Here is a 57,197-nt window from a genome sequence, read left to right as displayed (position 1 = left end):
CTGCTGACCCCGCGGTGGTGGGGAATCAACGTCTTCGCCGTGCTGGCGATCCCTGTCTGCATCTTCATGGGCAGTTGGCAGCTCGGCCGCTTCGAGGATCGCGTCGACTCGCACCGGCAGCAGGCGGACCGGGCCGCTGCCGCCGAGACGGCCGCCGCCCGGCCGATCGACAGTCTGCTCCCGGTCGACCAGGTCACCTCCGGCCGCCAGGCCCGCGCCCGCGGCACGTACGACGCCCGGCACCAGCTGCTGGTCCCGGACCGGACCCTCGACCGCAAGGCCGGTAGCCGCCCGGGCTTCTACGTCCTGACGCCGCTGCGCACCGACGGCGGCAAGGCGCTGCCGGTCGTCCGCGGCTGGCTGCCCGGCGACGCGGACAACCCCGCCGACACCGCCGAGGTGCCCGCCCCGCCGACCGGTGAGGTGACCGTCACCGGCGCCCTCCAGGCGTCCGAGAACATCGGGACCAGCGGGGTGCAGGCGAGCGGCGGTCTGCCCGCGGGGCAGCTCGGGATGATCAGCGCCGCCTCGCTGGTCAACATCGTGCCGTACCCGGTCTACGACGGCTGGATCACGCTCGGCGAGACCTCCGCGCCGCTGAAGGCCGTGCCCCCGGCCGCCGCGGAGGGCAGCGGACTCGACCTCAAGGCGTTCCAGAACCTCGGCTACACCTGCGAGTGGTTCGTCTTCGCCGGGTTCGTGGTCTTCATGTGGTTCCGGCTGCTCCGCCGCGAGGTGGAGGCGGCCCGGGACGCGGCGCTGGGGATCGGGACGGACGTGGCGGAGGAGGAGCCGGAAGGCGTTCCGGCCGGATAGCGGCTCCCCCCCCGCACGTCGGCTCAGCCCGTCTTCTCCTTCAGGTGCCGCAGCGCGAAGTCCAGCTCCAGGCGGACCTGCTTGATCCGCTCCTCGACGACGAGGGAGCCGTGGCCCGCGTCGTAGCGGTAGACCTCGTGCGGGTGGGCGCGCTGCTCCAGGCGCTCGACGTAGTTCTCCACCTGCCGGATCGGGCAGCGGGGGTCGTTGACGCCCGCGGAGAGGTAGACGGGGGCCCGCACCGCGTCCACGTAGGTGAGCGGGGACGATGCCTCGAAGCGCTCCGGGACCTCCTCCGGGGTGCCGCCGAGGAGGGTGCGGTCCATCGCCTTCAGCGCCTCCATCTCGTCGTGGTACGCCGTGACGTAGTCCGCGACCGGGACGGCGGCGAGGCCGAGGGCCCAGGCGTCCGGCTGGGTGCCCAGGCCCAGCAGGGTGAGGTAGCCGCCCCACGAGCCGCCGGAGAGGATCAGCCGCTCCGGGTCGGCGAGGCCGGAGGAGACGGCCCATTCGCGGACCGCGGCGATGTCCTCCAGCTCGATCAGCCCGACGCGGTGCTTGAGCGCGTCCGTCCAGGCGCGGCCGTACCCCGTCGAGCCGCGGTAGTTGACGCGGACGACCGCGAAGCCGTGGTCCACCCAGGCGGCGGGCGCGGAGGCGAACGCGTCGCTGTCGTGCCAGGTGGGGCCGCCGTGGATGTCGAAGACGGTGGGGAACGGGCCGTCGCCCGCGGGCCGCTGGACCAGGGCGTGGATCCGGCCGCCCGGCCCCTCCACCCAGGCGTCGGTGACCTCGACGGAGGCCGGGGCCTTCATCCCGGGCGGGTCGAGGACGACCGCGCCGCCGGTGGAGCGGACCTCCGGCGGCCGGGCGGCGGACGACCAGAGGTACTCGACGGTGCCGTCGGGCCGCGCCGTGGCGCCCGAGACCGTGCCCGCCGGGGTGTCCACCCGCGTCAGCCCGGCGCCGTCCGCGCCGAGACCGAGGTGCCACAGCTCGCCGCGGGCCTGGTATCCGTGCTCGATGAGCAGGGCCGAGCCGTCCGGGTACCAGTCGGCGCCGACGTCACCGGGCAGGTCGATGTCGAGGGCGGTCTCGACGCCGGTCAGCGGGTCCCAGATCATCGGCTCCCACCGGCCGCGCCGCTGGTGGCCGACGAGCAGCCGGGTGTCACCGGCGACCGGCGCGAAGCCCATCACGGCCAGCCCCAGCTCCTCGGTGCCGCCCTTGGTGTCGTCCAGCTCGGCGACGGTCGAACCGTCCGGGCGGACGACGCGGATCGCCGAGTGCATGGCGTCGCCGTGCTCGGTGTGCTCGATGGCGATCAGCGAACCGTCGTGGGAGTAGTCACCGACCCCGGCCGACTCCTGGTGGCGGTAGATCTCCACCGGCTCCTGGCCGGGCCGGACGACGTGGATCGTCGAGCCCTCCTCGTCCGTGGAGCGGCCGACGACGGCGGAGCCGTCCCGGCCGAGGGCGAGTCCGGCGGGGTAGGAGGGGGCGAGGCCGGGGGTGGCCGGTTCGTCCGTGCCGCCGCCGAAGGGCTGCCGCAGCCACACCCCGAACTCGTCGCCGTCGGTGTCCGAGAACCACCAGATCCACTCGCCGTCGGGCGACAGCGTGCCGTCCGTGGTGCCGTTCGGCCGGTCCGTGGCCTGACGCTGGTGACCGGTCTTCCGGTCCCAGGCGTACAGCTCGAAGGTGCCGGTCGCGTTGGAGACGAACAGCGAGCGGTCGGGGGCGTCCTCCGCCCAGTCGGGAAGGGAGACGCGCGGTGCGCGGAACCGCTTCTCCCAGGTGGGCATGGCCTCAGCGTCAGTCATGCCCTCTATCAAACCCGATGTGCCGGAAACGGTGCACGGGCCTTTACGGGGGAGGCCCCCGGCGGCCCGCGGCGGGCGCTTCCCGGGGGCGGCCGGGCGTCCCGCAAATTGTGTGGCGACCGTCCACACCGGTGGCTAGCGTCGCGGTATGCGACCACACACCGGCCCCGACGACTGGCGCGAGGCCAACCGCGCGCGGTGGGACGAGCGGGTCCCGCTCCACCTGGAGAGCGACCACTACGACCACGAGGGGTTCCGGCGCACCCGGGACGCGATCCGCCCCTTCGAGGCGGCGGAGGTCGGCGAGGTCACCGGCCGCTCCCTGCTGCATCTGCAGTGCCACTTCGGGCAGGACACCCTCTCGTGGCTGCACCGCGGCGCCTCCCGCGTCGTCGGCCTGGACTTCTCCGAACCCGCCGTCGACGCCGCCCGCGGGACCGCCGCCGAGCTGGGCCACGACACCGACCGCGCCTCGTTCGTCGCCGCCGATGTGTACGACGCGGCGGAGGCGGTCCCCGACGACTCCTACGACATCGTCTACACCGGCATCGGCGCCCTCAACTGGCTGCCCGACGTGGTGCGGTGGGCCGAGACGGCCGCCTCCCTCGTCGCCCCCGGCGGCTTCCTCTACCTCGCCGAGTTCCACCCCCTGTGCGACGCGCTGGACGACACCACGGGCTCCCGGGTCGTCCACGACTACTTCAGCCGCGACGCCTGGGTGGAGGAGACCTCCGGCACGTACACGGACTTCGACGCCCCGACGGTCCACAACCGCGCCGTGGAATGGCAGCATCCGATCGGTGACGTGGTCAGCGCGGTCGCCGCGACGGGGCTGCGGATCGAGTTCCTCCACGAGCACGACATGACGCTCTTCCAGCGCTTCGGCGCACTGGAGCGCGGCGACGACGGCTTCTACCGCCTGCCCGCCGACCGCCCGCGCGTCCCGCTGATGTACTCCCTCAAGGCCACCCGGCCCGCCTGACCGGCCAGGGGCGCCCCCGCAGGGCGCCCCTGCGGGAGTGCCCCTACGCGACCACCCGGGCCAGCGCGAAGCCGTCGTACCCCTTGCTGCCGACCGTCTGGATCGCGGTCGCCGACAGCTTCGGGTGCTCGGCCATCATCTCCAGACAGCGGCGGATGCCCCGGACCGCGGGCTCGGGGTTGGCCGGGTCGGCGACCTTGCCGCCGCGGACGACGTTGTCGCAGACGATCAGGGAGCCGGGGCGGGTGAGCCGCAGCGCCCACTCCAGGTAGTGCGGGTTGTTGGGCTTGTCCGCGTCGATGAAGACCAGGTCGAACGGCTCGGCGCCGTCAGCCGCGAGCGCCGCGAGGGAGTCGAGCGCCGGGCCCACCCGCACCTCGGCCACCCCGGACAGCCCCGCCCGGTCGAGGTTGGCGCGGGCCACCTCGGCGTGCGCCACATCCGCCTCCAGGGAGATCAGCCGCCCGTCGGCGGGGAGCGCGCGCCCCAGCCAGATGGTGCTGTAGCCGCCGAGGGTGCCCAACTCAAGGATCCGGCGGGCGCCCTGGGTCTGCGCGAGGAGGTGCAGCAGCTTGCCCTCGGTGGGGGAGACGGCGATCGGCGGCAGTCCGGCGGCGTCGCTGGCGCGCAGCGCCGCACCGAGTACCTCGTCGTGCGGGGCGAGCAGCGGGGCGAAGTAGCTTTCGACGGCATTCCACTGGTGCTCTGACATGGGACTTCCCTCATCTCGTCGGCGTCGTCAAGGAACGTACCGGCCGCGGACCGCACTGTCAGGGGAATACTTCGCCGACCGGCGCCGCCTCCGGCGCGCCCCGGCGACATACCTAACGGGCCGTCAAATAGAGTTCCCCGTATAGCAGAAGAGTGATTTCGCGTAGGCCCTTTTTCGTATTGCTGACCTGCTCCGTATCGGGAAGTCCGAAAACATATGGGCCGTCTGCTAAACCTCAAGTCGCCCAACGTCACCGCATCGAGGTAACACCGGCGCTCTTATTTGCGTGAGCTGGGAGTCCTGCCTCTTTACTGGTCTCCGGGAGTCGGACGGAATTCTGAAATCCGCCCGCTTACCGCAATTTCCCCGCGCCCCCATCCTCTTTCCACCTTTCCCAGGTGGCCCGCGCACGCCGCCACCCCCTGCGAAGGAGAGCTCGCCAGATGACCGTTGAGACCGGCCAGGAGGCCCTGCCGGCCCCCGCCGAGCAGTCCAGCCTGAGCACCGCGGCTGCCCGCAATCTCGCCACCACGACCAAGTCCGCCCCGCAGATGCAGGAGATCACCTCCCGCTGGCTGCTGCGGATGCTGCCCTGGGTCGAGGCGAAGGGCGGCGCCTACCGGGTGAACCGCCGACTCACCTACACCGTCGGGGACGGCTACATCGAGTTCGTCCAGGACGGCTCCGACGTCCGCGTCATCCCCCGCGAGCTGGGCGAACTGGCCGTGCTGCGCGGCTTCGACGACGACCAGGTGCTGAAGGCCATCGCCGACCGCTGCGTCCAGCGCGACTTCCGCGCCGGTGAGGTGCTGGCCGAGCGCGGCGCCCCCGCCGAGCGCATCCACCTCGTCGCCCACGGCCGCATCAGCCAGACCGCCGAGGGCAAGTACGGCAGCGACGTCCCCGTCAACATCGTCGCGGACGGCGGCCACTTCGGTGAGCAGGCCCTCATGGACGGCGAGGCCACCTGGGACACCACCGCCACCGCGGAGACCGCCGGTACCCTCCTCACCCTCTCCCGCGCCGACTTCGACGCGGTCATGGACAACGCGCCGAAGCTCCGGGCCCATGTCGAGCAGGTCCGCTCCCTGCCGCACCAGCGGCAGAACAAGCACGGCGAGGCCGAGATCGCGATGTCGGCGGGCCACACCGGCGAGCCCGAACTCCCCGGCACCTTCGTCGACTACGAGATGAACCCCCGCGAGTACGAACTCTCCGTCGCGCAGACGGTCCTGCGGGTCCACACCCGGGTCGCCGACCTCTACAACGGCCCGATGAACCAGACCGAGGAACAGCTCCGGCTCACCATCGAGGCGCTGCGCGAGCGCCAGGAGTACGAGCTGGTCAACAACCGCGAGTTCGGTCTGCTGCACAACGCCGCCTTCAAGCAGCGGATCCAGAGCCACTCCGGTCTGCCCACCCCGGACGACCTCGACGACCTGCTCTCCCGCCGCCGCGGCACGAAGTTCCTCTTCGCCCACCCGCGGGCCATCGCCGCGATCGGCCGCGAGTTCAACGCCCGCGGCCTCTACCCGGACCACGTCGACCTCGGCGGCCAGCAGGTCCCGGCCTGGCGCGGCGTCCCGATCCTGCCGTGCAGCAAGATCCCGGTCACCAAGGAGAACACCAGCTCCATCCTCGCCATGCGCACCGGCGAGGAGAACCAGGGCGTCATCGGTCTCCACCAGACGGGCCTGCCGGAGGAGTACGAGCCGGGCCTCTCCGTCCGGTTCATGGGCATCAACGAGCAGGCGATCATCTCGTACCTGGTCTCCACCTACTACTCCGCCGCGGTCCTCGTGCCCGACGCGCTCGGTGTGCTGGAGAACGTGCAGATCGCCCACCGGCGCAGCTAGCCCCGGTCGGGCGTCCGCCCGGTCCCGCGGGCGGACGGCGGGACGGCGGCCGTACCGGCCACGACGACGGCCCGGATCTTCCCGGGCGGGCGAGCACGCCCGGGATCCGGGGCAGCCCACCTCATCTCACCAAGGAGCTACGGATGTCCGATCCCGGGCCTACTTCCCTGCAGCCGGGCCTGCCCGCCGCTGCGGCCCGCGCCGGGACCCGCCCCGCCGCGGGTGCCCGGTCCGCGCTGCCCGGCCCGCCCTCGTTCGCCCGGACGGTCCGCCCGGACGCGCCCGGCGGCGCCGCGCCGGAGGGCGCCGTCGCGGTGGCACGGCCCGCTGTCGAAAGGATCCTGCGCGGTCCCACCGGCCTCGGCACCACGAGCCTGCGGCTCCGCCGCAAGGACCGGGAGGAGCCCGCCGCGCCGGAGGAGCCGACCGCCTCGGGGGCGCCCGCCCCGGGCTCGCCGATCCCCGGGCTCTACCACCACCCGGTGCCGGAGCCCGACCAGGCGCGGGTGGCGGAGGTCAGCGAGCGGATCAAGCGGTGGGCGGTCGACGAGGTCCAGGCGTACCCGCCGGAGTGGGAGGACCAGTTCGACGGGTTCTCCGTCGGCCGCTACATGGTCGCCTGCCATCCGGACGCGCCCGCCGTCGACCACCTGATGATCGCCACCCGGCTGATGGTCGCCGAGAACGCCGTCGACGACTGCTACTGCGAGGACCACGGCGGCTCGCCCATCGGCCTCGGCAGCCGCCTCCTCCTCGCCCACACCGCCCTCGACCCGCTGCACACCACGGGTGAGTACGAACCGGCGTGGCTCGCCTCGCTCCAGTCGGACGCGCCCCGGCGCGCGTACCGCTCCGCCATGGAGTACTTCGTCCGGGACTCCAGCGACTCCCAGGCCGACCGGTACCGGCACGACATGGCCCGTCTGCACCTCGGCTACCTCGCCGAGGCCGCCTGGGCGCAGGAGGACCACGTGCCGGAGGTGTGGGAGTACCTGGCGATGCGCCAGTTCAACAACTTCCGCCCCTGCCCGACCATCACCGACACCGTCGGCGGCTACGAACTCCCGGCCGAACTGCACGCGCTGCCCGCCATGCAGCGGGTGATCGCGCTCGCCGGGAACGCCACCACGATCGTCAACGACCTCTACTCGTACACCAAGGAACTCAACAGCCCCGGCCGTCACCTCAACCTGCCCGTGGTGATCGCCGAACGGGAGGGCGTCTCCGACAAGGACGCCTATCTGAAGGCGGTCGAGGTCCACAACGACCTCATGCACGCCTTCGAATCCGAAGCCGCCGCGCTGGCCGCCGCCTGTCCCGTACCGACCGTGCTCCGCTTCCTGCGCGGGGTCGCCGTATGGGTCGACGGCAACCACTACTGGCACCGGACCAACACCTACCGATACAGCCTGCCCGATTTCTGGTAAGAAGTGGATTTCTCTGTGACCAGCACCGAGCTCACCACCGGCACCTCTGTGTTCATCCCCGGCGCGTCCTCGCCCTACCAGGGAGACATCGCCCGCTACTGGGACCAGGAGGCCAGGCCCGTGAACCTGCGCCTCGGCGATGTCGACGGGCTTTACCACCACCACTACGGCATCGGCGAGGTCGACTACGCCGCGCTGGGCGACACCGCCGACAGCGCGTACGAGAAGAAGCTGATCGCCGAACTCCACCGCCTGGAGTCGGCCCAGACGGATGTCCTTCTGGAGAACCTCGGCGCGATCGGGAGCGGCGACACCCTGGTGGACGCCGGTTGCGGACGCGGCGGCTCCATGGTCATGGCCCACCAGCGGTTCGGCTGCAACGTCGAGGGCGTCACGCTCTCCGCCAAGCAGGCCGATTTCGCCAACAACCGGGCCCGGGAACTCGGTATCGGCGACCATGTCCGCGCCCGCGTCTGCAACATGCTCGACACCCCCTTCGAGACCGGCCAGGCCGCCGCCTCGTGGAACAACGAGTCGAGCATGTACGTCGACCTGCACGACCTCTTCGCCGAGCACTCCCGCATCCTCGGCGTCGGCGGCCGCTACGTCACGATCACCGGCTGCTGGAACCCGCGCTACGGCCAGCCCTCGAAGTGGGTCTCGCAGATCAACGCGCACTTCGAGTGCAACATCCACTCCCGCCGCGAATACCTCCGCGCCATGGCCGACAACCGCCTCGTCCCCCAGGCCGTCATCGACCTCACCCCCGCCACCCTCCCCTACTGGAAGCTCCGCGCCACGTCCTCCCTCGTCACCGGCATCGAGGACGCCTTCATCAACTCCTACGAGGACGGCTCGTTCCAGTACGTCCTGATCGCGGCGGACCGCGTCTGACCTGCCGCCGAACGCCGATGGCCCGGCGTGGGGCCCGGTTCCGTCATCCGACGGGCCGGGCCTTCGGGCATTCCGGGGCCGGACGGTGTATCCGGTCTCTGCCGTATTGTCCTTCGGGGGGAACGGCTGCGGGCACCGCCGCGGCAGCCGGAACCAGCCGCCGCATCCGGCCCGTCGGAACAGGAGCCTGCGCCCGTGTCCTCGCCCGCCCCGACCGGGGCCGCCGCCCGCCCCGTCCGCCTGCTGCTGGTCGAGGACGACGACCTGATGCGCCGCTCCTTCGCCGTCGCGCTCGAACGCTACGGCTACGAGGTCGCGGTGGCCGCCGACGGCCTCACCGGCCTGGAGATGTTCCGGGACGGCGCCTTCGACCTGCTGATCCTCGATGTGCTGCTGCCCGGTCTCGACGGGATCGGGCTGTGCCGCCGGGTGCGGGAGAACAGCCTGGTGCCGGTCTTGATGATGTCCGCCCGCGGCGACGGTCTCGACGTCGTCGCCGGTCTGGAGGCCGGGGCCGACGACTACGTGGTCAAGCCCGTCGAGACCTACGTCCTCGTGGCCCGTATCCGCTCCCTGCTGCGGCGCGCGACCTACACCCCCGCCGAGGCGGACCCGCGCCCCGCCACCACCACGCTGACCTTCGGGGACCTGACCGTCGACACCGCGGGCATGGAGGTCCGCGTCGCCGGGAAGCCGGTGGCGCTCACCCCGACCGAACTGAAACTGCTCCTCGAATTCGCCGCCCGCCCCGGCGTCGTCCTGGAGCGCCACACCCTGCTCCGCGAGGTCTGGGAGTACGGCTGGGACGGCGACAGCCGGGTCGTCGACCTCTGCGTCCAGCGGCTGCGGCGGAAGCTGGGCCGGGACCGCATCGAGACGGTCCGCGGCTTCGGCTACAAGCTGCGGCGCTGACCGGTGCGCCTGCCCCGCCCGCCCCGGCTCACCCTGCGCTGGAAGATCGCCGCACTGGCCACCGCCGCGTCCTGCCTGGTCGTGGCCGCGATGGGGGTACTGGTCCACCTCTGGACCGCGGCGGACATCCGCGGTCGCGCCGAGGCGCAGGCGTTCAACGCCGTGTACTCCGCGACGGATGTCCACCGGCGCACCGGAATGCTGACGAACGGCGCTGAGCTGGACCCCGCCGAACTGCCCGCCGCCCTGCGCCATCCGGCCGACGACGCCCGGCACACCGCCTACGACGGGCGGATCGACGCCCTCGTCGGCCCGAGCGTCTGGGCCGCCCAACGCACCGGCGGCCCCGGCAGCCCGCTCCTGGCCGTCCAGATCAACATGCAGCCGCAGCTCGCCTCGTTGCGCCGGCTGGACCTGACCATGGCGGTGGCGGCGCCGGTCACCCTCGCCGCCGTCACCCCGCTCACCCTCTACGGCGCCGGGCTGCTCGCCCGCAGGCTGCGGCGGGTCTCCCGGACCGCCACCCGGATCTCCGCCGGGGACCTCGACGCCCGCACCGGGCCCACCCGCGGCCACGACGAGGTGGCCGACATCGCCGCCACCGTCGATCTCATGGCCGACAGCCTCGGCCGACGGCTGCGCACCGAGCGCCGGTTCACCGCGGATGTCGCCCATGAGCTGCGCACCCCGGTCGGCGGGCTGCTGGCCGCCGCCGACCTGCTGCCGCCCGGCGAGACCGCGGACCTGCTCCGCGCCCGCGTCCGGGACCTGCGGGATCTCGTCGAGGACCTGCTGGAGATCTCCCGGCTGGACGCCGGGGCCGAACGGCCGCTCCACGCCCGGGTCCCGCTCGGCGCCGTCGTCACCGAGGCGGTGGCCCGTACCGGATCCGGCACCCGCGTCACCGTCGCCGACGCCCCGGACGCCGCCGCGACCGTCGAGACCGACCCGCGCCGCCTGGAGCGGATCGTCGCCAACCTCGTCGTCAACGCCCACCGGCACGGGAAGCCCCCGGTCGAGGTCACCGTCGAGGGCCGTACCGTCGTCGTCCGCGACCACGGCCCCGGCTACCCGCCCGACCTGCTCCGCCACGGACCGCGCCGCTTCCACACCGGCGCCGCCGAACGCGGTACGGGCCACGGCCTCGGCCTCACCATCGCCCTCGGCCAGGCGCGGCTCCTCCACGCCGAACTCCGCCTGGCCAACGCCCCGGACGGCGGCGCCGTCACCACGCTGACCCTGCCGGAACGGGACCCGGAGGGTTCGTAGGGCCGCCCCTACAGAACTGCTACGCACCCGATCCGCCACCGATACCTCGCGCCCCCGGGCCCCGATACACCGCCCCGACACCCTTCGACGTGCACCGTTCCGCACCGAAGAGGAGTCTCCGTGACCGTCGCCCCCGTGGCCTCGTCCACCGCACCCGGGATCGCCGCCACCACCGATCTGACGAAGGTCCACGGCAGCGGCGACACCGAGGTCGTCGCCCTGGACCGGGTCAGCATCACCTTCCGGGAGGGCGAGTTCACCGCGATCATGGGCCCCTCCGGCTGCGGCAAGTCGACCCTGATGCACTGCGCCGCCGGACTCGACGCACCCACCTCCGGCTCCGTCCGTATCGGCACCACCGAGCTGAGCACCCTCGGCGACCGGAGCCTCACCCAGCTGCGCCGCGACCGGATCGGCTTCATCTTCCAGGCGTTCAACCTCCTCCCGACGCTGACCGCCCTGGAGAACATCACCCTGCCGCTGAGCATCGCCGGACGCCGCCCTGACCAGGAATGGCTGGACCGCGTCGTCGCCATGGTCGGCCTCACCGGGCGCCTCGGCCACCGGCCCGCGCAGCTCTCCGGCGGGCAGCAGCAGCGCGTCGCCGTCGCCCGCGCCCTGGCCTCGCAGCCCGAGATCATCTTCGGCGACGAGCCGACCGGCAACCTCGACTCCCGCGCCGGGGCCGAAGTCCTGGGCTTCCTGCGCGACTCCGTCCGCGAACTCGGCCGGACCGTCGTCATGGTCACCCACGACCCGGTCGCCGCCGGATACGCCGACCGCGTCGTCTTCCTCGCCGACGGCCGCCTCGTCGACGAGATGACGCGGCCCACCCCGGACCGCGTCCTGGACCTGATGAAGACCCTCGACCCGCGCGCCGCCTGACGCCCCGGACCGGAACCGCCACCGCCCGCCCGCACCCGGAAAGCCACCATGCTCAGAACAGCGCTGCGCAACCTCCTCGCGCACCCGGCCCGTCAGCTGATGACCGTCCTCGCGGTCTGCCTCGGCGTCGCCTTCGTCAGCGGCGCCCTCGTCTTCGCGGACTCCACCGCCGCGGCCCACCGCGCCGCCGCGACGAAGAGCTACGCCGACATCGCCGTCACCGTCACCGCGAAGCAGCCCCCGGGGCGGCCCGCGGACCGGCGGAGCGTCCTCGACGACGCCCTCGTCCGGAAGCTGGCCGCCGTCCCCGGCGTCGCCTCCGTCCGCCCGTCCGTGGACGGCTCGGCCGCCCTCAACGCGGCGGACGGCACCCCGCTACGGGTCAAGCCGGGCGCCAACCCCGCCACCGCCTACATCCCGGGCAAGGACGGCAAGGACGCCCGCTACCCGCTGGCCGAGGGCCGCGCCCCGGCCGACGCCGGTGAACTCGCCCTCGACACCGGCACCGCCGCCGTGGGCCACCTCCACCTCGGCGACCCGATCACCCTCGCCACCGACGGTCCCGTCCTCACCAAGCGCCTCGTCGGCCTCGTCACCACCGACGACACCCGGGTTACCACCGGCGGCACCCTCACCCTCTTCGACAGGGCGACCGCCCAAAAGCTCTTCGCCGAGCCGGGCACGTACACCGGCATCGACCTGACGGCCACCCCCGGCACCGACGAGACCACGCTCGCCGACCGCGTCACCCAGGTGCTCCCCGCCGACCGCGCCGAGGCCACCACCGGCACCGCCCAGGCCGAACAGCAGGCCGTCCTGGTCTCCACCCTGACCCGCGGCTACGCCAAGCTGCCGCTGGTCTTCGCGGGCGTCTCGCTCTTCATCGGCTCGTTCCTCATCGTCAACACCTTCACCATGCTGGTGGCGCGGCGCGGCCGGGAGAGCGCGCTGCTCCGGGCGATCGGCGCCACCCGCCGCCAGGTGTCCCGCTCGATCCTCCTGGAAGCCCTGGCCGTCGGCCTGGTCGCGTCCGCCGCCGGATTCCTGCTCGGACTCGGCCTCGCCGCCGCGCTGCCCACCCTCCTCACCACCGGCGGAAGCAGCCTGCCCGCGGGCCCCCTGGTGATCGGCGCCCGCTCGGTCCTGGCGGCGCTCGCGGTCGGCGTCGGCGTCACCGTGCTCGCCGCCTGGCTCCCGGCCCGCCGCGCGGCGAAGGTCGCCCCCGTCGAGGCGATGCGTACGGCCGCCCGGCCGCCCGCCACCGGACGGCCCCGGCTCCGCGCGCTCACGGGCACCGTCCTGCTCGCCGCCGGTGTCGGGCTGCTGCTCTCGCTGGCGGGGGCCGAGGACGCCTCCGAGGAGAACCTGCGCACCGCGATGGCGGGCTGCGCCCTCCTCGTCGCCGCCCTGATCGTGCTCGCCCCGCTGCTCGCCGTCCCGGTACTCCGCCTCACCGGCCGCCTCACCGGCCGTTTCGGGATCACCGGCCGACTCGCCCAGGAGAACGCGCTACGCGACCCGCGCCGCACCGCGGCCACCGCCGCCACGCTGATGATCAGCACCGCGCTGGTCGCCGGGCTCGCCGTCATCGGCCACTCCACCACCGAGACGCTCGACCGCCAGGCCGCCTCCGGCCTCGGCGCCGACTACGTGATCGGCTCCCGCACCTTCTCCCACGGCCTCGACGACGCCACCGTGGAACGGGTCACCGCCACCCCCGGCGTCGACCACACCACCGCCGTCTCCGACACCACCTTCTTCCTCGACGGCGGCGTCCGCACCATCGCCGGTGTCGACCCCGGCACCGTCGACAGAACGCTGAAGCTCGGCCTCGTCAGCGGCTCCCTCGAACACCTCGGACCGGGCCGGATCGCCCTCTCCCGCAGCACCGCCCACGAGAACGGCCTGACCACCGGCGACCGCGTCCGGGCCCGCATCGGCCGACAGCAGGACCCCGCTCCGTACACCGTCGTGGCCGTCTTCGAGGACAACCCCCTCGCCCAGGACGTGCTCGGCGCCCGCGGCGAGGTCGCGCAGCACAGCTTCCTGCCCGGCAGCGTGCAGCGGATCCTCGTCGGCACCGACGGCCACACGGTCTCGCGGGCCACCGAGGACCGGCTGCGCATCGCCGTCGGCCACAGCCCGCTGGTGACCGTCCAGGACCGCGAGGCGTTCATCGAGGAGGCCGCCGGAGTCCTCGCCGACCTGCTCAAGGTGGTCTACGGCATGCTCGCCCTCGGCACCGTGATCGGCGCGCTCGGCATCATCAACACCCTGGCCATGTCCGTCGCCGAACGCACCCGGGAGATCGGCGCCCTGCGCGCCATCGGCATGGACCGCACCGCCGTCCGCCGCATGATCCGCCTGGAAGCCGTGACGGTCGCCGGATTCGGCACCCTCCTCGGCCTGGCCGGCGGCCTGTTCGGCGCCTGGCGGATCGGCGCCCTCGCCAACGGCGCCATGGACCGCTACACCTTCTCCCTCCCCTGGGGCACCCTCCTCCTGCTCTCCCTCCTCTCCCTGACCACCGGCGCCCTGGCCGCCACCCTCCCAGCCCGCCGAGCCGCCTCCCTCAACCCCTTGGAAGCGGTCACAGAGAACTGACGGGGGTCGTCCCGCTTAGGGGAGGGGCTATGACCGCTCCGCCGATGCGGAACGAATCCGGGAGCTGTTGAGGGCCTGATCCGCGCACGCGCATCAGGCCCTCAACACTGAACGGGCAGAAGGCAGCGCGGGGTTCGGCCGTCGCGTCCCGCCCGGTGAATTGCCCCGGCGGCACGCTTCGGGGCCGACCGTCGCCACCGATGTGATTCGGCCAATCCATACCGTCAATCTGGTGCACTAAATACACTCTCGGTGTTCACCGTCGTCGCTCCTTCCTCACGGGACACCCATGTCTTCGGCCCTCTGCCTGGTCGTTGCCGGGCTGCTGCTCCGGCAACTCGACCGCCTCCGCCACCTGCGCAGCCCCGCGAAACTGACGGCGGCGGAAGCGATGGCCCTACAGAGGTCGCGTGCGTCGGTATGGGCTCCGACGCTGCTGCTGGTGGGGGAGTGGACGCAGATCGCCGGCTGGTGGCTGCTGGCCGGAGTGCATCCGGCGGGAGCTGTGGTCGCCGCGGTGGCGGTCGCGGTGCACTTCCGGCACCTCCAGGAGATCAGCCACTTCGCGGTGCACGGTGTCCTGGCTCGCGGGCGGCGGGCCAACACGGTGCTGGCGGAGCTCTTCGTCCATCTACCGCTGGCGCTCGGGCCCGTCGGCGAGCGCCGGAACCGGCATGTACGGGACCACCACCCCAACGCGACCCTCAGCGGTGTCGACCCGAACCTCGTGGAGCTGCGGGACGCCGGATTGGTACCTGGCGCGGCGCAAGGCACCGTAACCCGTGCGGCGTGCCACCCGCTGACCGTCCGCGGGCTGCGAGGCACCGTCACCGGTACGGGCCGGGCTCTGGCCCGCCCGGCGGGCGCCGTCGCGGTGGTCGTGGTGGCGGCGGCCGCGTATCTGCTGGGCGGGTGGACCGGACTGGTCGCCGGGGTGCTCGTGCCCCGCCTGTGGCTGTATCCGCAGCTCGCCTGGTTGTCGCTGCTGGGGGAGCACACCTGGTTCGACCCGCAGCGCCGCACCGGAAGCCGGGCCGAGGTGGAAGCCGGCCGTTGCCTGCGTCTCTACCCGGAAGGCGTGGTGATGTCAGCCGTGGCGGCGGTCACCTGGCTTCCTTACGGCGATCTTCACCACTACGCGCATTCCGCCCACCCGGCGGTGCGGTGGAACTACCTCCCGGCGGTGGAGCGCGGACTGGCCCCGCCGCACTGCACCCCGGCGGCGCTCCTCATCGGACCGGGCTCCCTCCTCGCCCGTCACCGCCGCGCTCTGGCCCGGCCTGAGGATGTCCTGGCGGTACCAGCACCCGGCGCCCGGTGAGCCGTGGCCAAACCCTGGCCGCGTACCACCCGTTCCGGCGCCGGGACCGGTAGCACGCTCAGAGCCCGTCGACCACGGCGGCGGCTTCCTGCGCGTCCCAGGCGTCCAGCAGCGGGCGGATCGCTGTCTCGTAGGTGTGCAGCGCCCGGGGCGCGCCCAAGCCGTGCTCCCAGGCGCGAGTGAAGTGGCCGATATAGACGTCGATGCCCTTGAAGAGAATGGTCGAGCGGCCCTGGGTGTACGTCTCGTCGCCCTGCTCGTCCTCGATGAGGACCGCCGCATTGCCGAACACCACGGTGTCGACGGTCTCCTGGGGCCGAAGATCCTCGCGTACGGCCAGACCGCAGATGACGCCGAGCTGCCGGTGGTGGTCGATCAGGGCCAGCAGGTCGTGTGCGAAGTCGCGGTCGAGGAGGTTCTCCCGTTTCACCACGAACAGCCGGTTGATACGCCCGCCGTCCTCGATGAAGCGCTGGTTGGCGTCGAGGTACGCGCGGCGCCGGGTGAGCAGGGACGGGTTGGTCGTGCGGTCGATGGCCTGGATCCGCCGGGGCTGGACATCGGTCGTCAGAAGGGCGTTGATGAGCTGGACCGACATCCACGGCACCTCGGTGCCGTGCACGCTGAGGTAGCCGTCCGCGATCCTGCGGTAATCCGATACCAGCGAGTTCTCCAACTGGGCGCGGATCGCGTCGTAGTACATGGGCTCGTCCATGGCCTCGATGCTGTTGGTGCGGCGCAGGCGGATGTGGGTCTTGCCCGACCATATGCCGCCGAGGACGAAGACGAGGTTCAGCACCGTCTGCAGGACGATGATCAGCATCAGGTTGACGTGATCGACGGCCCAGGCGACCGCGGTGGCGGCCAACGAGACGATGCCGATCGCGGAGCCCAGTGCCTTGCTGTTGAGTGCGTCGGCGATCCGCGTCGGCAGATCGGGCCGCTGCGCCATGAGTTCCCCCTCCGTAGGTGTGCGACTGCCGTGCTGCGCCTGCTCACCGCCCCCGGACGGAAAGCGCTGACGTGCCGGGCGCGGGCGTGGCGATGGTGTAGGTGATGTCCCACAGGTCGCTCGGGACGATCCAGTCGGCGGTTTCCACGGCCCGGCCGTCGTCGGCGTAGTGGGTGCGTTCGATGAGCGTGGCCTGCGCGCCGGTGGCCAGACCGAGAAGGTGAGCCTGGTCGCGGCTGAGCCGGATGGGCCGGGGAACCTCGACGACGCGGGAGATCACGATGCCCAGATGCCGCATCCGTGCGAAGACACCGGCGCCGGCGAGAGGCCCGCCCTCCGGCAGCACCACGGCGCTGCCGCCGGTGACGGCCATCGGCTCCCAAGAGGTGGCCAGCAGAACGGGCCGGGAGTCCGTCAGGAACTCGTACGTGGTGAGCACGCACATGCCGTCGTGTCCGGTTCCCAGCCGGACCGCGGTCGCAGGTCCGGCCGGAACTTTCGCGATGCTGCGCGCTTCCCAGGTCCCGGTGAACCCTGCCGGTGCGGGCGAGGAACCGTTCGAGGCGGTGCGGGAGAGCGATCCGCGCTGACGGGGCGCACGGACGAAGGTCCCGGATCCGGCCCGTCCCTCCAGGAGCCCCTCCTCGATCAGGGCTTCCTGGGCACGGCGCACGACGTTGTCGCCGACGCCGAATTCCGCACCGAGTGTGGCCCGGGAGGGAAGCCGGTCTCCGACGCGCCACTCGCCGCTCGCGACGCGGTCCCGCAGCAATTGCGCGATGCGCAGATAGGGAGCCGGACGCGCCGGTCCAGATGCGCCCATGCCGCTCCTCACCTGCAAGGTCAACTTCACAGGGTTGACAATTTAGCCCACCCGTCGAAATCTGGTTAACTAGGAATTCGTGGAGTGATCGGAGGGGAGATGCCGGACGCATCCGAGCAGTCCCCCGAAGCGGTACGCGCCTACGCCGCGCTGAGCGATCTGGCCGGGCACCCTCCGAGCCTGCGCAGCGAGGACGACGGCGCGATCCGTCTGGAACTGCCCGTCACCCCCGCCCTCATCACTCGCTGGGACGAGCTTGTGGCCGCTCTCGACCTGGGCAGCACCTACGGGCTGGCCGATACGAAGGACGGCCAGGTGGCTTGGACACGCTTCGACGCGCCTGGGACGACATGACTCCTCAACTTCCCTTCACCAAGGGGAACGGCGCGGGCAACGATTTCCTCGTTCTGCATGACCCCGACGACCGGGCGGCTCTCACCCCTGCCGCGATATCGCACCTGTGTGACCGCCGTACCGGAATCGGGGCCGACGGCATTCTGCGCGCCGTCCTGTGCGACCGCTCTCCCGAGGCCCTTCGGTATGCGGGGCGGGCGACGTGGTTCATGGACTACCGCAATGCCGACGGGAGCCTCGGTGAGATGTGCGGCAACGGCATCCGCGTTCTCGCCCGGCACCTCACCCATCACCGGCACATCCCGCCGGGCCGCCTCACGCTCGCGACCCGCGCCGGTCTCCGTACCGTCGACATCGCCGATACGGCCCCTGCCGGCGAGGTCTCGGTCCACATGGGGCGGCCTCGATTTGCCCCGGACGAGGAGGCGTTGACCGTGAGTGTCGGACGGCGGTCGTGGCCCGCACTGTATGTCGACGCCGGAAACCCGCACGCCGTCGCCTTCGTCGACGACCTCGACCACGCCGGCTCCCTTGTTTCCCCGCCGGCCGTCACGCCGTCTCCCCCGCAGGGCGTCACCGTCGAGTTCGTCCGCGTCCTGGCCCCCGGCCACCTCGCACTCCGTGTCCATGAACGCGGGGTCGGCGAAACCCCGGCCTGTGGCACCGGAGCCTGCGCCGCCGTCGCCGCCGCCCACCGGACCGGTGTCCGCCCGCCCGACGGGATGTACCGCGTCGATGCCCCCGGCGGCACCCTCCACATCCGTGTCGCACCTGATGGAACCCATACTCTGACCGGTCCCGCCGTCCTGACCGTCGACGGGTTTCTCACCGCTTCACCCCTGTACGCCACAGCCGTCGCCGCACGGAGCGGTGCCGAGGGCTGAGGAGAGCCGAAGGGGGCGTTCGTACGGCGCGTGGTGGCGATCACGTCTCGTGCCACTGCTTCACCACCATCGCCATGGCTGCCTTGACGATCTCGACCGCCTGCGTGCCGTAGACGGCCTGCTCCTGCAACAGTGTGAACACCTTGCCGTACTGCTCCAGGTCGTACGGGGTGGACAGGTCCACGGCGGACGAGACGAGTTCGAGCTTGACCCGGTCGTCGTCGAAGATCCAGAAATCTTCCGCGGGCCATACCGTGCTGCGGTCACACACATCACGCCGGGCCGGAATGATGCCCAACTGAACTGTCCGCATTTTCCGGACATCAAGAAGACGCATCAGCTGATTGAGCGACATCTGGGGATCTCCGAAACCCCGACGCAGTACGGACTCTTCGATAACCAGCTCAAAACTCTTGCTCTTGTCGGCAAGATACTTCTGCACGTATTCGCGCCGGGTAGCCGCCGCAGCGGCGTCATCGGGCAGCAGTCCACGCCTTTCTCGCAGGGACTGAAGGATGGTGAGCGCGTATTCACGGGTCTGTAGTGGTCCGGGAAGCACCCATCCGGCATACGCGCGGAACTGCCGTGTGGATTCCCACAGCGGCAGAATTTCCTGCTGTGCCGCATTGAGCCCCGACTTCTCCACCTCGGCCCATTCACGGAAACGCCCTTCAGCCTCACGAAGGAATCCGCAGATATTCTCGTACTTGTCCTCCGCCCCGCACCCCGCCAGATATGTGGCGACGTCGTCCACCGTCGTGCTGGTGCGCTTGCCGCTCTCGATCCGGCTGCACTTCGAAGGGCTCCAGCCGACCCTACGCGCGAGTTCCGTCGCTCCCGAGCCCGTTTCGAGGCGGACCTCCCGCAGCCGACGCCCCAGCTCCCGCAGCGTTTCCTTCTTGAACTCCGATATCTCAGGCATGGAGGCAGTGTGTCCAACAGGGGCCACCGGGGCCAATAACCGTGCTGGACACACCTGTTGCCCCAGCTTCGATACAGCGTGTGCAGTCGGCGGGCCGGGCTACGCGCCGGAGGTGCTCTTACCGTCCTCCCCCCTGTCCTTCCGGTGGCAGACGCAGCGGATGTCACCGGCCGATCCATCAGGGAACAGCGGCAGAAGTCGCGCGGGAAACTCCACCACAGTCTCATGCTCGGGTACCGCAATCGAGAGCAGTCGCTCGAAGTCGGTCACCTTCCACGACTGCAGAAGATACGTCTTGGTGCTGTCGTCGTAATAAAGAGTGGGGCTCTGATTTGTCTGACTCTCCGGGTCGCGGCACAGCTCATGCAGGGCCAAGGGATCCTCCCTCGCAGCGGCGGTTTCTTCCGAGGGTCAAGCGTTACGTGCCAGAACGTCCGGTGGGCTGTTCTGGCAAAAATTTCAAGGCTTTCCCCGAAAAGCGTTCAAAGTTTCAGCGAATTTCCGCAAGGTCGCCCGAAATGACACCTTTCGAGGCCTTAAGTCATCTCTTCTCTCGCATGCCTCCCTGTCCGCACGGAAGAATTCCACCGGGGTCGAGGCGTCGTACCGTCTCCCCGCGAGCGGCCACTACTCCGGCGCAATGCGATCATTCGTTCGGTTTACGAGGGGTGTGCACGGCCGGTGCGCCTACCAGGGGCGGCAAGGTGGCGCCCCTGGCTGCTCCTCGACCGCCGGTAGGTACCGGCGTTCCCGGCTACTTGTACGGAGGCTTGGGCCAGGACGTTCCCTTGGTGGCCGCGTCGAGGAGGTCGCCGAGGCGGAGCCAGGCTGTGGGACCCACGTTGCCGGCGGGGCTTGCCGCGAACCGCTGCCAAGCTTTGGTGCTGTCGCCGAGAGAGGCGCATACGACTGAGGTGACGGCTGGGTGCGCTGCTTGGCCGCGGGGGCCACTGGCCTTGAGCGCGGTCCAGGCGGGCAGGGCACGGATGACCTCGGTGCTGGTGGTGGGCAGACCCAGCACGGCGTCCGCCCACGCCGTACGGAGGTTCGGGCCGCCGCCGAGATGGCGGCGGAGGTTCTGGGTGAGGTTCAGCAGGGCGTGCTGAGGTGCGGAATGGTGATGAAGTACGTCGGCGAAGGACACCTCGCGGCGGTACGTGCGTGAGGCGAAGGACAGCAGAGCTTTCTCCACAAGGCTGTCGTCGCCCTGATGCCGACGCACGAATTCAGCGAAGACGGTGTCGGGCGCACCGGCGAGATCGCGCACGGTGACGTGTTCCGGCGCGCCGAGGGAAGCGGTCCGGACTGAGCCAGGATCCGGCATGGGTCCAGCGATCATCCGCTCGATGGTGTCGAGGAGTTCACGCGCCTGCTGGACGTCCGAAGCCAGCTCGTACCTGCCGTACTCCCGTCTCCCCGCCAGCCCCCGCTTCGCATCCCGGCAGATCAGCCGCACCTGCTCCGTCACGTCCGGGGTCACCACGGGCAGATGCTTCAGCAGATCGCACACCCAGCGCAGATCCTTCGCGGAGTTGATGGGAGAGTCCGGATCGGGCTCCCACAGCGCCAGCACGACAGCTGCCTGTTCGGCGAACTGCCGGGCCAAGGATGCCAGCTGATCTGCGGTGGCTCTCCAGGGATGGGGGCGACCGTACTGCTGTGCCTGGTCGGGGTTGAGGAGGTGGCGCCACCTCCGTTCGGCCGCCCATGCGGTGTGAGATATGGCAGCACGGCAGCCGAAGCGCAGGCGATACGTGCTATCTGACAGGTAGTAGTCGATGTGTTCGCGGTCCTGGGGGCTGAGTTCCGCCAGGTCGCTCGCGAAGTGCTCCCGCACCTCCTGCTCCGTCGCCCCCTCCCGGCGCATACGGCACATCCGGGTGGTGAGTACGGAGTCCGGGAAGGACGCGAGGTCGTCCAGGGCGATCTCCTCAAGGAGTTCCGGCTCGACGTCCCACGGGATGCCGCCCAGCAGGTGCTCCCGGACGATGTACCCGGCATCGTTGTCGTCGGACCAGGTGACGAGCAGCCGGTGGTGTTCGGGATGCGTGGTCACGACCCGTTTCCACACGGTGCGCCACGCCTGCTCGGCCGCTTTGTGCCGCTCCAGCCACGCCGATGTGTCCTCCCCCTCGCTCTTGTCGAAGGAGGGGTAGGACGGCAGGAGTTCGAGGGCCGCAGTGATGACGGTGGTGTGCAGCCGGTGCTGCCGCAAGACCAGTTGCGCATCGGATGGAGCGTCGAGGAGGCCGACGGTCATGCTCTGCCGGTGTGGCTCGCGTTCGTGAAGAGCATGGGCGATGGCGTCGGCCAGGACGTCGCCCGCCTGGGGCGAACCGAGGAGCCCGAGCTGGGCGGCGGTGCACTGCCTCAGCGACTGGTATCGCAGTTCCGGTGTGCACGAAGGGTGTGAGAGCGCTGACAGGGCGAGATCCATGGCCGGTCCGTACAGCGGATCCGACTGCGGAGGCTTCCGGGCCAGATCGCTGTCGACCGCGGCCTTCAGGAGCCATTCCGGAGCGGAGTCGCGGTAGGGGCCGCGCAGCAGCGCTTCCAGCAATGTCCGCCGCTCCGGCCCGTCGTCCATGGACCGGGCCTGCTCTGCAGCCATCCGCGAGGGCGGATCATCTGTGCTGCTGTCCGCCGTGAGCGCGCACAGGAAGTTCAGGGGAAGGCCGGGCGCGGCCCCGCTGGTGTCCATATGGTTCCGATCCTGGTCCAAGGACTCGCTGAGTGCGCGTCCGAGCGGCCACCTGTCTTCTCGGCGCCGAAGCCAACGGCACGTCGCTCCTGGACCGGGGGCGCTTTCCACATGCTGCCGGACGGCACTGACACCGGACGTTGCCGGATGGCGCTCCGAGGGACGCGGGCGGCCAGCCATCACGCCACGCTGTGGCGTACCTCACCATCGCTCAGGAATCGGTGCCCGAAGTTGTCTCCGGAAATAGAGAAACGGATCAGGGGCCTGACCGCTTTCGCGGATCAGGCCCCTGATCTCTGTTCCTTCAGTCGGGGTGGCGGGATTTGAACCCACGACCTCTTCGTCCCGAACGAAGCGCGCTGCCAAGCTGCGCTACACCCCGAAGCAACGAGCTCTACTTTAGCGGACTGATCCCCAGAGGTGAAATCCGGTTCCGGGGGACCGGTGCGGGGCGCCCCACCTGGGGTTCGTCGGGCGCCCCGCGGAGGGTCACTCCTTGGCGGTGAGGGTGAGGAGGGTGGCCTCGGGCGGGCAGGCGAAGCGGACCGGGGTGTAGCGGTTGGTGCCGCAACCGGCGGAGACGTGGAGGAAGGAGGTCCGGCCCTCGGCGGTGTGGGTGGACAGGCCCTTCACGCGGTTGGTGTCGAGATCGCAGTTGGTGACCAGCGCCCCGTAGAAGGGGATGCAGAGCTGACCGCCGTGGGTGTGCCCGGCGAGGATCAGCGGGTAGCCGTCGGCGGCGAAGGCGTCCAGGGAGCGCAGGTACGGCGCGTGGACGACGGCCAGGGAGAAGTCGGCGCCGGTCTCCGGGCCACCGGCCACCTCGGCGTAGCGGTCGCGCTTGATGTGCGGATCGTCCAGACCGGTCAGGGCGATCTCGACGCCCTCCAGCTTGAGGTGGCCGCGGGTGTTGGACAGGCCGACCCAACCGGCCGCGTCGAACGCGTCGCGCAGCTCCTCCCACGGGTTGTGGACGACGCCGACGGCGGGGGCGTTGCCGTTGAGACCGTGGCGACCCTGGACCTTCTCGATCAGGTAGCGGGCCGGGTTGCGCAGCTTGGGGCCGTAGTAGTCGTTGGAGCCGAAGACGTAGGCGCCGGGGAACTCCATCAGGGGGCCGAGGGCGTCGAGGGTCTCGGGGACGCCCTCGGGGTCGGAGAGGTTGTCCCCGGTGTTGATCACGAAGTCGGGGCGGAGCCCGGCGAGCGACTGCAGCCAGCGCTGCTTCTTGCGCTGGCCGCCGACCATGTGGATGTCGGAGACCTGCAGGACGCGCAACGGCCGCATGCCCCGGGGCAGTACGGGTACGGTGACGCGCCGCAGGCGGAACGAGCGGACCTCGAAGCCGGCGGCGTAGGCCAGGCCGGCCGCGCCGACTGCGGTCAGGGACAGGGGAACTCCGTATCGCGCGCGCATGGTTCCATCGTCGCAGAGTGCCGGGGCCGTGGCGGCAGGGGCGGAGTCCGGGCGTTCCGGCTGTTCACGCGGGTGACGGCGGGTTGTCGGGCGGGGAAAAGGCGCGACGGTTGCCGGTGGGGGCGGGCATACTCGACGGCATGACCACGCTCAAGTCCAGACTGCAGGACGACCTCACCGTCGCGATCAAGGCGCGCGACGAGCTGCGCTCCGCCACCCTCCGTCTCACGCTGACCGCCATCCACAAGGAGGAGGTCGCGGGCACCGAGGCGCGCGAGCTGTCCGACGCCGAGGTCGAGAAGATCATCGGCCGGGAGGCGAAGAAGCGCCGCGAGGCCGCCGAGGCGTTCGACAAGGGCGGGCGCGGCGAGTCGGCCGAGCGGGAGCGGGCCGAGGGCGAGATCCTCGCCGACTACCTGCCCAAGCCGCTGACCGATGACGAGCTGGAGGAGCTGGTCGCCGCGGCGGTCGCCGAGGCCACCGGCGCCGGTGCCGAGGGCCCGAAGGCCATGGGCGCCGTCATGAAGATCGTCAATCCGAAGGTCGCGGGCCGGGCCGACGGCGGCCGGGTCGCCGCGATGGTCAAGAAGCTGCTGGCCGGCTGAGACGCCGACCGCCTACGCCGAAGGGGCGCCCTCCCCGCTGGGAAGGCGCCCCTTCGGCGTGCTCGGCCGGTGGCCTCAGTGGTGCTGCTTGAGGCGGTCCAGTATGTCGCCGGGGAGGTGCCAGCCGCCGCCCGGCTTGTTGCCGTGGTTGCCGGGCTTCCCCGGCTTGCCCTTGCCCTTTCCGGGCTTGCCCTTGCCGTCGTCCGCCGACTTGTCGTCGCCGGGGTCGTCGATCTGGACGGTCGGCAGACCCGGTGCCGGACGTCCGGCGAGGGCGCCGTTCATCGCGTCCCGCCAGATGGGGCCGGGGGTGTCGGCGCCGTAGACCTTCTCGTGGAAGGTGCCGCCGATGGTGATGTTGAACATCTTCCGCTTGTGCATCGGGTCGCCGACCCAGACGGCACCGGCCATGTTCGGGGTGTAGCCGACGAACCAGGCGGCGTAGCGGCTGTCGCTGGTGCCGGTCTTACCCGCGCTGTCCCGGCCGCTGAGCCCGGCCTCCTTACCCGTACCGTCCTCGACCACGCCCTTGAGCAGGGCGTTTATCGTCTTGGCGGTGTTCTCGGACATCGCCTGCTTGCAGTCGCTCCGCGGGACGTTCATCGGCTTGCCGGCCGCGTCGGTGATCGAGGCGATGGCGATGGGGGTGCAGTAGGTGCCGTTGTTGGCGAAGGCGGCGTACGCGGCGGACATGGTCAGCGGCGACATCTCCTGCACGCCGAGGGTCATCGACGGCACTTCCTGGATCGGCTTGCCGTCGGCGCGCTCGATGCCGAGCTTGTCGATCATCTTGACCGCCGGGCAGATGCCCATGTCACTGATCAGCTGCACGAAGTAGGTGTTGACCGACTTCGCGGTCGCCTCCTTCATCGCGTACGGGCCGACCTCCGACTTGTTCTCGTTCTGCGTCCCTTCGTGGCCCTGCCACTCGCCGTTGCAGGTCTGCACCGGGCTCGGGTACTGCATCCGGTACGGCGAGGAGTACTCCTGGTACGGGCTCATGCCCTGGTCCAGCGCGGCGGCGGCGACCAGCGGCTTGAACGTCGAACCGGGCTGGTAACCGGCGCCGCCGCCCATGTCGTGGTTGACGGAGAGGTTCAGCACCGTCTCGTTCTTGCCGAACCCGTAGGGGCGGGACTGGCCCATGCCGAGGATCTTGCCGGTGCCGGGCTCCACGATCGTCGCGGCGCTGGCGACCTGGTCGTCGCTGTGGACATGACCGCCTATCGACGCCTGGACGGACTTCTGGGTCTGCGGGTCCAGGGTGGTGCGGATGGTCAGACCGCCCTGGTTCCACCGCTTCGCGCGCGCCTTGGCGGTCTTGCCGAACGTCTTGTCGTTGAGGAAGACGTTGCGGACGTAGTCACAGAAGAAACCGGCGCCGTCGGTCGCGGTGATGCAGCCGCTCTTGGGGCGGCTGACGGCCAGCTTGATCGGCTGCTTCGCCGCCGCGTCGGCCTCGGCCTGCGTGATGTCCTTCAGGTCGGCCATCCGCTGGAGCACGGTGTTACGGCGGCGGGTGGCCTCGTCGCGGTTGTTGAGCGGGTCGTAGCGCGTCGGGGACTGCACGAGACCGGCGAGCACCGCCGATTCGCCGAGGCTGAGGTCCTTGGCGGACTTGCTGAAGTACCGCTGCGCGGCGGCCTCGACGCCGTACGCCTGCTGTCCGAAGAAGGTGATGTTCAGGTAGTTCTGGAGGATCTTGCGCTTGCCCAGCTCCTTCTCCACCTGGATCGCGTACTTCAGTTCCTTGATCTTGCGGCCGATGGTCTGCTGCGTGGCCTGCGCGACCTTGTCGGGGTCGTTCCCGGCTTCCTCGATGAAGACGTTCTTCACGTACTGCTGCGTGAGCGTCGAGGCGCCCTGGGAGACACCGCCGGACTGCGCGTTCTTGTTGACCGCGCGCAGGATGCCCTTCATGTCGACCGCGCCGTGCTCGTAGAAGCGCGCGTCCTCGATCGCGACGATCGCCTTCTGGACGTACGGCGACATGTCCTTGAGATCCACGACCGTGCGGTCACGGGAGTAGATCTTGGCGATCTCGGTGCCGTTGGCGTCCTGGACGATGGTCCGCTCGCTCAGCGGTGGTGCCTTGAGGTCCGAGGGGATCTCGTCGAACCCTTCGACGGTGCCCTTGGCCGTGAGGCCCAGTGCTCCGGCGGCGGGAAGGGCGAGACCCGCGAGAACGGCTCCGGCCAGCACGCTGACACCCAGGAATTTCGCGGCCTGCTGGGTCTTGCTCAGACCCCTGCCGTCGCGCTTCTTACCCATGAGGGCACCCTACGTTCTCAATCGCCGGACAGGGGCGCAACTGTTCGCCTACGCTGTTTCACATCTGTCACAGCGGAGCTTTCCGCCCCAGCGCGCCCGTCCTCCCCCTTCCGGTCCACCGCGCGTGGGGTCGCGTCCCGAACATCCGCTCGTGTCGCCGGATTTCCGGTATGCCCCCGGCGACCTGCCCTGCGATGCGAGAAAAGCGACGTATGCCGCTCGCTCACTCCGTTGGGTGATCTGCCGCGTACGCATAGTCCGTTAGGACCATTCAAGATTGGGCCCGAAGGGGGTGTTGCGCCCTGCCTGCCTTCCGTAACGTCCTCAACTGGCAACGGTGAATATGCCGCTTGCCGCCGTGGGGGAGCCTCGAATTCGGGAGAGGACGGCGCCAGCATGAGCTGGGTAACCGACTGGAACGCACAAGCAGCCTGCCGCACCACCGATCCGGACGAACTCTTCGTCCAGGGGGCGGCCCAGAACCGCGCCAAGGCCGTGTGCACCGGATGTCCGGTACGCACCGAATGCCTTGCCGATGCGCTGGACAACCGGGTGGAGTTCGGCGTCTGGGGCGGCATGACCGAGCGCGAACGCCGCGCGCTGCTCCGCCGCCGTCCGACCGTGACGTCATGGCGGCGCCTGCTGGAGACGGCGCGCACCGAGTACGAGCGCTCCACCGGCATGCTGCCCGTGGAGTGCGAGGACGAGACGTACGACACCTACGCGGCGGTCAGCTGACCCGAAGACTCCACGGCCACCGGACCGGCGACGCGTCAGGACGCGAGCCGGGCCGTGAGTTCGCCGTGGCGGTGGTGGTTCTGTCGGGACGGTAGTGGGTCTGTCGGGGCGGTGGTGGATCTGCCGTGTCCGTGAGTCCGCCGGGCCCGTACGGCGGCAACGTCGCGCGCCTGGAAGGTGAGTGGGGCGAGCCGGGCGTGTCTGCGGGGCGGTCGGGGCGGCGGTGTCAGTCGGATGTGTCGGTGTGGGTGGGGTCGAGGGCGAGGCGGGCGCCGATCAGCCGCAGACCGTCGAGGTCGTGGACATCACCGGGGAGCGCGGCGATCTCGGCGACCGGGACCTCCGGATGCAGAGCGGTGAAACGATCCCGCGTACGGCGTTCACGGGCGAGCACCTGCATACGCTCGGCGTGCAGACGCAGAAGACCGGCGGCGAGTTGCTCGGCGGAGACCGGGGGGTGTCCGGCAGGCGCCGCCGGGGCGGGAGAGGGGCCGTCGGCGGTACCGGAAGCAGCCTTCCCGTCGCCGTGATCCACAATGCCGTCCGGTGCAAGATTTTCCGCCTCGCCCGGGGCGCTCCCGGCGCAGGCGTCGGGCCCGTCCTCCTCCGCGGCGCGGTCGGTCAGCGTCTCGGCGGCGGCCAGCGCCCGCTCCGCGCTCAGCTTCGCCGCCCCGCTGCCGTGCACGCGGTTCAGCACCAGACCGGCCAGCGGCATCCGCTCGGCCGCCAGCCGCTCGACGAAGTACGCCGCCTCCCGCAGCGCGTCCCGCTCCGGCGCCGCCACCACCAGGAACGCCGTGCCGGGCGCCTGGAGCAGCCGGTACGTGGCGTCCGCGCGGGTGCGGAAGCCGCCGAACATCGTGTCCATCGCGGCGACGAACGTCTGGACGTCGCGCAGCAGTTGGCCGCCCATCAGCTTGCTGAGGGTGCCCGTCATCATCGACATGCCGACGTTGAGGAACTTCATCCCGGCCCGCCCGCCGACCTTCGCCGGGGCCATCAGCACCCGGATGAACTTGCCGTCCAGGAACGACCCGAGGCGCTTGGGCGCGTCCAGGAAGTCCAGCGCGGAGCGGCTGGGCGGGGTGTCGACGATGATCAGATCCCATTCGTCGCGGGCGCGGAGCTGGCCGAGCTTCTCCATGGCCATGTACTCCTGCGTGCCCGCGAAACCGGCCGACAGGGACTGGTAGAAGGGGTTGTCCAGGATGGCCCGGGCGCGGGCGGCGTCCGCGTGCCCCTCGACGATCTCGTCGAAGGTGCGCTTCATGTCCAGCATCATCGCGTGCAGCTCGCCACCGGCCGCGCCGTCGACGCCCTTGACCTGGCGGGGGACGTTGTCCAGCTCGGAGATGCCCATGGACTGGGCGAGCCGACGGGCCGGGTCGATGGTCAGGACGACGGCCCGGCGCCCGCGCTCCGCGGCCCGTACGCCCAGCGCGGCGGCCGTGGTGGTCTTGCCGACGCCGCCGGAGCCGCAGCACACCACGATGCGGGTGCCGGGGTCGTCGAGCAGCGCGTCGACCTCCAGCCACGGGGCCGGGGCGTCCAGCGTCGGGTCGTCGGCGGTCATATGGGCCCCTGTCTCCGCAGCTCCCTCGCCAGGCGGTAGAGACCGGCGAGGTCCACTCCCTCGGGGAGCAGCTCCAGCTCGTAGGTGGGCAGGCCGAGGGCGGTCAGCTCGGCGTGCTCGGCGCGCTCCAGATCGACCCGCTCGGCGTGCTCGCGGGCCTGCTCCAGCAGCGGGTCGATCAGCCGCTCGGCCAGCCCGCCGCGGCGCGCCCCGCCCAGCCCCGCCTGGGACAGTGCCTTGGCCACGCCCGCGCGGGCGCCGCGGGCGGCGATGTCGAGATCGCCGGTGCCGAGCACGGCGGGGCGGGTCATGTTGATGACGACGCCGCCGACCGGGAGCCCGGCGGCGCGCAGCTCCGCGATGCCGTCGGCGGTCTCCTGGACCGGCATCTCCTCCAGGAGCGTGACCATGTGCACCGCGGTCTCGGGGGACTTGAGGACCCGCATGACCGCCTGGGCCTGATTGTGGATCGGGCCCATCTTGGCCAGGCCCGCCACCTCGTCGTTGACGTTCAGGAAACGGGTGATGCGGCCGGTGGGCGGGGCGTCCATCACCACCGCGTCGTAGACGTACCGGCCCTGCTTGTCCTTGCGGCGCACCGCCTCGCACGCCTTGCCGGTCAGCAGGACGTCCCGCAGACCGGGGGCGATGGTGGTGGCGAAGTCGATGGCGCCGAGCTTCTTCAGGGCCCGGCCGGCGCTGCCGAGCTTGTAGAACATCTGGAGGTAGTCCAGCAGCGCGCGCTCGGCGTCGATGGCGAGGGCGTGCACCTCGCCGGGGCGGCGCCCGCCGCGGGCGGCGTCACCCGCCGCGGCGCCGTCCGGGCCGGGGGCCACCGCGATCTTGCGTTCCTCGTACGGCAGGGCCTCGGTCTCGAAGACCTGGGCGATGCCCTGGCGGCCCTCGACCTCGACCAGGAGGGTCCGGCGTCCCTCGGTGGCCAGGGCAAGGGCGAGGGCAGCGGCGACCGTGGTCTTTCCGGTGCCGCCCTTGCCGCTGACGACATGGAGCCTGCTCACGTCAAGGAGCCTAACCAGTCCCCGCCGCGGCTACGCACGGGCCGACCCCGGATCCGTCCCGGAGACGGTCCCCTACGGGACGGGGCGCCGGATACGGGAAGGGCGCCCGCGGCGGGCGTTCCGGGCGGAGAGCGGCCGTGGCCGCAGCGGTGGGGGCGGCGGCGTCCGGGGCCGTCACCGGCAGGTATTACGCTCGCCCCATGACCAAGTGGGAATACGCGACCGTGCCGCTTCTCGTACACGCGACGAAGCAGATTCTGGACACCTGGGGCGAGGACGGCTGGGAGCTGGTCCAGGTCGTTCCGGGCCCGAACAACCCCGAGCAGCTGGTGGCCTACCTGAAGCGGGCCAAGGCGTGAGCGCCGTCGAGACGAGGATCGCTGAGCTGGGGCTGAAGCTCCCCGAGGTGGTGCCGCCGCTGGCGGCCTACCAGCCCGCGGTGCGCTCCGGGAAGTACGTCTTCACCTCCGGCCAGCTGCCCATGGTGGACGGCGCGCTGCCCGCCACCGGCAAGGTCGGCGCCGGTGTGACCCCGGAGGCGGCCAAGGAGCTGGCCGCGACCTGCGCGCTCAACGCGCTCGCCGCCGTGAAGTCCGTCGTCGGCGACCTGGACCGGATCCAGCGCGTCGTCAAGGTCGTCGGCTTCGTCGCCTCCGCGCCCGACTTCACCGGCCAGCCCGGTGTCATCAACGGCGCCAGTGAGCTGCTCGGCGAGATCCTCGGCGACAAGGGCGTCCACGCCCGCTCCGCGGTCGGTGTGGCGGTGCTGCCGCTCGACGCGCCCGTCGAGGTCGAGATCCAGGTCGAGATCGCGGAGTAGTCCGCGCCGCCGGTCGTCCGTACGCCCGGCCGCTCCGGGGAACCGGACGCGGCACGGGCGGACGGCCGGGCCGTGTCCGCCGCGCCCGTGGTGGCCGGGGTGCCGAAAAGAGCCCCTCGAACATCCGCGCGTGAGCGCATAGCATCCGGCCATGTCGTCGACCAATGGCCAGTGGTATCCGCCGGAGTGGCCGGGCCTCATCCGGGCGCTCGTGAACGGCGAGCTGACCCCCGCCGAGCCCCGGCGCGCCGCGACCGTCCTGCTGCTGCGGGACGGCGACGGCGGCCCCGCCGTCCACATGCTGCGCAGACGCGCCTCCATGGCCTTCGCCGGAGGCGCGTACGCCTATCCGGGTGGCTCCGTGGACCCGCGCGACGAACGGCCGGTCGCCTGGGCCGGGCCGTCGCGCGCCGCGTGGGCCGCGCGGCTGGGCGTCGACGAGGCCGCCGCGCAGTCCGTCGTCTGCGCCGCGGTGCGCGAGACGTTCGAGGAGTCCGGGGTGCTGCTCGCGGGCCCCTCCGCGACGACCGTCGTCGCGGACACCACCGGCGACGACTGGGAGGCCGGACGCGCCGCCCTCGTCGCCCACGAACTCTCCTTCGCCGACTTCCTCGACCACCACGGTCTGGTGCTCCGCTCCGACCTGCTGGGCGCCTGGGCGCGCTGGATCACCCCCGAGTTCGAACCGCGCCGCTACGACACCTGGTTCTTCGTCGCCGCGCTCCCCGAGGGCCAGCGCACCCGCAACGCCTCCACGGAGGCGGACCGCACCGTGTGGACCCGCCCGGTCGACGCCGTCGCCGGATACGAACGCGGCGAACTGCTGATGATGCCGCCGACCCTCGCCACCCTGCGCGCCCTGGAGCCGTACGGGTCCGCCGCCGCTGCCCTGGAAGCCGCCGGGCGGCGCGATCTGACGCCGGTGCTGGCCCGCGCCCGGCTGCGCGACGGCGCGATCGAGCTGAGCTGGCCGGGGCACGAGGAGTTCACCAAGCACATCGCCCCGGGCGCCCCGGGCGACGCCGGGGAAGGAGACCTGGCATGACCGACGCGGCAGCGCTCCCCGGGCAACCCCGGGGCGCGGTGGTCTCCGGACCGGCCACCGACCGCGCCCGGTGCGTCCTGGCGCCCAACCCGTCGGCGATGACCCTGGACGGCACCAACACCTGGCTCCTCGCCGAACCCGACTCCCCGCTGGCCGTCGTCATCGACCCCGGGCCGCTCGACGAGGGCCATCTGCGGGCCGTCGTCGACGCCGCCGAGCAGGCGGGCAAACGCGTCGCGCTGACCCTGCTCACCCATGGGCACCCCGATCACGCCGAGGGCGCCGCCCGCTTCGCCGAGCTGACCGGTACGGCCGTCCGCGCCCTGGACCCGGCGCTGCGCCTGGGGGACGAGGGGCTGGGCGCCGGTGATGTGATCACCACCGGCGGGCTGGAGCTGCGCGTCGTGCCCACCCCGGGGCACACCGCCGACTCGCTCTCGTTCCATCTGCCCGCCGACGCCGCCGTCCTGACCGGCGACACCGTCCTGGGGCGCGGCACCACGATGGTCGCCCACCCCGACGGACGCCTCGGCGAGTACCTGGACTCGCTGCGCCGCCTCCGTTCGCTCACCGTCGACGACGGGGTGACGACGGTGCTCCCCGGGCACGGCCCGGTGCTCGACGACGCCCAGGGGGCGATGGAGTTCTACCTGGCGCACCGGGCCCACCGGCTCGCCCAGGTGGAGACCGCGGTGGAGAACGGCCACCGGACGGCGTCCGAGGTCGTCGCCGCGGTCTACGCCGACGTCGACCGCTCCCTGTGGCCCGCCGCCGAACTCTCCGTATGGGCGCAGCTGGAGTACCTGGGGGAGCACGGGCTGATCTGACGCGTCCGGGGGCGCCCCGGGCCGCTCAGGGGCGGGGTGCCTTCGGGCCGTGGACGGCCAGATACTCGTCGGCCAGCCAGGGCGCGAGATCGGCCAGCAGCGTGTCGAGCAGCGCGGGGTGGTCCGCCGGGGCGTGGGCGGCGCGGGCCGCGGCGCGCATCTGCTCGGCGCGCGCCGGGTAGTAGCGGCCGAACACCTCGGCCATCTCGGTCAGATCGCTGGTCCAGCCGCCCCACCGCGGCATCACCAGCGTGAAGCCGGTACGGACCAGATGGCGGCTCATCCCGCGGGTCAGCCGCCGCCGCTCCGCCTCCGTACGCGCCGCCGCGGCGCGCTCGCGCATCCCGGGCAGCAGGCGGAAGAGGTCGCCGTTGGTCTCCCGGGCCAGCAGCGTGGTCGGACGGTAGCGGGGCAGCCGTTCGCCCAGGTCGGGGCCGGTGAGCGGGGTACACAGACAGGCCACGAACCAGCCCAGGTCGTACCGCTCCACCTCGCTCAGCAGCCGGGGCACGCCCTCGACCAGGACCCCGGCGCCGTCGATCTGCGGGAACTCGGCGTCCAGCTCCGCGCCCAGCGCGTCGGCCGTGGCGTGGTCGTCCGGGGTGGGCGGGGTGTGGAGCGCGAGCAGCAGATCGAGGTCGGAGACACCGGGGACGGCGGTGCCGCGCGGGATGCTGCCGTAGAGGTACGCGCTATGCAGCCGGTCGCCGAAGCGCGCGGCGCTCCGCTCGCGCGCGGCCGCCACCACGGGGGCGAACGCGTCGGTGATCCGGGAGAGCGCGCCCTCCCGGAGGAAGCAGCCGTCCTGGTCGAGCCCCGGGCCCGTGGAGTCGGTCATGGCGTCAGCATGACGACGCGTCCGACGGCCGGGCCACCGGATTTTCCGGCCGGGAGCGCGGGCGCTGGACGCGTACATGCCCACTCAGACGCCGTATACGGCCGCTCAGGCGGTTTTCCCGGCCGCGGCGACTCAGGGGCGCGGCGCGCGGGTGAGCGGCGCCGTACGGGCCGGGAGCGGGGCGCCGCCGCGGGGGCGGCGCCCGGGGTCAGCGGGAGCGCTTCGCCAGCCGCTCGACGTCGAGGAGGATCACCGCACGGGCCTCCAGGCGCAGCCAGCCGCGGCCCGCGAAGTCGGCGAGGGCCTTGTTGACCGTCTCGCGGGAGGCGCCGACCAGCTGGGCCAGCTCCTCCTGCGTCAGATCGTGGACCACGTGGATGCCCTCCTCGGACTGCACGCCGAAGCGGCGCGACAGGTCCAGCAGGGCACGGGCGACCCGGCCGGGGACGTCCGAGAAGACCAGGTCGGACATCTGGTCGTTGGTCTTGCGCAGGCGCCGGGCGACGGCGCGCAGCAGGGCGGTGGCCACCTCGGGCCGGGCGTTCAGCCACGGCTGGAGGTCGCCGTGGCCCAGGCCGAGGAGCTTGACCTCGGTGAGGGCGGAGGCGGTGGCGGTACGCGGGCCCGGGTCGAAGAGCGACAGCTCACCGATCAGCTCGCCGGGGCCGAGGACGGCGAGCATGTTCTCGCGGCCGTCCGGGGAGGTGCGGTGCAGCTTCACCTTGCCCTCGGTGACCACGTACAGGCGGTCGCCGGGGTCCCCTTCGTGGAACAGGGCGTCGCCGCGAGCGAGCGTGACCTCTCCCATCGAGGCGCGCAGCTCCGCCGCCTGCTCATCGTCGAGCGCCGCGAAGAGCGGTGCGCGCCGCAGAACGTCGTCCACGAGATCTCTCCTTGTCGACATGCTCCGGGGGACTGTGGTCCCCATCATGCCGGAATGCAAAACAGTGCGATCAATCACAAGTTTGCCGGACCGATGGCCCAAGCCCTACGCCAGGGGGCCGATCGGGGTGGTGAAATCCGGTGATCGAGTCGGATGTCGGTGGGTGGTCGTAGTCTGGCCGAGTGTCCAACACGCCGGTGAGAGCACGGGACGAGGGGGGCTGAGCGAGTGACCGCCGAACGCGATTCCGCTCTGGGCGAACGGCCGCCCGTGAACGCCCCGGAAGCGAACGTAAGCACCAAATCGCCGGTCCCGCCGGGGCACGGTCGGCAGGCCCCGCGGAGGCCGCGGACCCCCGGCCCGGCGCGCACCGCGCGCCGCCCGGCGGCGGACCCGGTACGGAAGTCGGCACGGCACGAGTCGGTACGGAAGAGGGCGGCGTGAAACACCCAGCGAAGACGACGGAGACGACCGCACCCCCGGCCGGGCGGAACGGAGCGGAGGCGGCCACGTCGCGGGCGGCGGTCAAGAAGGCGGCGGCCAAGAAGGCAGCGGCGGGGGCGCCCGCCGAGAAGGCGGCTGCCGAGAAGACGACGGCCGAGAAAACGGCTGCCGGGGCGGGCGCGGCGAAGAAGACCGCGGCGAAGAAGGCGACGGCGAAGAAGACCGTGGCCAAGAAGGCGACGACGGCCGCCGCCGGGAAGACCGCCGCGAAGAAGACGACCACCGCGAAGAAGACGGCCGCCACCAAGACCGCCGCCGGTAAGCCGGAGTCGCGGGTCGCGCTGGTGCGGCGGGCGCGGCGGATCAACCGGGAGCTGGCGGAGCTGTATCCGTACGCCCACCCGGAGCTGGACTTCACCAACCCCTTCGAGCTGCTGGTCGCGACGGTGCTCTCCGCGCAGACCACCGATCTGCGGGTCAACCAGACCACCCCGGCGCTCTTCGCCGCCTGCCCCACCCCGGAGGACATGGCGGCGATGGACCCGGAGCGGCTGGAGGAGCTGATCCGGCCGACGGGCTTCTTCCGGGCCAAGGCACGGTCGCTGCTCGGCCTGTCGGCGGCGCTGCGGGACCGCTTCGGCGGTGAGGTCCCCGGCCGCCTGGAGGACCTGGTCACGCTGCCCGGCGTCGGCCGCAAGACCGCCAATGTCGTGCTCGGCAACGCCTTCGGGTTTCACCGTTCGGGACTACGGTCCGAACGTGCCGCTGACCTGTGCATTCCCTACGGTTCGCATAGATCAGCGGCATAGATAGGCAATCGGCTCCTTAGTCCCTAGGTGCAGCGCCCCAACGGGCCACGGCACCTACGAGACAGGGAGACCACCGATGGCCCTGGCAACCTTCGCGCCCGCTCGCCCGGCGGGCTTCGCCCCCCACGACCTTCCCCAGATCGAAGCGACTGCCGCCAGCTACGTCCGGCAGTCGTCCGCGAAGGCGGACAAGACCGAAGCCTCACCGATGGTCCAGCGGGAGGCGAACGAGGCTGAGACCGTCAGGCGCGAAGCCCGGTTCTTCCGCCACTTCGAAGACATTGGCGTCTCCGGCTGGAACCCCGACGCTTACCGTGAAGGCTTCGAGGCCATGCTCACGGCGGCTCGTAACCGGCTCTTCAACATGCTCGTGGTGTACGACGTGAGCCGCTTTTCCCGCCGGGAGGTAGCCGACGCCATCCCGATCGTGACGGAACTCCACCGCCTGGGCATCACCATCGTCAGCGTCATGGACGGTGTCTTCGCCCCGCGCGACACGATGGCGCTGATCTACCTGATCATGCGGCTTGACGCTGGGCACCAGGAGTCACAGAAGAAGAGCAAGAAGGTTCGGGCCGTCAAGGTGGCTCAGCGGTCTCAGCGGAGCTGGCTGGGCGGGCAGGCGCCGTACGGCTTCGAGTCGGAGAAGTACCTCAGCCCTGACAGCAAGTACCCGCTGTACCGGCTCGTGCACGTCGTGAAGGAAGCGATGAACCTGCGCCGCATATGGGCGACGATCAAGAAGTACATGCACGTCCCGATCCGGCCTCGCAAATTTCACCCTGGGTCCCTCTCCGGTATCTGCACCGACATGAACAAGCGGGGCGTCCCGACGAAGGGCCAGAACATCGGCAAGGAGCGGACGCGGTCTCAGTGGTCGGTCCGCACGCTTAAGGGCATCCTCATGAACCCGGTGATCGCCGGAATGAGCGCGGAGCCCATTTACCGGGTCAAGGAGGACGGCACCCAGACAAAGACGGTTGTGGGGTACCGGATTCACCGGGACGAAGACGGACGTCCGGTGATGATCTGCGAACCGATCATCCCGCCGGCTGAGTGGTACGAGCTTCAGGACTGGCTTAGCGGCCGTGGTCAGGGTGAGGGGCTGGCCCGGGGTGAGTCGCTTCTTTCGGGGCTCCGGGACGTGGAGAAGGAGCCTGTCTCTGTCTGTGAGTGCAATCGGCCGCTCAAGGGTCTCAACAGTGGGCCCAAGCCGGTCTACAAATGCACGCGGGCCAGTCAGGCGGTGCCAGTGGATGGCGAGCACGAGAGTGGCAACAGCGCCATGCAGTCGCACGTTGACGACTTCGTAGCCCGGAAGGTGTTCGCCCTGATCCAAGACGCCACGCGTAGCGACCCGGCGGCGGAAACCGTGCTCGCCGTCCGGGCCGCAACCACGGTCTTCTCTCAGGCCAAGGAAGACCCGAAGACGGCCGCTGAGCGCCACGAGCTGAAGGCGGAACGGGACGATGCCCAGCGGGCCATTAACGAGCTGTACGACGCACTAGACGCGGGACTGTACGAGGGGCCCGTTGGGCGGGAGAGGTTTCTCAAGCGGAAGACCAACATTGAGGGCCGCCTTGAGCGGGCGAAGACCCGTTTGGAGAGCCTGAGCGCTCCGGAGACGGTAGAGCTTCCCCTTTCGGCGTGGCTGCACAACGACGGGGATTCGACGGATCCTCTGGGTGAGGGCTCGTGGTGGGCTTCCGTAGGGTTGGACGAGCGGCGGAAGTTCATAGCGATGTTCGTCCGGCGCGTCACCATCAAGAGGGCGACCAAGGTCCACGCGGGGCGCGTCAAGGGTGGGTACAAGATTGACAATCGCGTTGCCGTGGAGTTCGTCCGGCCGGTCAAGGCGGAGGCCCAGTCAGCGGAAGCCTTCGAGCTGAGCGCGTAGCGCCTGGGTGGGGTCGGGCCTTCGGGTCTGGCCCCTTTTACCAGCACAGTTATTGACATGTACCTGACTTATGTGCTTCGGCGGTGGGGTGGGGTGCAGATTGCCCCGGTAAATCCACTACAGAGGGTCAGGCAATCGGACACCCAGTAATAATGAGTGACGAAGTGATGGAATGACGAAGAGTTCTAATCCATCTTACGAACTCTAAATATCTCTTCTGTGGTAGCAACCCAGACCGGCCCGCCACTCCGTCACTTCGTCACCGGGCCCGCCATGAGCCCCCGCGCGGCCCACCGGTCCCTGGCCCCGCCCAGGCAATCCACTCACTAGATACAGGGTGAGGGCGGGATACCGCGCACCCTTCCGGCTACGCGCCTTTCGGCGGACTGAGACCCCCCTCGCCTTGTACCCGTGCGGCTCCCCGGTGTGGTTCTCCACCTGGGTTCTGAGCCCCGGGCTATGACCCGCCTGACCCAATTGGTAGAGGTGCGCCGTACCGGCCCCGGTGACGGGAGATCCGGAGCAACCGGCAGAGTTCCCGGTTCGATCCCGGGGGCGGGTCCTGGCCCACGCCGCTCGTGGGGGCGCCTGATCCGTCAGGCGGAGCGGCGTGGGTCTGCTTCTTTCAAGCGGCTCACGTGAGTCGGTAGGGGGGCTCCCGGCAGGGGGGCCATGCGCGTACCGGGGGTGCCATGCGCACGCGTTGTCTGGACTGTCGGGCGTACGCCACCCATGCGGGCCGGTGTGCTGAACACCACCGCGCCTACGAGTCAGGCCGCTCCGTCCAGTCCCACCGCAAGCGCCGTGAGGCCATTGCCCGGGGCAACGCTGCGGCGGCTCGTCTGCGCCGTGCGCTGAAGCGTGCGGGCCGTGGCTCGTGTGCGCGGTGCGGCCTGTCCTTCCTGGCTTCGGCCATCGACGTGGACCACATCGTTCCGCTGTCGCGTGGCGGTGAGGACGTGGACGGCAACGTTCAGCTCCTTTGCCGCACGTGCCACAAGGCGAAGACGCGCGTGGACATGGGTTACACGTCTCCACCCTTCTGAGGGAGGGGGAGAGCGGCCCGGAAGTTCCGGCGCGTGCCCGCTGGCGATCCCGGCCCCAGCTCGGATAACGCGCCCTAGGTGCGGCTCCGTTTTTGGCGGCCCGTCCTGGCGCTGACCTGGGTGGACGCTCCGGGAGGACTTCGAGAACGAGCCCGTTAAGCACCCGGTAAGCCCCCTGAACATGCCTGTTCCGCCCGTGCACCCCGCGCCCCGCACCACCCGGAGCGGACTGAGGGAGTCGTGAGGCGGGACGCCGGAGGACGCGCCGCTTGGCGGTGGTCGTGCTCACGAGCTTGGCGCCGGTGGCGCTGCCCCTCCGGCATCCGTCCCTGAGCACCGCACCCGCTGAGGGAGTCCAACTCCCCGCTGAGGTAGGTGTCCGATGTCCCGCGCGAAGTCTCCGGCCCAGCGAACGGGCAACCCGAACGGCGCCGCTTCCCCGGAGGCTGCCCCGGTGGTCTACGAGGGCCGTGCCCCGCGCGTGCCGGGTCACCTGAAGGCGCCGGGTCGCGAAGTGTGGCGGGCGGTCTGGCAGGCGGGCAGCGGGGCGTACAGCCCCGACACGGACCGCAACATCATCCTGCGGTACGCGGAGTTGCACGACCGACGGGCGGACCTCCTGGCGCTCATCGACGCTGAGGGCCTGTCGGTCGTGGGGTCCACGGGGCAGCCGGCCATTCACCCGGCCATGCGGTACGTGGAGACCACGGAGCGCGAACTACGCGCCATCGAAACAGCCATTGGCTTCAGCCCGGAAGCGCGGATGCGCCTGGGCATCGTCGCGGCGGAGGCCCGCCGGGTGGCGGCAAGTCCCGCCGACTTCTGACCCGGGGGGTGTCGCATGTGGGACGGGCTTGATCCTGTCATCGCGCGACACATCCCCGCCGGGGCCGACTTCGCGTCGGAGGGCCACCGCGTGGCCAACTGGATTGAGAAGTTCTGTGTCCTGACAGGCTCGTTCGCCGGTCAGCCGTTCACCCTTCTCCCCTGGCAGCGCGAACTACTCGTTGACGCCTACCGCCTTGAGCGGGACGCCTTCGGACGGTGGCGCCGCAAGCACCGGACCGCCGTGGTCTGCGTGGCCCGGAAGAACGGCAAGTCAACCCTTGCCGCCGGGATCATGCTGTACCACCTTGTGGCGGACCGGGCGGACACCCAGCGCCAGATCATCGCTGCCGCGAACGATAGGGCGCAGGCCCGTATGGTCTTCGACGCGGCCAAGTCCATGGTCCTGGCCTCCCCGAAGCTCTCTGCGGTCTGTGAGGTCCAGCGGGACATCATCCGCTATCAGGACTCCACCTACCGCGTGGTGTCCGCTGACGCGGGCCGCCAACAGGGTCTGAACCCCAGCTCCGTCAGCCTGGACGAATACGCCTTCGCCAAGAGCGCGGACCTGTTCGACGCGCTGACGCTGGGGTCCGCCGCCAGGCGGGAGCCGATGTTCTGGATCATCAGCACCGCCGGCCCCGACCCTGACGGGCCGTTCGCCCAGCTCTGCACCCAGGGCGAGCGCGTCAACGCCGGGGAGCTTGAGGACCCCACGCTCTTCTACCGCTCGTGGGGCCCACGCGTCGGGGACACGGTGGACCACACCGATCCGGAGGTCTGGGAGCGGTGCAACCCGTCCTTCGAGATCTTGAACGTGGCGGACTTCGAAGCCGCTTGCCAGCGCAGTACGGAAGCGTCCTTCCGGATCTACCGGCTCAGCCAGTTCGTCCGGGGCGGTAGCTCGTGGCTGCCTCACGGCCTTTGGGACTCCCTGGCCGTGGACGATGAACTCAGCCCCGGCGACGCCGTGGTCCTGGGCTTCGACGGCTCATGGAAGGGCGACTCAACAGCGTTGGTCGCCTGCCGCGTTCACGATCTGCGCGTGTTCGTCCTTGGGCACTGGGAGGCCCCGGCGGATGACGCCCACTGGCGCGTTCCCATGGCGGACGTGCGGGACGCCCTCCGCTCCGCGCTGGACACGTACAAGGTCCGCGTCCTCGTGGCCGACCCGTACCGCTGGGAGGAGAGCCTTGACCGCCTTGAGGCGGAGGGCCACCCGGTGGAGGCGTTCCCGACCAACAGCCTGAAGCGGATGATCCCCGCCACCCAGGCGGTCTACGACGCGGCCCGGGACGGACGGCTCAGCCACGACGGCACCCCGGCGCTTGCCCGACACATCGGCAACGCCGTTCTGCGGGAGGACCGGCACGGGGCCCGCATCACCAAGGAGCACGCTTCGAGCCGCCGGAAGATCGACTTGGCCATTGCCATGATCTTGGCCGTTCACGGCGCGGTGCTGTGGCGGGAGGACAACCCCGGCTTCGTTGACGCTCCGATCCTCGCCACCTGGGAAGCAGGCGGTGAGGTCTTCGCCTTCGGCGGTTCAGCCGAATTCTTCGACGATCTGTGAAGCCCGCCTCTGCGCGCGGGCACGGGGGTGGGATCGTGGGCTTCTGGTCTGCGCTGTTCAAGCCCCGCGCTGAGACGCGGGCCAACTGGGAACCGGACACGGATCTTTACCCCTTCCCTGGGGTGGTCTCGTCCGCCGGCGAGCGGGTCAACGCGACCACGGCACTTCAGGTGTCGGCGGTCTTCGCGTGCGTCCGGATCTTGTCGGAGACGATAGCCACGCTGCCGGTCTCCGCTTACTCGCACCGGGGCGGGGGCCGCCGGGAGATCACCTCTCCAGCGTGGCTGGACTATCCCACGGCGGAGCCGGGCGGGCTGGGTCGGATCGATCTGATCTCTCAGATCGTGTTGTCTCTTCTCCTTGAGGGCAACGCCTATCTGGCCGTGCGGTGGTCGGCGGACAACACCCGGATCGTGGGGTTGGATGTACTGGACCCGTCCCGCATCGTGACCCACGCGGTGGTGGTGGACGGCTCCCGGCGCAAGGTCTTCGAGGCGTTCGACATCGACGCGGACGGCAACGAAGTAGCCATCGGCTACTTCACGTCCCGCGAGATCCTGCACATCCCCGGGATGATGCTGCCGGGTGAGTTCACCGGGGTCAGCCCCATCAACTACGCGCGGGAGTCCATCGGGCTCACGCTCGCGGCGCAGACCTTCGGGGCGAAGTTCTTCAACAACGGTGCCGTGCCGTCAGCCATCGTGGAAGTCCCCGGCGCCATGAGTGAGGAGGGGCTTGCCCGCGCCCGGGAGGCGTGGCGTTTGGCCAACTCCGGTCCGGAGAACGCTCACCGTGTTGCGCTCCTGACGGAGGGGGCGCGCTTCTCGAAGGTGTCGTTGAGCCCGGATGAGGCCCAGTTCCTTCAGACCCGGGCTTTTCAGGTCCCGGAGATCGCACGCATCTTCGGCGTGCCGCCTCACCTGATAGCGGACGCGTCCGGCTCCACGAGCTGGGGGAGCGGTCTGGCCGAACAGAATCAGGCGTTCAGCATGTTCAGCCTTCGGCCGTGGCTGGAGCGCATCGAGGCGGGTTTCACCCGGCTCCTGTTCGCGGAGACCGCCGACCGGCACAAGTTCGTGAAGTTCTCCTTGGACGGAATCCAGCGGGGCGCCCCGAAGGAGCGGATGGAGCTGTACTCCCTGGGCCTTCAAAACGGGATCTATTCCATTGACGAAGTCCGGGCCGCTGAAGACATGGAGCCCTTGCCCGATGGGCTGGGTGCCGCGTATCGCGTGCCGCTGAACCTGGGTGACGTGTCCGCCGCCGACGAATCCCCTGCACCACAGACGGAACTGGAGGACCCAGCTCCGGACGAGACCAACGAGGGGGACGAAGACGATGACGACGGAGACCCGGAGCCTGAGCGCTCCGGCTGAGATCCGGGCCAACGGCGACATGACCACGATGCGCGGGTACGCGTACCGGTTCGGGGAGCTGTCCCACGACCTGGGCGGGTTCCGGGAGCGCATCGCGCCGGGGGCCGGGATGGCCTCCCTTGAGCGCAACGACGTGGTGGCCACCTTCAACCACAACATGGACCGGGTTCTTGGCCGGCGCTCATCCGGCACGCTCCGCGTGGGTGAGGATGACCACGGTGGTTGGTACGAGATCGACCTACCGAACACGACCACGGGCCGGGATCTGGCCGAACTCCTCAAGCGCGGGGACGTGAAGGGATCTTCCTTCACCTTCCGCGTGGCCAGGAGCGGTCAGCGCAGGGCCGGTACGGACCCGGAGACCGGTCTCCCGATCCGGGAGATCACCGAAATGGACGTGGCCGAACTGGGCCCGGTACTCACCCCGGCCTACCCGACCACTGACGCGGCACTTCGGTCCATCGGGGCAGTGCTGGGCGTCGAACTCCGCGCCGCGAAGCCGGACGACGAAGACCCGGAGGAGTCCGAAGAGGACGAGCCGGAGAAGTCGCCGGAGGGCACGGACGAACCGGCCGGAGGGCCGGAGGGGAAGGACCCGGACGAGCCCGAAGAGGACGAGCCGGACAAGCACAAGGACGCGCGTGCACTGGCCCGCGCGCTCAGTACCACGGGGGGAACCACATGGACGCTACGACCCTGAGCGCGAACTTTGAGGCGCGCGAGCGGGCCACCGCCGAACTCCGGTCGCTGACGGAGGAGTTCGCGGGCAAGGAGATGGACGCGGAGTCCCGGGGCAAGGAAGCGAAGCTCCTGGACGCCATCGCGGATTACGACGGCCGGATCAAGCGGGGCATTGAGGTTCTGAAGTCCGGCGAGTCTGTCAGCGCCCTCATACAGGGGCTGAACGGTACCGGCTCGAAGAAGGAGACCCAGGACAAGCTTGCGGAGGCTGCCGCCCAGCTCCGTTCCCTGGGCGTGAACCAGTCGGTGGCGTTCGCGCCGGAGTCCCGCGCGGGCATCGACACGAAGAGCAACCCGGGCAACACCGTGATCGCGCGGACCCTGTACGGGCGTCTTCTGGCGGAGGCTGTGGAGCGCTCCACCGTCATGCGGGGTGGCGCCACGATCCTGACCACGTCCAGCGGTGAGCCCATGGACTTCACCGTTGTTGTGGGCCGGGCCCAGGCGAGCATCGTCAACGAGGGTGGCAACATCCCGGAGTCGAACCCGACCACGGTTCAGCGATCCGTTGGCGCGTTCAAGTACGGCTACGCGTCCACCGTGTCCAGTGAGTTCGTCCAGGACCAGGCGCTTGACCTTGTCGGCTTCCTGGTGGGCGACGCAGGCCCGGCCATCGGCGCGGGCATGGGCGCGCACTTCCTGACCGGCTCCGGCACGAACCAGCCGAAGGGCATCATCACCGCCGGTTCGCCTGCTGCCGCGACGTTCACCGCCACGGCGAAGGACGCGGCGGTCAGTGACGCGCTCATTGATCTGTACTACGAGCTGCCCAGCTCCTACCGGGCGGGCGCGGCCTTCGTCGTCTCCGACAAGGTGGCGGCCCAAATGCGCAAGCTCAAGGACGGTCAGGGCCAGTACCTGTGGCAGTCGTCCGTGCAGGTGGGGGCCCCGGACACCTTCAACGGTCGCCCGGTCCTCACCGACGTGGGTGTTCCGGACGACAAGGTGACCTTCGGGGACCTGTCGAAGTACACCGTCCGCCTGGCGGGCCCGCTCCGCGTGGAGCGGTCCGTTGACCTGAAGTTCCTCTCTGACCAGATCGTCTACCGATTCCTTCAGCGGGCGGATGGCCTGCTTGTCGATGAGCGTGCGGTCAAGGTGCTCACGGTCGGGGGCGGCGAGACCGCCAAGTAGCAGTACCGCCGACCGATGAGGGGCAAGTGACTCGCGTGAGTCGCTTGCCCCTGCTCTGGGGGATCATGTCGTACGCAACTGTTGCTGAACTGCGGGAGCTGGACGGTCTGGAGGACACGGCCCTTTTCTCTGACGCGACGCTGAGCGACGCGATCGACTACGCCGTTGAGACCGTCGAAACCTACTGCGGCCGGAAGTGGGAGGGCGTTGACGCTGCCCCGGAAACGATCCGGTGGTGTGTCCGCCGTATCGCGCGTCAGTACCTGTTGGATCTTGTGTCCCGGGTGCCGGACCGTGCCCTTCAGCTTCAATCCGAATTCGGATCGATCCAGCTTGCCCAGGCGGGCGGCAACTGGCGGCCTACGAGCCTGCCGGAGGTCAACGCCCAGCTCAACCGGTACCGGGTCCGGCTGCCGTTCATCTTTCTCTAGGGGGCCGTCGTGTCGTTGATCTTCAACGCCAAGGTGGCGCTCTTCGAAGCGCTCCGGGCCGTGGTGCCCGCCGGGGTGCAGTGCACTTTCGCGGAGAGGGGCCAGTCCGACCGGCGCCGCCAGATCTGGATGGGCGCCACGGTGGACGAGGAGCTTGAGCCCGTCGCCATGCGCGCCGGACCGCGCAAACCCACGGCCGTAACCGGCTACGTCGAAGCCCACGCGGTGGTGATCGTCCCTGGCGACCCGATGGCCGCTGAGCGGGGCGCCTACGAGCTGCGTGAGCTTGTGGCCGACGCCTGCCGCGCCGTGGACCGCGCCGCCGTGGCGGGGCTCGTGGACCTCCGCCCGGAGTCGTCATCCGTCGAGACCGCCGAAACCACCGACGGGGCGTACAGCGCCCTGACCGTCCGCGTGAGAGTGCGCGGACGCACCACGACTTAGGGGGGAAGTCGCATGGCGCTTGACGCTGCCATTGGCATTGGAGAAGAGGCCACCTACGGCACGCCCGCCGAATCCACCATCGGGTACGAGGGGAAGGCGGACTCGTGGAAGGTGGCCAAGGAGTTCATCGAGTCCGTGGGCTTCCGGAGGGGCATGCAGACCGCCCGTGCGGACCGCCGCAACATCATTCAGATGGGCGGGGAGGGTGAGCTTGAGGTTGACCTCCTGGACGTGGGCGCCGCCGCTCTCCTGTCCGCCGCGTTCGACAAGCACACCTTCACCGACACGGCCACGGCTCGTGTCCACACCTTCGAGACCGCCACGGTGAGCGGGGCTCCGTCGTGGACGGCTCAGATGATCCGCCCCACTGTCGAAGGCCAGGATGTGGCTTACCGGCACGTCGGCTGTGTCGCCACTGAGTGGGAGCTGACCGCCGAGACTGAGAACGCGGTCACGCTCAACGTGTCCTTCGACTTCCAGGACGTGTCGCACAGCACCGCGCCGGCTGAGGCGCTGCCCATCGACTACCCGGCCCAGGCCCGCCCCTACGACTGGTCGCGGACCGCGCTGACCCTGACCCGGGGCGGCTCCGCCGTGGCGCTGGACGCCTCGAAGTTCTCCATGACCGGTGACCTGGGAATGAAGACGGACCGGCGGTTTCTGCGGGGCACGGCCCTGAAGAAGAAGCCGGTCCGCGCGGCCGTCCCCACGTACGAGGGAGAGCTTGAGGGGGAGTTCACCGGGGAGTCCCTGAAGCTGTACGAGGCGTTCGTTGCCGGTGAGGTGGTCTCCCTCCGCGTGGACCTCACGGGCCTGACGCCGGGCACGAGCTTCCGCGTGGAAGCTCCGGCCATCCAGTTCACCGGGGAGTCCCCGGAGGCATCCACGGACGACGTGACGGCCCACACCCTTCCCTTCCGCGTGCTGGACCCGGGCACGGGCGAGGCCGCGATCACGGCCGTCTACACGGAGCCGAAGCCCGCAGACCCGGCGCCGCCCAAGGCAACCGGCACCCCAGACAAGGGGTGAGGCCCGATGGCACGCACGTCGGCGTACACGGTCCGGGTGACCGGACTCCGTGAGCTTCAGAAGAACGTCCGTCGGCTCAGGAGCCGGGACCTGAACAACTCCGTCCGGGCCGCGAACAAGGCGGCGGCGGAGGTGGTGAAACCGGAAGCGGAGTCAACGGCCCCGAAGGGCAGGCGGGACGCGAAGTCCAGCAAGCGCTACAAGCCGGGGAAGTTGGCGAAGTCCGTCAAGGTCACCGCCTCCGCCAAGGGCGCCGCTGTGAAGGCGGGCACGGCCGCCCGTGTCCCGTACGCGGCTGCAATCCACTTCGGCTATCCACGGCGGCACATCCGGCCGAACCGGTTCCTGTATCGAGCCCTTGCGCGCAAGGGCGCCGAAATTTCCGAGACATACGAGCGCGAGATCAGCGCCGTGGTCCGTCAGCACCTTGAGGGGGACTAACTGTGGGACAGAAGAAGCGACCGGTCCGAACCGTTCAGCAGACGGCTCCGGCCGCGAAGGCGGTGGGCGGGGAGCTGGGGGAGATTCTTGCCCTTGATCTCGACAGCCTGTCGATCGACGAGATCGACATCATCGAAGAGGTGACGGGCGCCCCGCTTGACGAGCTGCGTAAGCCCGGTCGCCGTCGGGGCCCGATGCTGCGGGCCATGGCCGTGGTCGTCAAGCGCCGTGAAGATCCGTCGTTCTCGCCCAAGGACGCGGGACGGCTCCGGCTGGAGTTCAAGGGGAAGGCGAAGCCGGACCCTACCGGGCACAGCGCGTAGTTCTCTGCGCCCGGCTCGTGTCCCACTTCCGTGGGCTCACGTGGTCGGACGTGCGGTCCCTACCCCTGCGGGACTTCAACGCGCTGGTTGACCAGATGTCGGCGGACATCGAAGCGCAGAACAAACAGAGCCGACGCGCGTCACGGGGGCGCACGTCTCAGGGCTCTTCGGGGGAACGGCGGACGCCGGTCATGACGTAAGGGGGCCGGTGTGGCGCGACCCATCACGATCACGCTTCTCGGGGATGAGTCGGATCTCGCGAACTCTCTGGAGCGGAGCGCGACGGACGTATCCCGGTTCGCGGATGAGGTGGAACAGTCGCTGCGGCAGGCGACCGCCCAGGCCGGGGGCCTGGGGGATGCCGTGTCGGACGGTCTCGCGGACGCCGGGCACGAAGTCAGCTCCTTCGGTGAGCGCTTCAAGGGCGCCGCCGTGCTCGCCGGTGCGGCCATCGCCGGCGGACTCGCGGCCGGGCTGACCGAAGCTCTCGCCCAGGAGAAGAGCAACGATCTCCTGGCGGCTCAACTTGGGGCGTCCCCGGCGGAGGCTCAGCGCCTGGGCAAGGCCGCCGGTGAGATCTACTCATCCGGCTGGGGAGAGTCGGTCGAAGACGCCAACGCGTCGCTCAAGGCCCTGTGGCGGGAGGGGCTTGTCCCGGCGGGGGCCACGGCGGACGAGCTGGCCAACATCGGCAAGCGGGCCATGGACGTGGCCGATGTCCTGGGCGAAGAAGTGGGGCCCACCGCCAACGCGGCGGGCAACATGATCAAGGCGGGCCTTGCCAAGAACGCGGAAGAAGCGTTCGACATCATGGCCCGGGGTGCTCAGACGGGCGCGAACAAGGCCGAAGACCTAGCCGACGTTTTCAACGAGTATTCGACAAATTTCCGGACCATGGGCCTGGACGGCGCCACCGCCATGGGGCTCGTCTCCCAGGGGCTCCAGGGCGGCGCACGCGACGCGGACAAGGTCGCGGACGCCATCAAGGAGTTCTCGCTTGTCGCCAGTCAGGGCGGGGCGGCGGTAGAGGAAACGTTCAGCTCGATCGGGCTGAACGGTTCCCAGATCGTGAAGGACGTGGCGGCCGGAGGCGACTCCGCGAAGGCGGCCATGGACAAGGTCCTTGACGCCCTCCGCCAGATGCCCGCTTCGGCGGAGCGCGCGAGTGCCGTCAAGACGCTCTTCGGAGGACCGGGTGAAGACCTGGGCGCGGCGCTCTTCTCGCTGAACGTGGACACGGCGGCGAAGTCGCTGGGCAAGGTGGCCGGAGCCGCGAAGGCGGCCGGGGACACCATGCACGACAACGCGGCAACGAAGCTCTCCGCGTTCTGGCGCTCGCTCCAACAGGGCGCTGTTGACGTACTGGGCGGCGCGGTCCTCCCTGCCCTTGACGATCTCATCGGAGCGTCCGTCGCCGTGGGCCGGTTCATCGCAGAGAACAAGGTTCCGATCACGGCCGTGGCCGGGGTCATAACGGTTCTTCTCCTTCCGGCGCTAATCGCCTGGGGGATCACGGCCACCCAGTCCGCAATGGCCAACGGCATAGCGTGGGCCACATCCACGGCCACCGCGACCACGAGCGCGGCCTCCCAGGCTCTGGCCTACTGGTCCGTGGTCGGGGGCTGGCTCAGAGCTGGCGGTCAGGCGGCGATATCCGCCGCCATCGTCGTGGGGGGCTGGATCGCGATGGGCGCCCAGGCGCTTGTGCAGGCGGCCCGGATGGCTGCCGCGTGGCTCGTCGCCATGGGACCGGTCGCGCTCGTGATTGCCGCTGTGGTCGGGATCGCTGCACTCATCTGGGCCAACTGGGACAAGGTCATCAACTGGACCACCCAGGCGTGGGACTGGGTGTGGAACAAGATCAAGCAGGTTGTCGCCTTCCTGGTGAACTTGTTTCTCACGCTCACGCTGGTCGGTCTGATCGTCCAGCACTGGGACGAGATCAAGGACGCCACCGGAGCCGCCTGGGACTGGGTCGCGGACAAGATTGACGCGGCGCTCGCTTGGCTGGGCAACGCGCTCCTGAACTTCACCGGGGCCGGGTTTCTGATCAAGCACTGGGACGAGATCAAGGACGCCACGGGGCGTGCCTTCGAGGACGTGAAGGAGAAGGCTCGCAACGGCGTCAACGCGGTGGTGGGGTTCTTCGCCTCCCTGCCGGGGCGCATCGGGCAGGCGGCCGGTGGGGTGGCCCGCGCCGCACTGGGGATCGGCGGCAACGTCGTCAATGGGCTGAAGAATGGACTCAGCCGACTCGGGGGCTTCGCCTCAAGCCTGGGCTCCGCAGTGACCGGCGCGGCCAAGGGAGCGATCAACCACGTGGTGGATCTCCTGAACTGGGCCATCCCGGACCGCCTGGGCTGGGGCCCGCTGTCCATCGACCTTCCGGACAACCCGATCCCGCATGTGCGCGCCATGGGCGGACCCGCACAGGGCCTGACCCGCGTGGGCGAGCGCGGCCCGGAGTGGGTTTCCCTGCCCAGCGGATCAACCGTGATTCCGAACCACGCGGCCCCCGCAGCGGGTGGAGTCGTCGTCAACGTCCGCTCTCAGGCGGACCCCTGGACCATCGGGCGTGAAGTCGCCTGGGCCCTTCGTACTACGTAACCAACCGACTCACGTGAGTCGGTTGAAGGGGGGAATGGACATGGCGGAGCTGAACGACTGGACCGCCGAATATGCGGGACTTGTCATGGGGGAGCCTGACTCCGCCGTGTCCATCGTGGCCGTTGACGGGCTCGTGTCGCTGCCGGACGTGCGGTCTTCGGACCTCACGCTTGTGCAGCAACACGGGCTCTACCCCGGTGACGACTACATGAACGGCCGGACCGTGACCCTGACCCTTGAGGTGTACGGGGCGACCGATGAGGAGTTCGCCCAGGAGCTGGGCCGGGTCTTCGCCGCGTTCACGGTCGGCGGGCCGGAGAGCCCGCTCCGCTTCCGCTTCCCCGGACTTGCCGCCGGGGCCACCGCCTTCGTCAACGTCCGCCCGCGTAAGCGTTCCGGGCCCGTCGATCTGAACTTCGCGCACCGGGTGTGCAACGTGGTGATCGAGCTGTTCGCCACGGACCCGCACATCTACGCCGACGCGGTGACGAGCCGGACCCTGTCCAGCCCTTGGCAGGGGTCCGCGCCGAAGCTCCGCTTCACCTCCCCGGGCTCTGTCCCCGTGCGTCCCGTGATCACGCTGGACGGCGCGCAGGACTGCGTACTCACCGATGAGGTCACCGGGTGGTACTTCGGCACGGCCGGGGCCCCCGGCGGGCTCACGATCAACTCAGAGGCTCAGCGCCTGACCGAAACGGAGACCGGTGTACTCGTGAACGACAAGATCACCCCCGGGTCTGTGTGGCCCGAATACGGCTTCGGGGATCACCGGCTCACCCTGTCCACCGCATCCACCGCTGGGCCGGCAACGGCGGTCATTGCCTGGCGGGACCGGTGGGTGTGATGGGCGCCCCCAGGTACACCGTCGTGCAGACGGACGTGAAGACCGGCGTGGTGGTCAACCGCCTGCCGGTCACTGGCATTTCGTTCACGCATACGCTCAACGCGGCTGGGGCCGCGACCATCGGAATCCCGCTGTTCGCCCCGGAGGCCGACCCGGAATCGCTCATCGCGGGTATCAGCGGTCTCGTGGTTCTGCGGGACGGGGAACCGGTGTGGGGCGGGATCTTCTGGACCGCCTCCGCTGACATCGAGGCGGGGACGCTCTCCCTGGGCGCCACCGGCTTCCACTCCCACTACAAGGGCCGCGTCTTCGGCAGCGGATGGAGTGCCCGGAGCCTGGAGCAGGCGAACATCCTGAAGGCGTGGATTGCCTACTTCAACGCGGACAACGGCATCGGCACGGACACGAGCACGATCAAGGCGACCGGCGCGAAGCGAACCACGGTGTGGACCCGGTACGAGCTGAAGAACGCCGGGGAGGCCATCGAGCAACTGGCGGACAACATCAACGGGTTCAACTTCCGCTATGAAACGTACTGGGCTGAGCCCGGTGTCAGGGTGGGCAACCGGTTCGTCATGACCAGCCGCGCGGGCTCCGCGACCCGGACTTTGACACACCGTGCGAACTGCAACGTCACGCAGGTCAGCTACGACTCAACGGCACTGTGTACCACCGCGTACGCGACTGGGGCCGACAAGGGCAATGGCGAAAAGCTCGTTGGCATCTTCGAGAACAAGGAGCTTGCTGCCCGGATGCCTGAGCGCGTCATGGTCGGCACGTACCCGGACGTGAAGGAAACGCAGACACTCATCGGCAAGGCCCAAGCCACCGCCAATGCCGGATCAGTGCCCACCGCGATACCGGAACTCACCCTCTACCCAGGACAGTTCGCACCACTGGACTTCGCCCCGGGCGATTACGTGGCCGTGGACGCGGACGCGGGATATGTCGCCTTCCTGGACGAGTTCGCCGTGACCGAAGTCGCCACGACGGTGGACGCGAACGGCACGGAGTCCATCCGCCTGGCGCTCGCCAGTAAGGAGTTGTGGAGCAATGCCAACCCAAGCTAACGGCGTCCCGCCCTCTCTCGTGAACGAACTGGCGGAGATCCGGCGCCGGCTCAGCGCCATCGAGCGGGCACCCGCACCGGTGAACTCCTTCGACCGGTACCCGCCCGTTGAGTGGGCGGCACAGAACCGCCCGGCGGTCAGCGGGAACGTGTGGGCCTCCGTGAGCGTCGCCAACGCCACGGGGCTCGTTTTCGACCGCGTGGAATGCAAGTTCATCACTGACCACCTGTTCACAGGAAAGCGGGAGGCGGAGGTCCGCCTTGCCGCGTTCCGGCACACAGGCAGGGCGGAACGCGAGATCGTCAGCGCGTCCAGGGTCCTCAACCTCACCGGTGCTCAGGTACGGCAGGTGGGCGTGGTTGTCATGCGCTGGGTCCACGGCATCCCCTACGGCTGGGACTACCAGGATGAGACCACCGTCTACACCATCGAGCTACAGCACAGGTACAAGCGGGGGCCGGAGCACCCCAAGGGGCGCGACATCTACGCGATTTCCGCCACTGAAGGGGCCGCCATCGACGGGAACATCCTCAACTACGGCTACAAGCAGGACGAGAGCGGTAAGTGGTGGTGGGTGCCGACCTACCGTGACAAGAGCCCATGGGCGCCGGACTTCGTCACCGTGCCCAACTCCGACGACGGGGCGTACGGGATCTCCGCCATGCACTACTGCGTAGGTCTGCCGAAGGAGCGCATCCCGGAAGCCGACGAGAAGGGTTGGGCCTGGATGCGGGGGACGGACGGCGGATGGGGCCGTGACCCGGACATCACAGAGCCAATCTTGGGTGTTTAGGGGGAACGATGGACCTGACCCGCCTCTACGGGGCCGCTGAGACTGCCGTTCCCCTGTTGCTCTTCATCGGCGTGGTGCTCCACCGGTGGCAAACCGGGATGCGCGACGCGTGGCGCGAAGAAGCGGAAGCTTGGGCGAGCAAGGCGGAGCGCCAGGCGGAAGAGCTTGCGGAGCTGCGCGAAGAGGTCCGGGAGCTGCGGCGCGAGAACGCCGAACTCCGGGCCCAGGTCGCGGAACTCCTGGCCCGCCCATAAGACCGAACCGCAGGGCATCCAACCGACTCACGTGAGTCGGTTGGATGCCCCATTTCTGTAGGGGGAAGCATGAGCACACCGACCGACACTAGCCCGCTGCCGCCCGGCATTCCGACCGTCCGCGTGCACGGCCGCTACCTGGGCCCTGACGGACGCGCACTGACTGGAACCGTTACTTTCACCGCTCCGGGGCTCCTCACCTTTCCGCAGTCGGATCTGTTCATCGCCGGGCCCGTGGTGGCGGCGCTGGACGAGAACGGTTCCTTCTCCGCCCGCCTGCCTGCGACGGACGCGCCGGACATGAACCCCAGCGGCTGGGCGTGGACCGTCAAGGAGAACCTTGCCGGGGTCGTGGGCTCCCGGACCTTCGCCCTGTTGCTGCCCAAGAACGTCCCGGACGTGGACCTTGCCGACGTGGCGCCCGCAGACCCGACCACCCCGAACTACGTGCCCGTACCCGGCTCCCAGATCTACACCGGCAACACCGCTCCGGCGGCGGACCTGGGCCTGGATGGGGACTTCTACACCCAGTACGACACCCGGAGCCTTCTGGGAGTCACGCACACCACCGTGACCATGTGGAAGAAGAGCGGCGGTGCCTGGGCAACCGTGGGCGGAGACCTCCGGGGATCTCAGTGGTACGTGAACGACACCACCACGCCCAGCGCCGACGCGAAGCCGGGGGATCTTCTCCTTCGTGCCGACACCGGCGATATCCGGCAGCGGGGCGAGACTGACTGGGGCGCCCCCGTCGGCAACTTGAAGGGGCCCAAGGGCGACACCGGCCCCCAGGGCGACCGGGGCCCCAAGGGGGACACCGGAGAGGCAAGCACCGTCCCCGGCCCGAAGGGCGACACCGGCCCGGCCGGCCCTCCCGGGCCCGTCGGGCCTGAAGGTGTCCAGGGCCCGAAGGGCGATCCGGGGAACGGCTCGGTCAACAGCGTCAACGGCAGCCTGGGCCCGGACATCGTCCTTCATGCTGCCGACGTGGGCGCCGTACCGGCTTCTGATCGGGGAGCCCCGGGTGGCGTCGCGTCGCTGGACGAGACCGGGAAGGTTCCCGGCGCCCAACTCTCCATCCCCTCCGGGGCGGTGGTCACCGTCAACGGCAAGAGCGGCCCAACCGTCACCCTGGTCGCTGCCGACGTGTCCGCCCTGGCGACCTCCGCCCGGGGCACGGCCAACGGCGTGGCCTCCCTGGACGGCTCGTCCCGCCTCCCCCTCGCCCAGCTCCCGCTGGAGGTCCCCACGGACCACACTTGGGGCCCATCCGACCTGGGCCTGAAGGCGTGGGCATTCGACCCGGCGGTTGGGATGAGCACGCCCATTTACCCCGGCAACGCAACTCTCCGGATCACCGCCGTGCTCTTGAAGAGCACGCAGACGGTTTCCCGCGTCTGCTGGCACTTCGGCGGGTACGCGGGCGGGATGACTGCCGGTTCCTGGGGCGCCATCTACAACGCGTCGGGCACCCGCGTGGGCACGACGGCAGCGCTGACCGGGGAGACGGTCATTGCCGGAGTCCACAACGCGGGCGGCGCCACCGTGTCCGCTCCGCTCACGGCTAACGCGTCCCTGCCCGCCGGGATCTACTACGTGGCGTGGTCCTTCCGGTACAACACCACGGCCGGGGACGGGCCCATGATGCTGTGCGCCGATTCTGCCTTCGGCTCTCCGCCCAACTTCTTTGGGCTCAACAACATCAGGCGGTACGGCTCCATCGCGGGCACGGCTGCCACATCTGCCCCCGCGTCCATCAGCCTGAGCGCCGTGGAGAACGGCTCCAACAGGTTCTGGGCGGCACTCGCCTAGCAGGCAACCGACTCGCCAGACCCCCAGTGCAACGCGCCCCCGTCCGGACTTCGGGCGGGGGTTTCCCTCTGAACAAGGGAGGTCGCGCATGGCGCGATTCAACGGGGCGACGTGGAAGCCCATTCCGACCAACTACACCGCAGGCGGGCAGGACTCCGTCCACGGCGTGGTGATCCACATCATGGACGGCTCCTACGCCGGTACCGATTCGTGGTTCCGGAACAGCCGGGCTCAGGCGTCCGCCCACTTCGGCACGAGCCGCGCCGGTCAGCTCTGCCAGTGGGTGGACACCGCCAACCGGGCCTGGGCCCAGGCGGGCGGCAACCGGGCATGGCTGAGCATCGAGAACGAGGGGCGGGGCGGGGACACGCTGACGGACGCCCAGCTCTCCCGGTGCGCCGAAGTGCTCGCCTGGGCGCACAAGACCCACGGCGTCCCGCTTCGGCTAACCACCGACCCGAACGGCCGGGGCCTGGGGTACCACGGCATGGGCGGGAGTGCCTGGGGCGGGCACACATCGTGTCCCGGTTCACGTGTGGTCGCCCAGCTCCCGGAGATCCTGAAGCGCGCGAAGGCCATCGCGGGCGGCTCCTCCCCGGCCCCGACCACTGGGAGCTACACGGTGAAGAGCGGGGACACCCTCTCTGGCATCGGCCGGGCCCTGGGGATCAAGTGGCAAACCCTGGCCCAGCTCAACGGGCTCAAGGCGCCTTACGTCATCCGGCCCGGCCAGAAGCTCAAGACGAAGGCGAGCGCGCCGAAGTACGCGCCGTTCCCCGGTGAGGCGTACTTCAAGGGCAAGCCCAATGGCCCGCTCGTCACGGCCATGGGTCGCCGGCTCGTGGCTGAGGGGTGCTCCGCCTACTCGTCCGGCCCCGGCCCCCAGTGGACGAACGCGGACCGCGAGTCCTTCCGCAAGTGGCAGCGCAAGCTGCGCGACGCCCCGGCGTACTGCGACGGCTGGCCCGGCAAACGCCAGTGGGACGCGCTCAAGGTCCCGGCGGTCTAACCGCTACCCAGCGTGCCGCCAGGAGCGGCACACGAGCCCGGCCGTGGACGAGCCTGCCCACGACGCGGCGCACACCATCACACACAGCAACAACAGGGGGTACCCGCATGATCGTGGAGTTCGTACAGAAGCACGCTGCCCGGATCTACACCGTGGCCGTGGCAGTTCTCGCGCTCGTGGCCCACTTCGTCCCGTCGCTGCCGTCCGCGCTCATCCTGGGCGTGGTCGCGGCGGTGCTGGGTACCGGTGAGGCAGTCCAGCGCCTGGAGGACCGCAAGACCCAGGCCGCCTACACCACCCAGTACCGGGCGTAGGCAATCGGCACCCCAGACCCCCGGTGAGAGCACTCCACCGAAGGGGACTGGGATGACGTACCGACACATCGCACTCATGGGCCGGGCCGGGGCGGGCAAGGACGAGATCGGGCGCCGGCTCGTCCGCCGGTGGGCGTTCACGCGGGTGGCCTTCGCTGACCCGCTCAAGGAGATGGCCCTCCGCGTGGACCCGGTCGTCACCTACGAGCCCGCCGGGTTCGGGCCCGTCCCGGTTCGCCTGTCCGACGTGGTCAACCGCTTCGGCTGGGACCGGGCCAAGCGCCGAAGCCCGGAGATCCGGCGCACGCTTCAGCGCATGGGGTCGGCGGTGCGCAAGCAGGACCCGGGCTACTGGGTGAATCTCGCCATGGACCGGGTGTCCGTGGCCGACGCCTGGAACCTCCCGGTGGTCGTGACCGACGTGAGGCACGTCAACGAGTGTGAGGCCCTGAAGAACCGGGGCTTCACGCTCGTTCGGGTGAACCGCCCCGCCACTCCGCACCTGGGCGTCAACGCGGCCCACGAGAGCGAAACGGAGCTTGACGCCTACCCGGCGGACATGACGCTCACCAACGCCGGCCCCCTGGCTGAGCTGCACTGTGCAGCTGACCGGCTCGTCACCTACCAGTGACCGAAGAAAGCCCCTCACCCTTCCCGGGTGAGGGGCTTTCTGCGTACCCAAGTGACTCACGCGAGTCGCTTGAACACGGCTACGCGGCACACGGGTTGCTGCTACGGTTTTCTGAAAACACGACCCGGGGGGATCGCGGGACGTGATCGTTTCTCAGAAAGGCAGTCATGCCGAAGAAGGGTCAGCGCCTGCCGTGGCGCCTGTCGTACGTCTGGGGCGGATCGGGCACCAAAGGTGCGACCCCGTATGCCGACGAAGGGGGAGCGCATCGAGGAGCACTGGACATGTTCCGAACCGCTCGCATGCGTGAGTCGGACCTTGAGATCACCATCGAGAACCGCGACACCGGGGAGAAATACGAGATGACCGCCAACGACGCGATCAAGGACACGGTCAACGGCAACCTGGAGCGCATCCGCGCCATGGTTGCCAACGGCGCGGACGAGAGCGCCATTGCTGAAATCGTTGAGGAGACTGAGGGGCTTCTCAAGACGCTCAAGGGCAAGGGGTCGGTCCACCTTCGCACTGATCTGCGTGACGATCTCAAGGTAGCTCTCCAACCGCAGCTTCCCGCCGGGGGCGAGCCCCAGGGCGGCGCGGAGGCGGAGGGGGCCAAGGGTGCAGAGGTAGCCATCCCGGGCACCACAGGCGGGGGCGACGAAGACGACGACGAAGGCGACGACGAAGGCGACGACGAAGGCGACGGGGAACCGCTCGTCATCCCGGCGGACGTGGCCGCGCTGATCTCTGAGGCGTCCGCCCATGTGTCGTCGGCCGTCAACCTGGGCGTTGAGGCCAAGAAGATCGCGGAGAAGGTCTCCGAACTCCAGTTGGCCATGCGGAAGAAGTCGCTCAACACCTTCGAACTCCCGGACCTGATCGCTCATCAGAAGTACACGCGCAACACCGCCGCGCTGGTCTATGCGGAGGTGGCGGAGCAGATCGCCGACGACGATGAGGACAAGGCGGAGGTCCTTAAGTCGCTCAAGCGCGCGGTCCGCAACAAGAACAGTGACGTTCTCGTCGGGTACCTGCGGGGGCTGGACGCGGACAAGGAAGCGGGACTCGAAGAGGTCCAGAAGCACTACCCGGAGGCCGCTGACGCGTACCTGAAAGCGAAAGAGAAGGAGACGGAGGAGAGCCCCGCAAGCCTCACAGAGGCGGTCTACGGACTGTAC

General features: G+C 70.0%; 53 protein-coding genes, 1 tRNA gene and 1 pseudogene (2 of these 55 only partly in view). 41 read left to right on the top strand and 14 right to left on the bottom strand.

Annotation, left to right across the window (positions count from 1 at the left end):
• A protein-coding gene (locus IF23_RS0119970; protein WP_030285541.1) for an SURF1 family protein crosses the window boundary here: on the top strand, nt 1–816 show its 3' portion. 12 nt of this gene lie to the left of the window's left edge; 816 of the gene's 828 nt are visible here — the last part of the coding sequence; its start codon lies beyond the left edge, outside the window; its stop codon occupies nt 814–816.
• A 23-nt stretch (nt 817–839) separates the two neighbouring features.
• Here the strand turns inward: IF23_RS0119970 and IF23_RS0119965 are convergent, their stop codons facing one another.
• Nucleotides 840–2,639, bottom strand: coding sequence for a S9 family peptidase (locus IF23_RS0119965; protein WP_245655035.1), 1,800 nt, complete (start codon nt 2,637–2,639; stop codon nt 840–842).
• 148 nt (nt 2,640–2,787) lie between these two features.
• On the opposite strand from IF23_RS0119965, the gene IF23_RS0119960 reads away from it, so the two are divergent.
• Complete coding sequence (locus tag IF23_RS0119960; protein ID WP_030285538.1) at nt 2,788–3,621, top strand: class I SAM-dependent methyltransferase; 834 nt, start codon at nt 2,788–2,790, stop codon at nt 3,619–3,621.
• A gap of 43 nt (nt 3,622–3,664) precedes the next feature.
• Here IF23_RS0119960 and IF23_RS0119955 read toward each other — a convergent pair whose 3' ends face one another.
• Complete coding sequence (locus tag IF23_RS0119955) at nt 3,665–4,333, bottom strand: O-methyltransferase (protein ID WP_030285537.1); 669 nt, start codon at nt 4,331–4,333, stop codon at nt 3,665–3,667.
• 443 nt (nt 4,334–4,776) lie between these two features.
• Between IF23_RS0119955 and IF23_RS0119950 the strand changes: the two genes are divergently transcribed.
• From IF23_RS0119950 to IF23_RS0119915, 8 genes are all read left to right on the top strand, one after another.
• On the top strand, nt 4,777–6,189 hold the full coding sequence (locus IF23_RS0119950) for a family 2B encapsulin nanocompartment shell protein (RefSeq protein WP_030285536.1): 1,413 nt from the start codon (nt 4,777–4,779) through the stop codon (nt 6,187–6,189).
• A gap of 143 nt (nt 6,190–6,332) precedes the next feature.
• The gene (locus IF23_RS0119945) at nt 6,333–7,616 is read left to right on the top strand and encodes a family 2 encapsulin nanocompartment cargo protein terpene cyclase (protein ID WP_030285534.1); all 1,284 of its coding nucleotides are present in this window, start codon (nt 6,333–6,335) and stop codon (nt 7,614–7,616) included.
• Nucleotides 7,617–7,631: 15 nt separating this feature from the next.
• Nucleotides 7,632–8,510: a geranyl diphosphate 2-C-methyltransferase gene (locus IF23_RS0119940; RefSeq protein ID WP_030285532.1), complete on the top strand. Its 879-nt coding sequence runs from the start codon at nt 7,632–7,634 to the stop codon at nt 8,508–8,510.
• A 195-nt stretch (nt 8,511–8,705) separates the two neighbouring features.
• Complete coding sequence (gene cseB, locus IF23_RS0119935; protein WP_030285531.1) at nt 8,706–9,422, top strand: two-component system response regulator CseB; 717 nt, start codon at nt 8,706–8,708, stop codon at nt 9,420–9,422.
• Between the two features lie 3 nt (nt 9,423–9,425).
• Nucleotides 9,426–10,691: a sensor histidine kinase gene (locus IF23_RS0119930; RefSeq protein WP_030285529.1), complete on the top strand. Its 1,266-nt coding sequence runs from the start codon at nt 9,426–9,428 to the stop codon at nt 10,689–10,691.
• Between the two features lie 120 nt (nt 10,692–10,811).
• A complete protein-coding gene (locus IF23_RS0119925; protein ID WP_030285527.1) occupies nt 10,812–11,576 on the top strand; it encodes an ABC transporter ATP-binding protein in 765 nt (254 codons plus the stop codon).
• 48 nt (nt 11,577–11,624) lie between these two features.
• On the top strand, nt 11,625–14,180 hold the full coding sequence (locus IF23_RS0119920; protein WP_030285525.1) for an ABC transporter permease: 2,556 nt from the start codon (nt 11,625–11,627) through the stop codon (nt 14,178–14,180).
• A 289-nt stretch (nt 14,181–14,469) separates the two neighbouring features.
• Complete coding sequence (locus tag IF23_RS0119915; protein ID WP_030285523.1) at nt 14,470–15,501, top strand: fatty acid desaturase; 1,032 nt, start codon at nt 14,470–14,472, stop codon at nt 15,499–15,501.
• 58 nt (nt 15,502–15,559) lie between these two features.
• Here IF23_RS0119915 and IF23_RS0119910 read toward each other — a convergent pair whose 3' ends face one another.
• Together IF23_RS0119910 and IF23_RS0119905 are read right to left on the bottom strand one after the other, a co-directional pair.
• Nucleotides 15,560–16,453 carry a hypothetical protein gene (locus tag IF23_RS0119910; RefSeq protein WP_030285520.1) on the bottom strand — a complete coding sequence of 298 codons (894 nt, stop codon included), beginning with the start codon at nt 16,451–16,453 and terminating at the stop codon, nt 15,560–15,562.
• A gap of 43 nt (nt 16,454–16,496) precedes the next feature.
• Nucleotides 16,497–17,276, bottom strand: coding sequence for a GntR family transcriptional regulator (locus IF23_RS0119905; RefSeq protein WP_037678786.1), 780 nt, complete (start codon nt 17,274–17,276; stop codon nt 16,497–16,499).
• Nucleotides 17,277–17,375: 99 nt separating this feature from the next.
• Here IF23_RS0119905 and IF23_RS0119900 point away from each other — a divergent pair, with 99 nt between their 5' ends.
• On the top strand, nt 17,376–17,630 hold the full coding sequence (locus tag IF23_RS0119900) for a hypothetical protein (protein ID WP_157848044.1): 255 nt from the start codon (nt 17,376–17,378) through the stop codon (nt 17,628–17,630).
• Nucleotides 17,627–18,514, top strand: coding sequence for a diaminopimelate epimerase (dapF, locus tag IF23_RS0119895; RefSeq protein ID WP_037678782.1), 888 nt, complete (start codon nt 17,627–17,629; stop codon nt 18,512–18,514). The genes IF23_RS0119900 and dapF overlap by 4 nt, the downstream gene beginning before the upstream one ends.
• Before the next feature lie 40 nt (nt 18,515–18,554).
• Here dapF and IF23_RS0119890 read toward each other — a convergent pair whose 3' ends face one another.
• From IF23_RS0119890 to IF23_RS0119870, 5 genes are all read right to left on the bottom strand, one after another.
• Nucleotides 18,555–19,436: a Scr1 family TA system antitoxin-like transcriptional regulator gene (locus tag IF23_RS0119890; RefSeq protein WP_030285513.1), complete on the bottom strand. Its 882-nt coding sequence runs from the start codon at nt 19,434–19,436 to the stop codon at nt 18,555–18,557.
• Nucleotides 19,437–19,535: 99 nt separating this feature from the next.
• Complete coding sequence (locus IF23_RS0119885) at nt 19,536–19,811, bottom strand: hypothetical protein (protein WP_051739726.1); 276 nt, start codon at nt 19,809–19,811, stop codon at nt 19,536–19,538.
• Between the two features lie 379 nt (nt 19,812–20,190).
• Nucleotides 20,191–22,047 carry a hypothetical protein gene (locus tag IF23_RS0119880; protein ID WP_157848043.1) on the bottom strand — a complete coding sequence of 619 codons (1,857 nt, stop codon included), beginning with the start codon at nt 22,045–22,047 and terminating at the stop codon, nt 20,191–20,193.
• 398 nt (nt 22,048–22,445) lie between these two features.
• Nucleotides 22,446–22,519: transfer RNA gene (locus IF23_RS0119875), tRNA-Pro, on the bottom strand.
• A 107-nt stretch (nt 22,520–22,626) separates the two neighbouring features.
• A complete protein-coding gene (locus IF23_RS0119870; protein ID WP_030285509.1) occupies nt 22,627–23,553 on the bottom strand; it encodes a metallophosphoesterase in 927 nt (308 codons plus the stop codon).
• A gap of 140 nt (nt 23,554–23,693) precedes the next feature.
• Between IF23_RS0119870 and IF23_RS0119865 the strand changes: the two genes are divergently transcribed.
• Nucleotides 23,694–24,158, top strand: coding sequence for a GatB/YqeY domain-containing protein (locus IF23_RS0119865; RefSeq protein WP_030285508.1), 465 nt, complete (start codon nt 23,694–23,696; stop codon nt 24,156–24,158).
• 75 nt (nt 24,159–24,233) lie between these two features.
• Here the strand turns inward: IF23_RS0119865 and IF23_RS0119860 are convergent, their stop codons facing one another.
• Nucleotides 24,234–26,429: a transglycosylase domain-containing protein gene (locus tag IF23_RS0119860; RefSeq protein WP_030285507.1), complete on the bottom strand. Its 2,196-nt coding sequence runs from the start codon at nt 26,427–26,429 to the stop codon at nt 24,234–24,236.
• A gap of 396 nt (nt 26,430–26,825) precedes the next feature.
• Between IF23_RS0119860 and IF23_RS0119855 the strand changes: the two genes are divergently transcribed.
• Nucleotides 26,826–27,167 carry a WhiB family transcriptional regulator gene (locus IF23_RS0119855; protein WP_030285505.1) on the top strand — a complete coding sequence of 114 codons (342 nt, stop codon included), beginning with the start codon at nt 26,826–26,828 and terminating at the stop codon, nt 27,165–27,167.
• A 226-nt stretch (nt 27,168–27,393) separates the two neighbouring features.
• Here the strand turns inward: IF23_RS0119855 and bagB are convergent, their stop codons facing one another.
• Entirely contained in the window at nt 27,394–28,740 is a 1,347-nt protein-coding gene (gene bagB, locus IF23_RS0119850) for an ATPase BagB (protein ID WP_030285504.1), read from the bottom strand.
• The gene (bagA, locus tag IF23_RS0119845; protein WP_030285502.1) at nt 28,737–29,759 is read right to left on the bottom strand and encodes an ATPase BagA; all 1,023 of its coding nucleotides are present in this window, start codon (nt 29,757–29,759) and stop codon (nt 28,737–28,739) included. Before bagA ends, bagB begins: the two co-directional genes overlap by 4 nt.
• 200 nt (nt 29,760–29,959) lie before the next feature.
• Between bagA and sp36 the strand changes: the two genes are divergently transcribed.
• The 4 genes from sp36 (at nt 29,960) to IF23_RS0119825 (ending at nt 32,451) form a co-directional block, all read left to right on the top strand.
• The gene (gene sp36, locus IF23_RS33625) at nt 29,960–30,118 is read left to right on the top strand and encodes a Sp36 family protein (RefSeq protein ID WP_020129281.1); all 159 of its coding nucleotides are present in this window, start codon (nt 29,960–29,962) and stop codon (nt 30,116–30,118) included.
• A complete protein-coding gene (locus tag IF23_RS0119835; protein ID WP_030285500.1) occupies nt 30,115–30,579 on the top strand; it encodes a RidA family protein in 465 nt (154 codons plus the stop codon). The genes sp36 and IF23_RS0119835 overlap by 4 nt, the downstream gene beginning before the upstream one ends.
• A 151-nt stretch (nt 30,580–30,730) precedes the next feature.
• Nucleotides 30,731–31,624 carry an NUDIX hydrolase gene (locus IF23_RS0119830; protein ID WP_030285498.1) on the top strand — a complete coding sequence of 298 codons (894 nt, stop codon included), beginning with the start codon at nt 30,731–30,733 and terminating at the stop codon, nt 31,622–31,624.
• On the top strand, nt 31,621–32,451 hold the full coding sequence (locus IF23_RS0119825; RefSeq protein WP_030285495.1) for an MBL fold metallo-hydrolase: 831 nt from the start codon (nt 31,621–31,623) through the stop codon (nt 32,449–32,451). The genes IF23_RS0119830 and IF23_RS0119825 overlap by 4 nt, the downstream gene beginning before the upstream one ends.
• A 25-nt stretch (nt 32,452–32,476) precedes the next feature.
• Here the strand turns inward: IF23_RS0119825 and IF23_RS0119820 are convergent, their stop codons facing one another.
• Nucleotides 32,477–33,289, bottom strand: a complete 813-nt coding sequence (locus tag IF23_RS0119820) for a nucleotidyltransferase domain-containing protein (RefSeq protein WP_030285493.1) — start codon at nt 33,287–33,289, stop codon at nt 32,477–32,479.
• Nucleotides 33,290–33,497: 208 nt separating this feature from the next.
• Nucleotides 33,498–34,172: a Crp/Fnr family transcriptional regulator gene (locus IF23_RS0119815; RefSeq protein WP_006604164.1), complete on the bottom strand. Its 675-nt coding sequence runs from the start codon at nt 34,170–34,172 to the stop codon at nt 33,498–33,500.
• 440 nt (nt 34,173–34,612) lie between these two features.
• Here IF23_RS0119815 and IF23_RS0119810 point away from each other — a divergent pair.
• From IF23_RS0119810 to IF23_RS32165, 23 genes and pseudogenes are all read left to right on the top strand, one after another.
• A pseudogene (locus IF23_RS0119810) lies at nt 34,613–35,347 on the top strand (endonuclease III domain-containing protein); the annotation flags it as partial.
• A gap of 154 nt (nt 35,348–35,501) precedes the next feature.
• Nucleotides 35,502–37,322: a recombinase family protein gene (locus IF23_RS0119805; RefSeq protein ID WP_030285491.1), complete on the top strand. Its 1,821-nt coding sequence runs from the start codon at nt 35,502–35,504 to the stop codon at nt 37,320–37,322.
• A gap of 692 nt (nt 37,323–38,014) precedes the next feature.
• Nucleotides 38,015–38,368 carry an HNH endonuclease gene (locus IF23_RS32835; RefSeq protein WP_030285490.1) on the top strand — a complete coding sequence of 118 codons (354 nt, stop codon included), beginning with the start codon at nt 38,015–38,017 and terminating at the stop codon, nt 38,366–38,368.
• Between the two features lie 382 nt (nt 38,369–38,750).
• Nucleotides 38,751–39,194: a phage terminase small subunit P27 family gene (locus IF23_RS0119795; RefSeq protein ID WP_030285488.1), complete on the top strand. Its 444-nt coding sequence runs from the start codon at nt 38,751–38,753 to the stop codon at nt 39,192–39,194.
• Between the two features lie 90 nt (nt 39,195–39,284).
• Entirely contained in the window at nt 39,285–40,766 is a 1,482-nt protein-coding gene (locus tag IF23_RS0119790) for a terminase large subunit domain-containing protein (RefSeq protein WP_211266180.1), read from the top strand.
• Between the two features lie 35 nt (nt 40,767–40,801).
• The gene (locus IF23_RS0119785) at nt 40,802–42,142 is read left to right on the top strand and encodes a phage portal protein (protein ID WP_037678777.1); all 1,341 of its coding nucleotides are present in this window, start codon (nt 40,802–40,804) and stop codon (nt 42,140–42,142) included.
• The gene (locus tag IF23_RS31450; RefSeq protein WP_051739725.1) at nt 42,105–42,842 is read left to right on the top strand and encodes an HK97 family phage prohead protease; all 738 of its coding nucleotides are present in this window, start codon (nt 42,105–42,107) and stop codon (nt 42,840–42,842) included. Before IF23_RS0119785 ends, IF23_RS31450 begins: the two co-directional genes overlap by 38 nt.
• Complete coding sequence (locus IF23_RS0119775) at nt 42,824–44,017, top strand: phage major capsid protein (RefSeq protein WP_030285480.1); 1,194 nt, start codon at nt 42,824–42,826, stop codon at nt 44,015–44,017. The genes IF23_RS31450 and IF23_RS0119775 overlap by 19 nt, the downstream gene beginning before the upstream one ends.
• A 65-nt stretch (nt 44,018–44,082) precedes the next feature.
• Complete coding sequence (locus IF23_RS0119770; protein WP_030285478.1) at nt 44,083–44,448, top strand: hypothetical protein; 366 nt, start codon at nt 44,083–44,085, stop codon at nt 44,446–44,448.
• Nucleotides 44,449–44,457: 9 nt separating this feature from the next.
• Entirely contained in the window at nt 44,458–44,892 is a 435-nt protein-coding gene (locus tag IF23_RS0119765; RefSeq protein ID WP_030285476.1) for a hypothetical protein, read from the top strand.
• A 12-nt stretch (nt 44,893–44,904) separates the two neighbouring features.
• Nucleotides 44,905–45,921: a phage tail tube protein gene (locus IF23_RS0119760; protein ID WP_051739724.1), complete on the top strand. Its 1,017-nt coding sequence runs from the start codon at nt 44,905–44,907 to the stop codon at nt 45,919–45,921.
• 6 nt (nt 45,922–45,927) lie between these two features.
• Entirely contained in the window at nt 45,928–46,362 is a 435-nt protein-coding gene (locus IF23_RS0119755; RefSeq protein WP_030285472.1) for an HK97-gp10 family putative phage morphogenesis protein, read from the top strand.
• Nucleotides 46,363–46,364: 2 nt separating this feature from the next.
• Entirely contained in the window at nt 46,365–46,685 is a 321-nt protein-coding gene (locus IF23_RS0119750; protein ID WP_211266179.1) for a hypothetical protein, read from the top strand.
• 210 nt (nt 46,686–46,895) lie between these two features.
• Nucleotides 46,896–49,292, top strand: a complete 2,397-nt coding sequence (locus tag IF23_RS0119740) for a phage tail tape measure protein (protein WP_078654101.1) — start codon at nt 46,896–46,898, stop codon at nt 49,290–49,292.
• Nucleotides 49,293–49,332: 40 nt separating this feature from the next.
• Nucleotides 49,333–50,136 carry a phage tail family protein gene (locus IF23_RS0119735; protein ID WP_030285466.1) on the top strand — a complete coding sequence of 268 codons (804 nt, stop codon included), beginning with the start codon at nt 49,333–49,335 and terminating at the stop codon, nt 50,134–50,136.
• A gap of 23 nt (nt 50,137–50,159) precedes the next feature.
• Nucleotides 50,160–51,206, top strand: coding sequence for a hypothetical protein (locus IF23_RS0119730; RefSeq protein WP_211266178.1), 1,047 nt, complete (start codon nt 50,160–50,162; stop codon nt 51,204–51,206).
• A complete protein-coding gene (locus IF23_RS0119725; protein ID WP_030285463.1) occupies nt 51,190–51,999 on the top strand; it encodes a hypothetical protein in 810 nt (269 codons plus the stop codon). The genes IF23_RS0119730 and IF23_RS0119725 overlap by 17 nt, the downstream gene beginning before the upstream one ends.
• An 8-nt stretch (nt 52,000–52,007) precedes the next feature.
• On the top strand, nt 52,008–52,253 hold the full coding sequence (locus tag IF23_RS0119720; RefSeq protein ID WP_030285462.1) for a hypothetical protein: 246 nt from the start codon (nt 52,008–52,010) through the stop codon (nt 52,251–52,253).
• Between the two features lie 69 nt (nt 52,254–52,322).
• The gene (locus tag IF23_RS33620) at nt 52,323–54,065 is read left to right on the top strand and encodes a collagen-like domain-containing protein (RefSeq protein WP_037678774.1); all 1,743 of its coding nucleotides are present in this window, start codon (nt 52,323–52,325) and stop codon (nt 54,063–54,065) included.
• Between the two features lie 88 nt (nt 54,066–54,153).
• Nucleotides 54,154–55,074 (top strand): peptidoglycan-binding protein, encoded by a 921-nt coding sequence (locus IF23_RS0119710; RefSeq protein ID WP_051739723.1) that lies wholly within the window; start codon nt 54,154–54,156, stop codon nt 55,072–55,074.
• Between the two features lie 113 nt (nt 55,075–55,187).
• A complete protein-coding gene (locus tag IF23_RS0119705; RefSeq protein ID WP_157848042.1) occupies nt 55,188–55,388 on the top strand; it encodes a hypothetical protein in 201 nt (66 codons plus the stop codon).
• Nucleotides 55,389–55,440: 52 nt separating this feature from the next.
• Nucleotides 55,441–56,019, top strand: a complete 579-nt coding sequence (locus tag IF23_RS0119700; RefSeq protein WP_030285454.1) for a deoxynucleotide monophosphate kinase family protein — start codon at nt 55,441–55,443, stop codon at nt 56,017–56,019.
• A 167-nt stretch (nt 56,020–56,186) separates the two neighbouring features.
• On the top strand, nt 56,187–57,197 hold the 5' portion of the coding sequence (locus IF23_RS32165; RefSeq protein ID WP_157848041.1) for a hypothetical protein. It continues 255 nt past the right edge of the window; only the first 1,011 of its 1,266 coding nucleotides appear in the window; it begins with the start codon at nt 56,187–56,189; the stop codon falls past the right edge of the window.

The organism is Streptomyces catenulae, assembly GCF_000718015.1.
GTDB classification, from domain to species: Bacteria; Actinomycetota; Actinomycetes; order Streptomycetales; family Streptomycetaceae; genus Streptomyces; species Streptomyces catenulae.
The sequence above is the reverse complement of the archived record's forward strand: the minus strand, read 5'-3'. Positions and strand labels throughout refer to the sequence as shown.

Excerpts from the sequence above, each read along its gene's own strand:
- IF23_RS0119860 (WP_030285507.1), bottom strand. The coding sequence starts at position 26,429 with ATGGGTAAGAAGCGCGACGGCAGGGGTCTGAGCAAGACCCAGCAGGCC.
- IF23_RS0119900 (WP_157848044.1), top strand. The coding sequence starts at position 17,376 with ATGCCGGACGCATCCGAGCAGTCCCCCGAAGCGGTACGCGCCTACGCC.
- IF23_RS0119890 (WP_030285513.1), bottom strand. The coding sequence starts at position 19,436 with ATGCCTGAGATATCGGAGTTCAAGAAGGAAACGCTGCGGGAGCTGGGG.
- IF23_RS0119905 (WP_037678786.1), bottom strand. The coding sequence starts at position 17,276 with ATGGGCGCATCTGGACCGGCGCGTCCGGCTCCCTATCTGCGCATCGCG.
- IF23_RS0119700 (WP_030285454.1), top strand. The coding sequence starts at position 55,441 with ATGACGTACCGACACATCGCACTCATGGGCCGGGCCGGGGCGGGCAAG.
- IF23_RS0119915 (WP_030285523.1), top strand. The coding sequence starts at position 14,470 with ATGTCTTCGGCCCTCTGCCTGGTCGTTGCCGGGCTGCTGCTCCGGCAA.
- IF23_RS0119805 (WP_030285491.1), top strand. The coding sequence starts at position 35,502 with ATGGCCCTGGCAACCTTCGCGCCCGCTCGCCCGGCGGGCTTCGCCCCC.
- IF23_RS0119775 (WP_030285480.1), top strand. The coding sequence starts at position 42,824 with ATGGACGCTACGACCCTGAGCGCGAACTTTGAGGCGCGCGAGCGGGCC.
- IF23_RS0119955 (WP_030285537.1), bottom strand. The coding sequence starts at position 4,333 with ATGTCAGAGCACCAGTGGAATGCCGTCGAAAGCTACTTCGCCCCGCTG.
- IF23_RS0119945 (WP_030285534.1), top strand. The coding sequence starts at position 6,333 with ATGTCCGATCCCGGGCCTACTTCCCTGCAGCCGGGCCTGCCCGCCGCT.
- IF23_RS0119720 (WP_030285462.1), top strand. The coding sequence starts at position 52,008 with ATGGACCTGACCCGCCTCTACGGGGCCGCTGAGACTGCCGTTCCCCTG.
- bagB (WP_030285504.1), bottom strand. The coding sequence starts at position 28,740 with ATGACCGCCGACGACCCGACGCTGGACGCCCCGGCCCCGTGGCTGGAG.
- IF23_RS0119830 (WP_030285498.1), top strand. The coding sequence starts at position 30,731 with ATGTCGTCGACCAATGGCCAGTGGTATCCGCCGGAGTGGCCGGGCCTC.
- IF23_RS0119770 (WP_030285478.1), top strand. The coding sequence starts at position 44,083 with ATGTCGTACGCAACTGTTGCTGAACTGCGGGAGCTGGACGGTCTGGAG.
- IF23_RS0119960 (WP_030285538.1), top strand. The coding sequence starts at position 2,788 with ATGCGACCACACACCGGCCCCGACGACTGGCGCGAGGCCAACCGCGCG.
- IF23_RS0119755 (WP_030285472.1), top strand. The coding sequence starts at position 45,928 with ATGGCACGCACGTCGGCGTACACGGTCCGGGTGACCGGACTCCGTGAG.
- IF23_RS0119735 (WP_030285466.1), top strand. The coding sequence starts at position 49,333 with ATGGCGGAGCTGAACGACTGGACCGCCGAATATGCGGGACTTGTCATG.
- IF23_RS33620 (WP_037678774.1), top strand. The coding sequence starts at position 52,323 with ATGAGCACACCGACCGACACTAGCCCGCTGCCGCCCGGCATTCCGACC.
- IF23_RS31450 (WP_051739725.1), top strand. The coding sequence starts at position 42,105 with ATGACGACGGAGACCCGGAGCCTGAGCGCTCCGGCTGAGATCCGGGCC.
- IF23_RS32835 (WP_030285490.1), top strand. The coding sequence starts at position 38,015 with ATGCGCACGCGTTGTCTGGACTGTCGGGCGTACGCCACCCATGCGGGC.
- IF23_RS0119965 (WP_245655035.1), bottom strand. The coding sequence starts at position 2,639 with ATGACTGACGCTGAGGCCATGCCCACCTGGGAGAAGCGGTTCCGCGCA.
- IF23_RS0119795 (WP_030285488.1), top strand. The coding sequence starts at position 38,751 with ATGTCCCGCGCGAAGTCTCCGGCCCAGCGAACGGGCAACCCGAACGGC.
- IF23_RS0119910 (WP_030285520.1), bottom strand. The coding sequence starts at position 16,453 with ATGGCGCAGCGGCCCGATCTGCCGACGCGGATCGCCGACGCACTCAAC.
- IF23_RS0119950 (WP_030285536.1), top strand. The coding sequence starts at position 4,777 with ATGACCGTTGAGACCGGCCAGGAGGCCCTGCCGGCCCCCGCCGAGCAG.
- sp36 (WP_020129281.1), top strand. The coding sequence starts at position 29,960 with ATGACCAAGTGGGAATACGCGACCGTGCCGCTTCTCGTACACGCGACG.
- IF23_RS0119865 (WP_030285508.1), top strand. The coding sequence starts at position 23,694 with ATGACCACGCTCAAGTCCAGACTGCAGGACGACCTCACCGTCGCGATC.
- IF23_RS0119710 (WP_051739723.1), top strand. The coding sequence starts at position 54,154 with ATGGCGCGATTCAACGGGGCGACGTGGAAGCCCATTCCGACCAACTAC.
- IF23_RS0119825 (WP_030285495.1), top strand. The coding sequence starts at position 31,621 with ATGACCGACGCGGCAGCGCTCCCCGGGCAACCCCGGGGCGCGGTGGTC.
- dapF (WP_037678782.1), top strand. The coding sequence starts at position 17,627 with ATGACTCCTCAACTTCCCTTCACCAAGGGGAACGGCGCGGGCAACGAT.
- IF23_RS0119880 (WP_157848043.1), bottom strand. The coding sequence starts at position 22,047 with ATGGCTGCAGAGCAGGCCCGGTCCATGGACGACGGGCCGGAGCGGCGG.
- IF23_RS0119855 (WP_030285505.1), top strand. The coding sequence starts at position 26,826 with ATGAGCTGGGTAACCGACTGGAACGCACAAGCAGCCTGCCGCACCACC.
- IF23_RS0119820 (WP_030285493.1), bottom strand. The coding sequence starts at position 33,289 with ATGACCGACTCCACGGGCCCGGGGCTCGACCAGGACGGCTGCTTCCTC.
- IF23_RS0119920 (WP_030285525.1), top strand. The coding sequence starts at position 11,625 with ATGCTCAGAACAGCGCTGCGCAACCTCCTCGCGCACCCGGCCCGTCAG.
- IF23_RS0119870 (WP_030285509.1), bottom strand. The coding sequence starts at position 23,553 with ATGCGCGCGCGATACGGAGTTCCCCTGTCCCTGACCGCAGTCGGCGCG.
- IF23_RS0119725 (WP_030285463.1), top strand. The coding sequence starts at position 51,190 with ATGCCAACCCAAGCTAACGGCGTCCCGCCCTCTCTCGTGAACGAACTG.
- IF23_RS0119760 (WP_051739724.1), top strand. The coding sequence starts at position 44,905 with ATGGCGCTTGACGCTGCCATTGGCATTGGAGAAGAGGCCACCTACGGC.